Below are 57,671 nucleotides of genomic sequence, written 5' to 3'. Positions count from 1 at the left end.
AATAGATGTGTGACATGGCCTAACGTCGGCCCCATCAGCCGTCTTGCAACATAAGGTCAGTCAATGCCGACTAACGGACAAGTCACCCTCGAACGCAGCATTCCTCCCCTCAAGGCGTTGCCGCGTCCGCTGTATGCGCGGGTGGAGAGCCTCAATGCCGGTTCATGGACGCCGTCCCATCGCCACGACTGGGTGCAGTTTTCCTACGCGATCAGTGGCGTACTCGGCGTACACACTGCTGAAGGCAGTTTTTTCGCGCCGCCCCAGTGGGGGATCTGGATTCCGGCGGATCTGGAGCATCAGGTGGTGACCTCGATGCGCGCCGAGATGCGCAGCCTCTACGTGCGTCGCGAGGATTGCCAGTGGGCGGACGGGCGTTGCCGGGTGCTGGAAGTGACGCCACTGGCCCGTGAACTGATCAAGAGTTTTTGCTTGCTGCCGGTGGAGTATCCGCAGGGCGATAGCCCGCAGGCACGGCTGGTGAGTGTGCTGCTGGATCAATTGGCAACGTTGCCGGAAGTCGGGTTTTCCCTGCCGTTGCCTCGGCACGAACGGCTGCTGGGGTTGTGCAACGAACTGATCGAAAATCCCGAGCTCAACGTGACCTTGCAGGCGTGGGCTGAGCGCTTGGGCATTTCGGAGAAAACCCTGATGCGTTTGTTTCAGCGCGAAACGGGGTTGAGTTTCCGTGGCTGGCGCCAGCGCATGCGGCTGTTGTCATCGCTGAGCTTGCTGGAGGAGGGCGAAAGCGTGACCAACGCTGCGCTGGCGTGCGGGTATGACTCGACGTCGGCGTTCATTGCGGCGTTCAAAGGTCTGTTCGGGTTTACGCCGGGAGAGTTGTTTCGGCAGTGATGAAGCCTTCGCTGGCAAGCCAGCTCCCACAGAGGTCGCGTCGTTCCCGATATTGGGTACGACACGAACCTGTGCGAGCTGGCTTGCCAGCGATCGACCGCGCAGCGGTCTTCGGTCAGGTACGGAAGCGGCGAACCAACCCGTCCAGCTCATTCGACAACCCGGCCAGGCTCTGGGAATCCAGGCGCGCCGAGTTCGCCAGCTCCGCCACCAACTGCGCATCGCCATGGATGTGGCTGATGTGGCGGTTGATGTCTTCGGCCACTTGATGCTGTTGCTCGGCCGCCGTGGCGATCTGGGTGTTCATGTCGCGGATCACGTCCACCGACTCGCGAATCTGCCCGAAGCTGCTGCGCGCTTCACCGATGCGTATGACCGATTGCTGCGACACTTCCAGGCTCGCATGCATCTGCTGGGTCACTTGGCTGGTGCGTTTGGCCAGGTTGCCCAGCAGCCCGTCGATTTCCGCCGTGGAGTCGGCCGTGCGTTTGGCCAGGGCTCGCACTTCGTCGGCGACCACCGCGAAACCACGGCCTTGTTCACCGGCACGTGCGGCCTCGATGGCGGCGTTCAGCGCCAACAGGTTGGTCTGCTCGGCAATCGAACGAATGGTCCCGAGAATCGACTGAATGTCGTTGCTGTCGCGCTCCAGCTGTTGCATCGACTGGGCCGACTGTTCGATTTCCTGGCTCAGGCGATCGACGCTGGTCACGGCGGCGTCAATCTGTTGCTGGCCTTCGCGGGCCTGGCGCTGGCCACTGTCGGCCGATTCGGCGGCCTGGCTGCAAGAGCGGGCCACTTCGTTGGCGGTGGCGACCATTTCGTGGAACGCGGTGGACACCATGTCCACGGCTTCACGTTGACGACCGGCCGCTTCGGCCATGTCGTGGGAAACCTGCGTCGAGCTCTTGGAGGTGTCGAGGATTTTGCTCGCGGCGCCGCCAATGCTCTGAATCAGGTTGCGGATCGCGGCCAGGAACTGGTTGAACCAGTTGGCCAGTTGCGCGGTTTCATCGCGACCACGGATTTGCAGGTTCTGGGTCAGGTCGCCCTCACCCTGGGCGATGCCTTCCAGTCCGCTGGCCACGCTGCGGATCGGGCGCACGATAAGGCTGGCGAAACTGGCGCCGACGACGGCGAAGAGTACCGCCAGCACAGCGGCGATGATGGCGATCAACCAGGTCAGTTGGGTTGCCGCACTCATGACTTCGCTTTGCTTGATCAGGCCGATGAAGGTCCAGCCCAATTGCTCCGACGGCCAGACGTTGGCCATGTAGCGCTCGCCGTTGAGCTCGACTTCGACCAGACCTTTACCGGCCTTGGCCAATTGCGCGTAACCGTCGCCGAGGCTGCTCAGGGCTTTGAAGTTATGTTCCGGTTGTTTCGGGTCCACCAGTACGGTGCCGTTGTTTTCCATCAGCATCAGGTAGCCGGACTCACCCAGTTTGATCTGTTTGACGATTTCGGTGAGCTGCTTGAGCGACACGTCGATGTTGACCACGCCACCCTGGGCACCCAGTTGGTTGGCCACGGCGCGCACGGTACTCACCAGCACGGCGTCATCGCCAGCCCAGTAATAGGCTTCGGTGCGCACAGTCTTGCCCGGGTTGGCCATCGCCGTTTTGTACCAGGGACGAACGCGTGGATCGTAGTTGGCCATTTTGGCGTCGCCAGGCCAGAACGCATAACCACCACTGGCCAGGCCGTAGGACACGTAGGAGTAAGCCGGATGGCTGGCGGCCAGGGCCGCAAACAAATCAAACAGCTTGGTGTCGATCTCGGTGTCTGGAATGTTCGCGGCGTCAGCGCTGACGCGGCTTTTCACGCTGGCGTCGGCTGTCTTGACCAAGGGCTGGTTGGCCAGGTACTCGACGTTCTGGCTGATGCCGTCGAAAAACAGCTGCATGGCGTTGCTGACCTGACGAATCTCGCGGCCGCTGCCGTCGATGAAATTGTCCTTGGCATCGGTGCGCAGGTTCAGCACCACAAGGGTGGCGACCAGGACCACGGGCAAGCAGGCGATGATTGCAAACGCCCACGTCAACTTCTGTTTGATATTCATCCGCGCTCCATATTTTGTTGTAACCCACGTAGTGCAGAGGACTCGCGGAATTATTGGCAGACATAAACTGAGTTGTTGATCCCGTTCCTGGGAGAGTCGTCGTCTTCTATTGAAACGAGCGTCGGACAATTCGCTTTGTTACTAATGACTTCGGCTGCTCTCGTGGGAAATTGAGGGCTGTTGGAAAAAAATCCTACGAAAAAGGTCGGTCGGTATGTCGGATTTTGTCGTCAATACCCTTGTATCCCTTCTCCAACAAGTGCTGCGGGCTCGGCTATGATTCTTGGCGGTCGATGAGCATCGGCGGAATTTGTCAGGTTTTTCGGCACATTGTGTGCAACGGCAGCGTTCATAGGTCGGCAACCCCTCCCGTCAAGGAGAGGATTGCCGTATAACGAATGACTTTCGCGTGTTTGGCAATAAAGGACCCACAATAAAAGCTGATGAAGACTCCAAAACGCATTGAACCCCTGATCGAAGACGGTCTGGTCGACGAAGTGCTGCGCCCACTCATGAGTGGTAAAGAAGCAGCTGTTTATGTGGTGCGCTGCGGTAACCAGTTACGTTGCGCGAAGGTCTACAAGGAGGCGAATAAACGTAGTTTTCGTCAGGCGGCCGAGTACCAGGAAGGCCGCAAGGTGCGCAATAGCCGTCAGGCCCGGGCCATGGCCAAGGGCTCCAAGTTCGGCCGCAAGGAAACCGAGGACGCCTGGCAGAACGCCGAAGTGGCGGCGCTGTTCCGTCTGGCCAACGCCGGTGTGCGAGTGCCCAAGCCGTACGACTTCCTCGAAGGCGTGCTGTTGATGGAGTTGGTGGCCGACGAGTACGGTGATGCCGCGCCGCGTCTGAACGATGTGGTGCTGGAACCGGACCAGGCACGCGAGTATCACGCGTTTCTGATTTCGCAGATCGTGCTGATGCTGTGTACCGGTCTGGTGCACGGTGACCTGTCGGAGTTCAACGTATTGCTGACCCCGACCGGTCCGGTGATCATCGACCTGCCCCAAGCGGTGGACGCAGCCGGCAACAACCACGCGTTCAGCATGCTGGAGCGGGACGTGGGCAACATGGCGTCCTACTTCGGGCGGTTCGCGCCGGAGTTGAAAAAGACCCGGTACGCCAAGGAAATGTGGGCCTTGTACGAGGCCGGCACCTTGCACCCGGCCAGCGTCTTGACCGGCGAGTTCGATGAACCGGAAGAGATAGCTGACGTGGGCGGCATCATGCGCGAGATCGAGGCCGCACGGCTCGATGAAGAGCGCAAGCAAGCGGCGCGTGCCGCTGATGACGCGCCACCGGGCAAGGCCGAAGAACCGCCTCCGCCGTGGATGCAGTAATCGGCTAAAGAAAAACCCGGCTTCGGCCGGGTTTTTTGTAGGGTTACAGATTCAACATGGATGTCGCCTGATCGTCCGCCTTCGCGGGCAAGCCCGCTCCCACAGATTTTTTGGGTGTACGGGAATGCGAGCACCCTTAATGACTAATGTGGGAGCGGGCTTGCCCGCGAAGGCGTCAGTACATTCAGCATCAAGGTGTCAGGCAGAAACAGGTTCAGCACAGCACCCCGATTCCAGGTTCTTGAGAATCGGACAGTCCGGCCGGTGATCCCCTTGGCAGTGCTCAACCAGGTCCTGGAGGGTATCGCGCAACTGGCCCAGTTCTCGGATCTTCTGATTCAGCTCCTCGATATGCTGACGGGCCAGGGCTTTGACATCGGCGCTGGCGCGCTGGCGGTCCTGCCAGAGGGCCAGCAATTTGCCGACTTCTTCCAGGGAAAAGCCCAAATCCCGGGAGCGCTTGATAAACGCCAGGGTATGCAAATCGTCGTCACTGTAGATCCGATAACCGCTGTCGGTGCGATGGGCGGCCTTGAGCAGGCCGATAGACTCGTAATACCGGATCATCTTGGCGCTCAGGCCACTGTGGCGCGCCGCTTGGCCGATGTTCATCGGTTGTCCTCCAGGTCCTTGGGTTTCCAGGTTTTCAACAGCAGCGCGTTACTCACGACGCTGACACTCGACAACGCCATGGCCGCGCCGGCCAGTACCGGGTTGAGGAAGCCGAAAGCCGCCAATGGAATGCCAATCAAGTTGTAGACGAACGCCCAGAACAGGTTTTGCCGGATCTTCGCGTAAGTCTTGCGGCTGATATCCAGCGCGGCGGGCACCAATCGTGGATCGCCGCGCATCAGGGTGATGCCGGCGGCGTGCATGGCTACGTCTGTGCCGCCACCCATGGCGATGCCGATGTCTGCCGCAGCGAGGGCCGGCGCATCATTGATGCCGTCACCGACCATCGCCACCACGCCGGTTTCCTTCAGCGCGGTGACCGTGGCGGCTTTGTCGGCAGGCAGCACCTCGGCATGCACGTCGCTGATGCCCAGCGCTTCAGCCACCACTTTGGCGCTGCCACGGTTGTCGCCGGTCAGCAAGTGACTGCTGATGTGCCGTGCGCTCAGTTGTTGCACCGCTTGCAGTGCGCCGGGCTTGAGTGTGTCACCAAAGGCGAACAGGCCCAGCACCCGTGGCTCCGGGGTTTGCTCGATGAGCCAGGACAAGGTCCGGCCTTCGGTTTCCCAGGCGCTTGCCGAATCGGCCAAGGGACCCGTGCTCAAGCCGCTCTCGTCCAGCAATCGCCGATTGCCCAGGGCCAGCCGCCGGCCTTCGAGGCTCCCGGCAATGCCGCGTCCGGTCAGGGACTGACTGTCGCTGACATCGGCCACGGTCAGGCCACGTTCGCTGCAGGCATCCAGCACCGCCTTGGCCAGTGGATGTTCGCTGCCCCGTTGCAGGGCGCCGGCCATTTGCAGCAGCGCGGCTTCGTCACCGTCGATGGCGCTCAAATGGGCGATACGCGGAGCGCCCGAGGTCAGGGTGCCGGTCTTGTCGAACACCACCGCGCTGACTTCATGGGCGCGTTCCAGCGCTTCAGCGTCCTTGATCAGAATCCCGTAGCGCGCCGCGACCCCGGTGCCGGCCATGATTGCCGTCGGTGTCGCCAGTCCGAGGGCGCATGGACAAGCGATCACCAACACCGCCACGGCGTTGATCAACGCGGTTTCCATCGGTGCGCCGTACAGCCACCAACCGATCAGCGTCGCCAGGGCCATTAGCAAGACCACCGGCACGAATACCTGGCTGACTTTATCCACCAGTTTCTGGATCGGTGCTTTCGCCGCTTGAGCGTCTTCCACCAGACGGATGATGCGCGCCAATACGGTTTCCGCACCGAGCGCCTGAGTGCGAACCAGCAACCGGCCTTCACCATTGATTGCGCCGCCGGTGACCTTGTCGCCAGGCTGTTTCGGCACCGGCAGGCTTTCGCCGCTGATCAGCGCTTCGTCGGCATGGCTCTGGCCTTCGACCACGGCACCGTCCACCGGGAAACGTTCGCCGGGTTTGACCAGCACCAGGTCATTGAGGCGCAAGGCGCTGATGGCGACTTCTTGCTCACGACCGTCGACGATTTGAATGGCTCGCTCGGGGCGCAGTGCTTCGAGGGCGCGAATGGCGCTGGCGGTCTGGCGTTTGGCACGACTTTCCAGGTATTTGCCCAAGAGCACCAAGGCGATCACCACCGCCGAGGCTTCGAAATACAGGTGTGGCATGCGTCCGGCGGCAGTGGCCCATTCATACAGACTCAAGCCATAACCGGCGCTGGTGCCCAGGGCGACCAGCAAATCCATGTTACCGGCCCCGGCACGTACGGCTTTCCAGGCCGCGACATAAAAGCGCGCGCCAAAGATGAACTGCACTGGCGTGGCCAACGCAAATTGCACCCAGGCCGGGAGCATCCAGTGCACGCCGAACGGTTGCAGCAGCATCGGCAGCACCAACGGCAAGGCGAGGGTGATGGCGGCGAGCAAGGCCCAGCGCTCGCGGTGCAGGCGAGTGTGCTGGCGGTCGGTTTGTGGCTGTTCGGCCTCCCAGACGCTGGCGCTGTATCCGGCCTTGGTCACGGCGGCGAGCAGGGTTTGCGGATCGATCTGGCCGAGCAATTCGAGGTGGGCGCGCTCGTTGGCCAGGTTGACGCTGACGCTCTTCACACCGGGTACTTTGTTCAACGCCCGTTCGACGCGACCGACGCAAGAGGCGCACGTCATGCCGTCAATGCTCAACTCCAGGCTGTGCTGCGGCACGCTGTAGCCGGCGTTTTGCACGGCTTCCATCAAGGCCGGCAGGCTGTCGGCGGGTGCTTGAACACGGGCCTGCTCAGTGGCCAGGTTGACGCTGACAGCCGTGGCGCCAACGACTTTGCTCAAGGCGCGTTCGACACGGCCGGCGCAACTGGCGCAGGTCATGCCGGCAATGGGCAGATCGTAGGTAATGGATTCGGACATGGGGCACGCTCCCTGTAGTGGATGGCCACAGGATCAACCTTGCCATGCGGGTAAGGTCAAGCGCCATTAAGAAATTCACTGCAATCCAACTGTAGGAGCGAGCCTGCTCGCTCCCCCAAGGGCGCTATGTCAGTACTCGAGCGCCGCTTGTTTGAGGTACATCCCTTCCTGCGTCATCGCAATCCGGAACTTCAGCACGTCCCCGGCCCGAAGCGTGATGTTTTGCGAGCCCGGCGCCAACATGCCCGGATTGCAGCCAGGTGCCTGGCCGGGCAGCAGTTTCAGGCGCAGCGAGACATTGCCCGGCGGCAGATTGAACGAAGTGCTTTGCTCCTGGAACAACCGCGCCGACAACTGATCCTGGATGTAAACGCCAATCTCGCAGTTGGTCGACACTTCCAGCCGTTCGCGGGAAATGATCAGCACACCATAATCCTCCCCGGCAGCATTGGCCGAGGGCATGGCGGCGAAAAGGCTGAGAAAGCCAAACAGGCTGAAAGCTGACCAGCGCATGGCTGAATCTCCTGAGATCGAGTCATAGATGGACGCAGCTTGGCCGAGCGCGACGCCGATTGCCAGCCCGGCAGATTATTTCAGAACTTGACCTTGCCATGATGGCAAGCTCGACACTGCGCGTCGCCTCTTTAAAGAACCTCATTCAAGGAGTTGTCCCATGCAAGTATTCAATGTTGAAGGCATGTCCTGCGGCCATTGCGTCAAAGCCATCACGGCTGCGGTACAGGCCAGGGATGCGGCCGCCAGTGTGCGGGTCGATCTGGCGGCGAAAGAAGTGGGCGTCGAAAGTTCGCTGAGCGCCGAGCAGGTGATCGCGGCGATCAGCGAAGAAGGTTATGACGTCAAGTTAGCCTGATTTTTTAATAGTTAGCGAGCTATCTGAATGTTCAAGGCATCCATGCACGGCTAGACTGTCGGGCTGCTGACTCTGCCCAACTGGATGCCTGATGAACCTGCGCACAATCCTCATTCTCGGCGCCTTGAGCGCGTTCGGTCCGCTGGCGATCGATTTTTACTTGCCGGCCTTTCCGGCCATGGCGCTTGCCTTTGCTACCGATGAGCAACATGTGCAGCTGACGCTGGCGGCATACTTCTTTGGCCTGTCCATCGGTCAATTGGCCTATGGCCCGGTGGCGGATCGCTTTGGGCGACGCATTCCCCTGTTGATCGGCGTCGGGCTGTTCACCGCTGCCTCGCTGGCCTGCGCCTATGCGCCGGACCTCGATTGGCTCATCGGCGCGCGTTTCGTCCAGGCGCTGGGCGGGTGTGCGGGGATGGTGATCTCACGGGCGGTGGTCAGCGACAAATGCGATGCGGTGGGGTCGGCGAAAGTTTTTTCGCAGTTGATGCTGGTCATGGGGCTGGCGCCGATTCTTGCGCCGATGCTCGGCGGCGTGCTGGTCAACACCGCGGGGTGGCAGTCGATCTTCCTGGTGTTGACCGGTTTCAGCGCGTTGGCCGGTCTGGCCGTGGCCCTTGGATTGCCGGAAAGCATGCCCGCCCATTTGCCGCGCCAACCCTTGTCGGGGGCGTTGCGCCAGTATGGACGGCTGTTGAAGGATCCGGTGTATCTCGGCCACGCGCTGACCGGTGGTATCGCCATCGCCGGGATGTTTTCCTACATCGCCGGTTCGCCATTCGTCTTCATCAAACTTTATGGTGTTCCGGCCGAACATTTTGGCTGGTTTTTCGGGGCCAATGCGGCGGGTTTCATTCTGGTGGCCCAGGTCAATGCACGGCTGTTGGCCCGGCGTGGCCCGGCGTTCCTGCTGGCGCGCACGGTGTGGATCTACCTTGGCGCCGGCCTGGCGTTGCTCGCCGTCAGTGCGCTGCATACCGCACAGCTTTGGCCGTTGTTGATTCCGCTGTTTGTCTGCATCGCCAGCCTGGGTTGCATCCTGCCCAACGCATCGGCCTGCGCGATGAACGGCCAGGGCGCCCGCGCCGGCAGCGCCTCGGCGATGCTCGGTTGCCTGCAATTCAGTGTGGCCGCCGGAGCTTCCGCGCTGGTGGGCGTTTTACACGACGGCAGCGCGATGCCGATGGCCTTGGTCATCAGCCTGTGCGGCATTCTGGTGGTGAGCGCGGCGATGCTTACCCGACGCTTGCAGAATGCCCGGGCGTTGGTGCAAGCCCAGGTCTGAGGGCGGACTCAGCCGGCAGCTCGCTGCTGACGGTCGGGAATTTGATGGGGGGCCTGCAAGCGCGCTTCAAGCGTGTTGGTGAAGGCGCGTGCTTCGGCTTCGCTGCGAAAAGTCACCGCATGTTGGTCCAGACGAACTTGCCACTGGGACTTTGCCAATTCTTTTATCAGGATCTTCATTACTGACCTCCTCAGATAAAAATGTGTCTCACAGAGGTGTCGATTGTAGTCCTGAATACGATCGCAATTGTGACAAGGATCAAGCTTCTGACTGACGGTGTCGCCCGTGCTCGGGGCGACACCGAAGCCATCGGCCTAGAAGCCTTCCAGCACAATCTTGCCCTTGGACTTTCCGCTCTCGAGCAGCGCATGGGCTCGGCGCAAATTCGTCGCGTTGATTGTGCCGAAGTGCTCGCCAACCGTGGTTTTCAGCGTCCCGGCATCAATCAACTGGGCCACGCGATTGAGCAGTTTGTGCTGCTCGATCATGTCGGCGGTTTCGAACAGTGAGCGGGTGTACATGAACTCCCAGTGCAGCGACAGGCTCTTGCGCTTGAGCTTGGTCACGTCGAGGGTTTTCGGGTCATCGATCAGTGCCAGCTTGCCTTGCGGTGCCAATGCCTCGACCAGTTGATCCAGGTGATGATCGGTCTGGGTCAGGCTGGCAACGTGGGTCACGTGTTCGATACCGGCGTGTTTGAGTGCTTCGCTCAGCGGTTGGCTGTGATCGACCACCAGGTCGGCGCCCAAGTCTTTCACCCAGCTTTGGGTTTGCGGACGCGAAGCGGTGCCGATGACGTTCAGGCCAGTGAGTTGTTTCGCCAGTTGCGTGAGGATCGAGCCGACACCGCCGGCTGCGCCGACGATCAGCAGGCTCTGGCCTTCATCGACTTTGCCTTCGCGTACTTGCAGGCGTTCGAAGAGCAGTTCCCACGCCGTGATGGCGGTCAGCGGCAGGGCGGCCGCTTCGGCGAATCCCAGGGTTTTGGGCATGTGGCCGACGATCCGTTCATCCACCACGTGCAGTTCGCTGTTACCACCGGCGCGGGCGATGGAGCCTGCGTAGAACACTTTGTCGCCGGTCTTGAACAGGGTCACTTCGCTGCCAACGGCTTTGACCACACCGGCCACGTCCCAGCCCAGCACCTTGGCCGCGCCGCCCTCAGGCTGGACGTTCTGGCGGACCTTGGTGTCCACCGGGTTGACCGATATGGCTTTGACTTCTACCAACAGGTCGCGGGGCCCGGCGACAGGCTCCGGCAGTTCGATGTCTTGCAGGGATTTTTCGTCGCTGATTGGCAGGGAGGCGTAATAGGCGATGGCTTTCATGGAGGGCTCCGTTAACTAATAGAAGAAAGATTCAGGCGAGGGCTTGCAGGCGCTTGAGTTCGAAGTGTTCGAGAAAATCCCCGGCCCTGGCGCGGAAGTGCTGGATATGAGCACTGGCGTCATGGGCTTGCAGGGCTTCATCGCTGCTCCAGCGCTCAATCATGTAGAAGGCCAGTGGATTGGCCAGGTCCTGATGCAGATCGTATTGCCCGCAACCCGCCTCGGCACGGGTCGGCTCCACCAGCGCCCGCAAGTGCTGTTCGAGGGCGTCCTGCTGGCCGGGTTTGGCGATGAGGGTGGCGATAGCGGTAAAAGGCTGGGACATCTTCGACTCCGGGAGCGGGGTGATTTCGATGGAGAGATGATTGGCTATTTCTACTGAAGATAAAACCCGCTAAAAGAGCAGTCTCTTTCAATATTTTTTTGATAATCGAGGCTTCACATGCTGCGTTTCGATGACTTGCAGTTGTTTGTCCGGGCGGCGGACCTGGGCAGTCTGTCGGCGGCCGCGCGGGGTATGGACATGTCGGCGGCGGTGGCCAGTGCCGCCTTGAAACGCATCGAACAGCAGCTCGGCGCCCGCCTGTTGGCGCGCTCCACGCGCAGCCTGCGCCTGACCGCCGAGGGCGAAGGTTTTCTCGAATACGCCCGGGCGGCCCTGAGCAATCTCGACGAGGGTCGGCGTTTGTTGGCCAGCGGACAGGACCAGGTCAGCGGCGTGTTGCAGTTGTCGGCACCGTCGGACTTCGGGCGCAACCTGTTGTTGCCCTGGCTCGACGAGTTTCAGCGCGAGCACCCGAAACTCACGGTGCGCCTGTTGCTGGGCGACCGTATCGCCGATCTGTTTCGGCAGCCGGTGGACATTGCCCTGCGTTATGGCGAGCCGGAAGACTCCAGCCTGGTGGCGTTGCCCATCGCCCCGCAGAACCGGCGAGTCCTCTGCGCTTCACCGGATTATCTGGCCCGGCATGGTGAGCCGCGGCAACTGGAGCAACTGGCCCAACACAATTGCCTGCTGTTCATGCTCGGCAGTCGCGTCCACGACCACTGGAGTTTCCACGATGGCAAGCGCGAGATCAGCCTGACGGTCAGTGGCGATCGTTTCAGTGACGATGCCGATGTGGTGCGTTTGTGGGCGGTGGCGGGGGCAGGCATCGCCTACAAGTCCTGGCTTGACGTGGCGGCCGATGTAATCGCCGGCCGTTTGAAGGTGCTGATGCCCGAGCTGCTCTGCGAGCGCGCACCGCTGAATCTGCTGTGCGCCCATCGCGCCCAACTGAGTAAGCCAGTGAACCTTTTGCGAGAAATGTTGGCCAGCCGATGTGCGCGGTTGAGCAGTCATTTTCCGGGGTTGGCGGGCATTGATCATTAATCGCAGGAAAAAAGCGAAATTTCCCTCAGGAACTATCACCACCAACGCTTCGCGGAGGGCAGGAACCAGGCGCTAACCCGCCTATACTAGCGCTCGCCTCATGTCCGCACCGTCGATCCGAATGGCGAGGCCTCGCTGGAGCCGACCTTGCCCCATATCCCGTCGTTTGCCCTCTGCAACCCTTGTCCGGTGAGGGCTTGAGTGAGCGATGGTTTTGTCCGGTGAATGGCGGTTATCGCGTCTTGGCCGACGACACATTACTGCTCAAGATGTCCCGTGAGCAGTAGACGAAACGATTCAACAGGGAGTGAATACATGGAACATGCACCTTGCATCAGCCAGATAGCCACCTTGCTGGCTGACCCAAAGCGCAGCGCAATGATGTGGGCCTTGATGGACGGCTCGGCACGACAGACTGAAGAGTTGGCGTTGTTGGCGGGTCTGTCACCGTCTTCGGCCAGTGCGCATCTGGGGCGTTTGTCCGCCGGAGGTCTGTTGAAGGTCGAGCCCCGCGGGCGCAAGCGTTTCTTCCGCCTGGCCGCCCCTGAAGTCGGCGCGGCGATCGAAGCCCTGGCCAGTGCGACGATTGCCAGCACCCCACAGAATATCCCTGACATTTTCAAACGCACCGCGCCCCTGGCCAAATCGCTGCCGACCCGTTCGCCATTGTTGCGTGCCCGGCTTTGCGATGATCATTTGGGCGGCACACTGGCCGCTGACCTGTATCAGCGGTTACTGGATTCAGGCTGGATCGAACAGTTTGATCAGCGTGTCACGATCACGTTCAAGGGTTCCACGGAGCTGGCGGCTCGTGGTGTCTACATCCAGGCACTGGCCCATCGCAACGGCCGGGTCGCGTGCGCATGCCCGGACTGGAGCGAAAGACGCGCGCACCTGGGCGGTTCATTGGGGGCTGCGTTGTTGCAGCTGTTCATGCAATCAGGTTGGTTGAGCCTGGCCAACGATTCGCGGGCCTTGCAGATTACCGTCGCCGGGCAGCGTGAAATTCACCGTTTTGCCAAGGAAACCGAGCTGGAACTGGCGCTCTAGGGCTTTTTCAGGCTGACGTCTGGGGTTGGGGCGCCAGACGTCGTTCAGAAGCCCGGACAGGTCGCATCCAGCAATAACCCTCCATGGCTATCACGCACACTCGAACCGGGGACTTCCTGGATTGGGGGATGCGGTATGGACACACGAAGCTATAGCGCGGCAGAACGTCTGGAACGACTGCCCATCAGCGGTTATCACCGCGTCATTTTCATCATTATCGCCCTGGCGTTTTTCTTCGACTCCATGGACCTGGCGATGATGACGTTCCTGCTCGGTTCCATCAAAGCCGAGTTCGGCCTGAGCACCGCGCAGGCCGGGCTGCTGGCCAGTTCGAGCTTTTTCGGAATGGTGGTGGGCGCGTCTCTGTCCGGAATGCTGGCCGACCGCTTCGGGCGTAAGCCGGTGTTCCAGTGGAGCATCGTGTTGTGGGGGCTCGCCAGCTACCTGTGTTCCACGGCGCAAACGATAGAGACGCTAACGTTGTTCCGAGTCCTCTTGGGGATCGGCATGGGCATGGAGTTTCCCATTGCTCAGTCGATGCTGTCCGAACTGATTCCGGCCAAACGGCGCGGACGCTACATCGCCTTGATGGACGGTTTTTGGCCGCTTGGCTTCGTCGCGGCCGGGGTGCTTTCCTACTTCCTGCTGCCGGTGATTGGTTGGCGGGATATTTTTCTGGTGTTGGCGGTGCCGGCGGTGTTCGTCCTGGCGATCCGCTTTTTCATTCCCGAGTCACCGCGCTGGCTGGAACAGGCCGGCCACCATGAGGCGGCGGATACGGTATTGCGGCGCATCGAGGAGCGGGTCAGGACGTCATTGGGCCATTCACACTTGCCCGAGCCGATTCGCCTGCCGCAGGTGGCCAGTCAACCGGGCAACTTTTTTTCGGCACTGAGGCAGATCTGGTCGCCGCTGTATCGCCAGCGCACGATGATGATCTGGAGCGTCTGGTTCTTCGCCTTGCTCGGCTTCTATGGCCTGACCTCCTGGCTCAGTGCCTTGCTGCAACAATCGGGTTTTGCCGTGACTCAGTCGGTGTACTACACGGTGTTGATTTCCCTCGGCGGGATTCCCGGTTTCCTGATGGCGGCCTGGCTGGTGGAGCGCTGGGGACGTAAGCCGGTGTGCGTCGTGACGCTGCTCGGCGGCGGAGTGATGGCGTTTCTTTATGGGCAGAGTGCGGTGTTTGGCGGCAACGTCAGCCTGCTGATCGCCTCGGGGTTGTTGATGCAGTTTTTCCTGTTCGGCATGTGGGCGGTGCTCTATACCTACACGCCGGAGCTGTACCCGACATCGGCGCGGGCCACCGGCTCGGGTTTTGCCTCGGCGATTGGTCGCGTGGGTTCGCTGCTTGGGCCTCTGGTGACCGGGCTGGTGTTCCCGATAACGGGGCAGGGCGGGGTGTTTGCCCTGGGGGCGTTGTGTTTTGCGTTGGCGGCACTGGTGGTCTGGGTCTTCGGGATGGAGACGCGGGGCAAGACCCTGGAGGAATTGGCCGAGCCGGTGTCCATCGGCTAAATGCTGACCCTGTGGGAGCGAACAAGCGCGCTCCCACATTGGTTTGCGGAGCGCTTACGGTTTTACCAGGCGTGCATCCAGGCTGTTCTGCGCCAACCGTTTGGCCTGGTCCTGGGTCATGCCCAGATCGGTGTACAACGCATGGAAGTTTTCGGTGACGTAACCGCCGAAGTACGCCGGGTCATCCGAATTCACGGTCACTTTCACGCCACGCTCGAGCATGTCGAGAATGTTGTGCTGCGACATGTGATCGAACACGCGGAGCTTGGTGTTCGACAACGGGCACACGGTCAGCGGGATTTGCTCATCGATGATGCGTTGCATCAGGCGTTCGTCTTCGATGGCGCGCACGCCATGGTCGATGCGCTGGATTTTCAGCAGGTCGAGGGCTTCCCAGATGTACTCGGGTGGGCCTTCTTCACCCGCGTGGGCGACGGTGAGGAAGCCTTCGCCGCGGGCACGATCGAACACGCGCTGGAACTTGCTCGGCGGGTGGCCCATCTCGGAACTGTCCAGGCCGACGGCGACGAATGCGTCACGGAATGGCAGTGCCTGGTCGAGGGTCTTCTGTGCTTGTTCTTCGCTCAGGTGACGCAGGAAACTCAGGATCAAACCGCTGCTGATCCCCAGTTGCTGTTCACCGTCCTTCAACGCGGCGGCGATGCCGTTGAGCACCACTTCGAATGGAATGCCACGGTCGGTGTGGGTCTGCGGATCGAAGAACGGTTCGGTGTGAATCACGTTCTGCGCCTTGCAACGCAACAGGTAGGCCCAGGTCAGGTCGTAGAAATCCTGGGAGGTGCGCAACACGTCGGCGCCCTGGTAATACAGGTCGAGGAACTCTTGCAGGTTGTTGAAGGCGTAGGCCTTGCGCAAGGTATCGACGTCGCTCCACGGCAGGGCGATCTTGTTGCGTTCAGCCAGGGCGAACAGCAGCTCGGGTTCCAGCGAACCCTCAAGGTGCAGGTGCAGTTCTGCCTTGGGCAGGGCGTTCAGCCAGTCGTACATAGTCTGTTCTCATCAGGTGCAATGGTCGCCATTCTACAGGTGCTCGCTGCAATAATTGGTAAAACCTGACCGAGGGGTTCATCACACCGTTTGCTGTTCCCGTCGATAGGCGTAGGTATCGGCGAAGCGCGAGAGCAGGAATTCAGCACAGGTCGTGGTCGGGTATTTAGCCGGGCGCAGCTCATCCTGACAGCCGGGCAGGCATTCGATGCGCGTGTCGGGGTGTGGCTCGGCGAAGAACGGCATCGAATAGCGATCCACGCCCAGCGGGCTGATCACCCGGTGTGGCGTCGACAGGTAACGGTCATTGCTCCAGCGCGCCATCATGTCGCCCAGATTGACCACGAACGTGCCTTCGATGGGGGGCGCCTCAATCCATTCGCCTTTTACGTTTCTGACTTGCAGGCCGCCGGCGGCATCTTGATAGAGCAGGGTGATGCACCCGTAATCGGTGTGGGCACCGGCACCTTGTTGTTCGGCGGAACTGGCCGTGTGGCGCGGCGGGTAATGGATCATCCGCAAAACACTGACGGGTTCGTTGAAGCGCGTATCGAAAAAGTCGCGTTCGATCCCCAGCGCCAGGGTCATCGCCCGCAACAGCGTTTGCGCGAGGGCCTGCATGTCGAGGTAGTGCTGCTCCATCAGTGCTTCCCAGCCCGGCACTGAAGGATGACGATTCGGGCCACGCAGGGGTTTTTCCGCCAGCACCTCGGGATGGTCGGCGGGCAGGTGCAAACCCATGTCGAAGGTCTCTTTGAGGTCGCTGGGTTTGCCCGGGTCAAGCTGCTCGGTGGCGATGGCGCCATATCCGCGATGGTGGCGGGTCTGGGTGATGTCGATCTTGAGCTTTTCGGTGGCAGGTTGAGCGAAGAAATGCCTGGCGCTGTCGAGTACGGCGTCGATCCGTGCGGCGCTGATCGGATGGCCCTTGATATAGAAAAAGCCCCATTCGCGGCAGGCGTGGTCGATTTGTGCTGCCACCTCAGACCAGGCGTTCTGGTTGTCGCTGTAGAGCGGGGCGATGTCGATGATGGGAAGGCTGGTCATGCGATTGTCCTGAGAAGTACGCAAACGGGAAAACGCTGGGGAGCCTGTGGGAGCGGGCTTGCCCGCGATGACGTCAGCACATCCTGCATCTCTGTTGACTGAATGTCCGCTATCGCGGGCAAGCCCGCTCCCACAGGGTTTGTGTTGATCGTTGGATTACTTCGGCATCTCGGCCTTCATGCCTTCCACGTAGTAATTCATCGACGCCAGCTCCGCATTGGTCGCGCTCAAGCCCGCCGGAATTTTCTCGGCCCCGGCCTGATCCTTGATCGGCCCGGTGAACGGCTGCAATGCACCGCTCTTGATGTCGGCAATGATCTGCTCGGCCTCGGCTTTCACCGGCGCCGGCACCAGGTCGCTGATCGGCAGTTCAACCGTGCCTTCTTTCAATCCGCCCCAGTAATCCTGGGATTTCCAGGCATGGTCGATCACGCTCTGGGTGGCCTGAATGTAGTGCGGGGCCCAGTCATTGACGATGGACGTCAGCACCGCTTTGGGCCCGAAGTGCGCCATGTCCGAAGCGTAGCCGACGGCATACACGCCACGCCGCTCGGCGGCCTGGATCGGTGCCGGGCTGTCGGTGTGCTGGAACACCACGTCCACGCCCTGGTCGATCAGTGCGTTGGCGGCATCGGCTTCCTTGCCCGGATCGAACCAGGAATTGACCCACACCACCTTGATTTCGGTACCGGGGTTGTACTTGTTCAGGGCCAGTTGAATGGCGTTGATGTCGCGAATCACTTCCGGGATCGGGAACGATGCGACGTAGCCGATCTTCTTGGTCTTGGTCATCTTCGCCGCGAGGAAGCCGCCGACGTAGCGACCCTCGTAGGTGCGCGCCAGGTAGGTGCCGAGGTTCTTGTCCTGCTTGTAGCCGGTGGCGTGTTCGAAGGTCACTTTGGGAAATTGTCTGGCGACTTTCAGCGTCGGGTTCATGTAGCCGAAGGAGGTGGTGAAGATCAGGTCGTACTTGTCCTTGGCCATGTTGCGGATCACCCGTTCGGCGTCGGCCCCTTCGGCGACGTTCTCCACGTAGTTGGTGGTGATCTGCGGACCGAATTTTTCCGCGAGTGCCTTGCGTCCCTGTTCATGCTGATACGTCCAGCCGTGGTCACCGATCGGACCGATATAGACGAAGCCGACTTTCAGCGGGTCGGTGGCACTGGCGGACAGGCTGGCGCTCAGACCGATGGCCGCCGTAATGGCGCAAAGCAGCTTCTTCAACGGACGCTTGTGCATGAATTGGAACTCCATGTTGTTGTGTGGTTGGCAGGGGCAATGCAAATTGCTGACCAACAAGACAACAAATGGCGCTGAATCGCATAACGGCCTTCGCGAGCAAGCACGCTTCCACCAAAGCACCGTCAACCCCGTGGGAGCGGGCTTGCCCGCGAAGAGGTCGGCAGGGCCAAAAAAAGTGCATGGGCTTGTACGGCTGCAATGCACTGGTGCGTTAAGGTGTCGCGAACCATTAGCGCTGCTCCACAGTCAGTAGCTCATCGGCTCCTCACGGCAAAAGGCTCGACATGCTCTCCGTCCTCAAGCAAGAAACCTTTCTGCTGCTGGCCCTGATTGCCGCAGTCATTGCCTTCGCGCTGGAGCACTGGTTGCTGCACAGCGGCCAGGCCGTTGCACTGACCGGCGGACTGCTGCTGATCGCGTTCATCGTCGCTGCCTCCATGCGCGTCGCTCATCAGGCCGAATTGTTGGCGGAGAAAGTCGGCGACCCCTACGGCACGATGATCCTGACCCTGGCTGCGGTGTTGGTGGAAGTGGTGATCCTGGCGATCATGATGAGCAACGAAGCCTCGAAGACCCTGGTGCGTGACACGATTTATTCGGCGGTGATTTTCTAGACAGACACCTCTTTGGTGTCAAAGCCCTTAGGCTTTGACCTGCTCCTGCTCCTGCTCCTGCTCCTGCTCCTGCTCCTGCTCCTGCTCCTGCTACTGATATGGAAGCTTAAGGATGTGTATTTGATTGGGATTGCTCTTGCCTAGTCCTTCCTGACACACCTCGATCTATTGCATACCCCGGAAGCCCGGAGATTTTCCTCAGCCCGTGTTTGTGACTCTGCTTGAGGTCTAAGGATAACCTGCTGTGCGGGGAGCATTCATGCCGCGAGTTCATACAAGATCTGCGACACGCGGCTACCTGTCAGGCATTTGGCTGTGCGGAAAGAAATGGCGTTACGTATGTGACGAACTCAGCATGAGGAGTGCGATGCTCATTCCACCTTGGAGGGTTTGAGGCCGGTCGATGGCGTAAGTCACATGTCGTAATCATCAATCGTTCCTTGGCGCGTGAAACACCTACAAAGAAGCCGCAACGCTCCTCTTGTACTTTGCCCCAAAATGTCTGGGTTTCTACACCGATCATAATTACAGAGTGGAATTCCAATCCCTTACTTTTATGAATCGTCAGAAATCGGACTGCTTGATCGTTGGAGAACAGATCAAGTGCTTTGAGCAAATCCGGTTCTTGCTCGAGTAGTTTCTCAATTTGCTGTCTCGTGTTCTTGATAACCTCGTTCAATCTGGCTTTTGCTTCGTAGTCAGAAGAAAGGGTCGTCAGCACGGGTAGGCCGATGTTCTTCAGGAACTTCATAGTTAGCTCCCACCATCCTGAATAAGGCGCGTCAGATCGGGCCAATTTTTTCACTTCCTTGCGCTGGGCAAGATAGAGGCGCTCGAAGTTTCTCTGAAGCTCAGATTCACCGTCCTCGTCATTAAATGAAACCAGTTGCTCCATCAAATTGATCCACGCCTTCGGTTCTCTCTCCCGATACAGGCATGATAGGTAGTCAATGATTAGGCGAGCAGCGGGCTCATTAACCAGATCTTGAGACTCATGCTCGTTGCGATAGGGAATTCCTCTAGCTGCCAGTTGCTCCATGAGGGGGGTGCCATACAGGTCTATCTGCCTGGGGAAAAGAATCGCTATTTCTGGTAGGGGTATTTCCTCTACATCTATCCACCTCTGGATGATGTCGGCCAACGCGGCTGCTTCGCTGTGACTGTTATCGTAGTTTCGAGCGAGGAGTTCGCCTTCGTTTCCAATGATCAGGTCATCTGCCATCACCGCAGCAGGATCAAGGGTTCGAATGATCTCGTTCTGCATCCGCAAAAGCCGAGGCTTAGATCGGAAGTTTCGATATAGATTGAGTGGTCGGGCGTCGAAGTCCTTTGCGTAGTCTATAAATATGCCATCCAGTGCTCCGGCCCAGCCCATAATTTTCTGTTTGGTGTCACCGACGGCGGTCAATCGAATTGGCTTATTCATGAAGATAAGCTTCAGCAGTGCGTACTGCTCAGTAGTGCAGTCTTGGAACTCATCAAGGAACACATCGGCGTAGGTCTGACAAATTGCATTTCTTGCAACTACTGAATTGGTCAAGATCTTCGTTGCGAGAGGTATGAGCTGCGCGAACTTAATTTGTTTGCCTTGGATTGATTCGTCGCCTATGGAGTAGTTTGGCTCAAGAGAGTCCCCGCCCGTGAGCACGGGTCTAAACCTATCAATGATGCGCTTGGCGAAGCCGTGAAAGGTGTAGCTGTCGAAGCGTGCAGCCAGATCAAGTCCGCATCTGCGACGAATCCGTTCCTTGAGGTTTATGCTCGCATCGACCTTGAAGGAGATCGCCAGTATTCGCTTGGGGTAGCGACAGTTTCCGGTGCGTAGCAAAAAGTCTGCACGCTGCGCCAGAACCTCCGTTTTGCCTGCGCCTGGGCCTGCGGTAAGCGCGAGCGACTTTCCAAGCTCCCTCACTGCAAGAAGGGCGTTTGTTTCCAAGGTCAAGCCATCGGCGACTTTCCATGCATCCGCGCTGATCATTCTGGGATGTCCTCCAGCGCCGCGATGATTGCGTCTGCTAAACGATCTAGCGATGGAGGAAGGCTTTTTAGCAGATCTTCGTCAGTCAGCTTCGCAAGGGCGGAGATGTGTGCTGCCGGTTTGCTACCTAGTTTGAACTTGGAGTGGTAGGTGCCAAAAAGTTGCTGTTCCGCTGCATTGTATTGGTCAGACTTATGATGACTCTTGCCTAGGACGGCCTTAACAGTTGATTCGTCCGGATCGCTTAGCGATACATCATATGCATCTGGGTAGGCCAGCAACATTGAGAAGTCCAAATCCATAGGCTCTGAGAAGAAAACTCCGCGCTTCTCTAGCTCGACAAATACGCTCACTTTTCCTTCTTCAAACCAATGGTGGGTTCGAACCGGAAGATCATCATTCCACTTGGCTATATTCCAAGCGGGAAGCTTTTTCTCTGGAGCAAATTTTGCAAGTTGATTATTGACGTTGGTTACACGTCCCCACCCACCTTGATGTCGTGCAACGTCGAGATCAAGTAGGGTTACATAGGGCGTCTCCAGCGCGGAGAGCAATCTCCAAAAATGGTTGACGTGACGACCGCCCAGTGGCGCGATGGTCACCGCCGACTCATCAACAGGCGCACCTTTCGCCTGAAGAATTCTCGGAAGAACAATTTCTTCGCTGTCTCCCTCACCCAGTACCACTAGCCGGGAGAAATAGACTTCCGGAAAGGCCTGTACAGCCTCTCGAACAAACTTATGAGCTTCATCTTCCTTGTCGGGTAGGGCTATACAGGTAACCTTGGTGGAGCGGTTCGCAGCGAGGCGTAGATAGCGAATGTTCTCAGGATCCACGCGGCGGAGCATGGATGGAGCATGCGTGGCGATGATTGCCTGGGAGTCTGCCCCTCCAATTGAGCTATTGAGAGCATTAACGATGCGCCCTAGGTAATGAGGTGAGAGGCTGTTTTCAGGTTCCTCCACTGCGATCAGCGTAAATGACGGTGGCTTCAGTTTGTCAGCATCGAAAGAAACATCCTTACCAGTAAGGACTGCGCGCCCGATGGCGTGAGAGGACAAAACAAGTGACAGGTATAGCATCGACTTCTGACCATCGCTGAGGCGAGAGAAGTCGACTAGATTTTCGTCATGCCCTGGTGAAAACGACACTGACATGTGTCTGAGAAGAGACTCAATCTCGGAAGTAACGAACGTGAGCTTTGGGTCGGTGAAGAAGGTGCCCTTGTGAAGCCGTTTCCACATGGCGTTCAGGCTTTCACTGAATGCACTTACCGATTGATTTCCGGACAAGCATTCGCTGATTTCGTCAGTGAGTCCTTTGATCCGCTCGCGGTCATCCTCCCAATTGACGGCTCGTAACAAGCGTCCGAGCAGGGCATTAGCGCCGTAGGTTATGTGGTCGGCAGGGTCTCGTCTGGCGGGAAGGTAATGCATTTGAATGGTATTACGATGCGCCCGAGTGACTACTGCGGTGGACAGTGGGTTGGCGTCTTTATCAACATCGAGGACATACACTAGGTTCTCTTCAATGTCGCCATCGATCCCCATGGTTGCGCTCAATCGATATCTAACGCGCGGGATGCCTTCGGGTGTGTCCAATCGCATATGAGCGAAGTGCGGGGCGACGGTAGTGTTGTCCTCATCCTCCAGAAGCTCTGGAAATTCGAAATCCGCTTCCAGCCACAGACTGCGTTCCTCAGGCACCAAATCCTCATCAGCAGGTACATGGAAGTCAGATCGTTTGATCCGACGGAGGCTTGGATCAAAGGCAAACAACCTGCAAAGCGCTTGCAGGACTGCGGTCTTTCCAGAGCCATTGGGGCCGATAAGGTAGGTGACATCCTCAAATGTGATTACCGTAGGCCCATTGGCGAAGGACTGAAAATTACATAGCCGAATACTCTGCAGCTTCATTGCTCACCGCCCATCGTCCAGGATTTTGTTTGCCCCGTGTCTGCTGACCCGGTTCACGTCGCCGACCGCCGAACCGCTCGGATATAGGTGATTTAGAATAGGCGGTTTGATCCAGAAGATGGTAGTTGGCCAGCATTCAGTAACGATTATTTGGTTCGTTCTTGAATGTTCAGGTGCGGCTCGCTAGGTATTGATGAACGGCATGGTGCGTCAATTGTCTAGAAAGGTGCTTTCCGTAATCCCATGACGACAGGGCAATTCTGAGCCCATGCAGTGAAGGTATGCGGGGCATCAGCCTCGTTGTGCCTAAGGTGGTAGGGAAAAAAATTAACATCCCGGAAGGAGCCTTAGATGGCTGGCAGTAGCTTGTTCGCACTATTGGATGACATCGCCACACTGCTAGACGACATCTCGCTTATGAGCAAAGTCGCTGCAAAGAAATCGGCTAGTGTCCTAAGCGACGACCTTGCTGTGAATGCTGAGCAGGTTACCGGCATGAAAGCAGACCGAGAGCTACCGGTGGTATGGGCTGTATTTAAGGGGTCGCTGAGAAACAAAGCAATCCTGGTGCCTTGTGCGTTGGCGTTGAACGCACTGCTGCCTGCCGGGGTTCACTGGCTGCTCATGATTGGGGGAGCATATCTTTGTTATGAGGGCTTTGAGGCCATCAAGGACAAGCTCACGGCTAGTCGAGACGATGGCACAGGGCAACCAAAGAAAACGAAGCCTAAGACACCTGAAGAGCTGGCCTCCTATGAAAAGCGGAAGATTGCAGGGGCTGTACGAACGGACTTCATTCTGAGCGCCGAGATCATCGTAATCACCCTAAATATCGTTACTGATGCCCCGATGCTCCAACAGGTTTTGACGTTAGCGCTGATCGCGGTGGTCATGACAGTGGGCGTTTACGGATTGGTTGCGGGGATCGTCCGCTTGGATGATGCCGGCCTTATTCTCCAGAAGTCTAAAGCTACTGGTACGTGGGGCTCGGTGGTGAGGATTGTCGGGGGATGGCTGCTGTCCGCTGCACCAAAGCTTATGAAAGCATTGTCATGGATTGGCACTGTTGCGATGTTCTTGGTCGGCGGGGCGTTTATCACAGAAGGCATTGAGCCTGTACAGCACTTTGCTGAAACGCTCTTTGCTGGGGCTGGGGCGTGGGAAACAGTCGCAACGCTAGGCATTCACTGCCTGGTAGGTGCACTTGTCGGCTTAGTTGCGGCGTTGGTCGTTAAAGGCTTTACGACTCTCTTTAGCAAAGGATCAACGTAGGCCACGCGAGTTGGCTTGGCGTACTCTCTCCCGCGTCTTTTCAGCGGGCATTCGAAGGGCTTTGTGCACCGCAGAAGCGAAGGCAACCCTTGACAGAAAAATCCTCTGGCCTTCATGAGATAGTCCGCGAAACGAACAATCCTGGCTGCTCGCAAGACGGTACACTCTAGGCATTCTGCCAGTATGACTACCAGCTTTTCGTTACGGACAAACCATGGATTACAGACGCATTAGGGGCAAGGATTCAGGGCAACGCCTCGCTTTCGAAGAACTCGTTTGCCAGCTCGCACGGCGCGAACCACCAGCCGCTGATGCGGAATTTAGGCGAATAGAAGGGGCTGGGGGGGACGGGGGTATCGAGGCCTACTGGTTGCGTAGTGACGGAAGCAAGATTGGATACCAAGCCAAATACTATTTAAAAACAGGTGAAATTGATTGGGCCAATATTGACGACTCCGTTCAACGGGCCCTGCAGTCACATCCGTCATTGACCAAATATGTTGTGGCCTTAGCTTGCGATCTGACTGATAAGACCGGGAAAAAAAATAGCGGGAAAAGAGGCTGGGAGCATTGGGAAACTCATAAAGAAACATGGGCATCATATGTACCATTGGGGCATACGGTAGAATTCATTCCCTGGACAGCCTCAGACCTTACTAATCGACTGACACTTCCGAGTGCCGAAGGACTAAAAAGGTACTGGTTTGGTGATGTTGAGTTCTCAACAAATTGGTTTTCAGAAAAAGTTGAATGGGCCGTTAAGTCTCTCGACGAGAGATATCATCCAGACGATCATGTGGAGGTCGGGATTGAAAGGTTATTCAAAATAATCCTTCATGACCAAGGGATCCTTTCCGAGCTTCAGGCCAAGATCGATAAAATTTCTGCTTTGGTCAAAATAACCAATGTGGTGAAGTTATTGGGGAAGGCTAGTATCCCCTTAATAGAAAACATCACCTCCAATGTGGATAGGCTTAGAGAGCTGAGGCAAAGATTCACCTCTGACGCCTGGCTTGCTTGGCCGCTTGAGGAGTGTCTTGGGCATGTTGAAAGTATCTCGGACGACGTCCATTCCCTGCAAAGAGTCGCTTGGGACACAAAGGAGGAAATGCGAAAGAAAAAAACGTCCAGCGACCATTCTTTAGACTATCTACAGCATCAGATAAGCGAGCTGAGTGATGCATGTTACGTGTTCAGATCATCACTTCAGGACAGGTATCTCTCTGCAGAACCTAGCCGCCGTTTTTTTCTCTTCGGGGAAGCAGGAATAGGAAAGTCTCACTTACTCGGCAACATTGCTCAGCAAGCTATATCAGACGGAAGAGTAGCGATTCTGATACTGGGGCAGCACCTAAATAATGACACTGTCTGGGGGCAAGTTACTAACAGGTTGGGGCTCGGTGATACCGATTCCGACGTCTTACTTCAGGCACTGAGTGCTGCAGCAGAAGCTACGCGTAAGCGTGGCTTGATTTTGATTGATGCTTTAAATGAGGGGGCGGGCATAACTCTTTGGCGTAAGGAGCTTGCAGAGTTTATCGGCAGGATCGAAAAGTATAAAAACTTGGTTGTCGTGTTTAGCTGTCGGACGGAGTATACGCAATACGTTATACCCGCTACTCTCAAGGAGGCTGTGCCTTCATTTTACGTTCGCGGCTTTACCACTCCTGAAGAGCGAGCTCACGCAGCACGCATGTATCTTAAAAAACGAGGAATTTCACAGCCAAACACTCCTTGGTTAGCTGCCGAGTTTATCAATCCGTTATTTTTAAGAAGTGCCTGCATTGCTCTCGAGAGAGAGAATCAAAAGTGGTTCCCCAGAGGGCTAACAGGTACGAAACAGGTATTCTCCTTTTACCTGAAAAGTATTGCTCGAAACCTAGGTGCAGGAAGGGACGGCAGTGACGATCTTGTCAAACCAACCAACCACGCACTTTCTGCAATTGCCACACAAATGGCGATGAAACGTAGCGACTATGTTCAGCACTCTGATGCGATAAAAATTGTTGCTGAAAAATTTCACGCCTTTCCAGCTCCACTAGGAACAACATGGTTTGAGGTGCTTCAGCGAAACGGGTTGTTCCGGATGGATCCAAACCCAAACAGCAAAGATGCTGATCCGTTCGATACAACTGAGGACGTTGTTCGATTTAGCTTTCAGAGGTTACAAGACTACTTGATGGCTTCGGGGCTCTTGGACGAAGTTAAAGACCCTGCTCAAGCGCTGAAAAGCGGTTCGCTTCAATTCATTCACAATGGTAAACGGCTTCATTACGAGTGGGCCGGGTTGACGGAGGCTCTCTCCGTACAGCTACCTGAACGTTTCCAAAAGGAGCTTCTAGACGTGATGCCTGGTGGCGTAGATCACTGGGCAAATGAACACTCTGTTGGCAGTGCATTCGTTGAAAGCCTGCGGTGGCGAGCCAACGAATCCTTCAGCAACCGTACACTTGAGCTTTTCAATTATTTCCTCTCAAAAAACGAAGAGCACTTCGATATCATCCTTCAAGTGAGTGCAAGCGCCGGCCACCCATGGAATGCGAAATCCTTACACAACCGGCTAGCTGCTCAGAGCATGGCCAAACGGGATGCGTCGTGGACTATTCAGCTAAACAGCATGCCCATGGACGAGGAAAACACTGCCCAGCGATTGATTGAGTGGAGTGCCTTTGAGCAGAGCGAGCAAACTGATTCAGATATTCAGTATCTCTGCGCAATTACCCTGACCTGGTTTTTCGCAAGCTCCAATCGAGAGCTTCGAGACAAAGCCACCAAGGCGCTCACGTCTCTCATGATTTGGAACCCCAGCTTGTATGGGATGCTTTGCATGGACTTTGCCCATGTCGACGATCTCTACGTCCTTGAGCGCCTGCACACTGCAGCCTATGGAGCGTGCTGCATCGATCCAGAGCCGCATCGACTACACAACTATTCTGAGATCGCGAATAGAGAGGTTTTTGACAGAGAGGATGTACCGCTGGCCATGATTCTCAGGGACAGTGCATTAGGTATTATTGAGCTCGCGTTGCTAAATGGTCACTTGCCCGAGCAAGTTGATATCGTGAAAGCAATGCCGCCTTATCACTCCAAAACCATCAGGCTTTCCGTGTCCGAAGAGGCCCTCGAGAAGGTTGCAAAGCGGGCTGGGGACTCCCAAATCTTGGATTCTTGCACTGGTTGGGGCGGCGATTTTGCAAGCTATGAAATCCAACCCAGGGTCAGTTCATTCTTGAACGTACCGCTGGTTTCGCCTGAGCCTCTGAGCGCTACCGAGATATATGAGCGGTTCGAGGCTGAGGTGATCAACCACTGCGACTTAAGGACTGACGTCCTGAAGTTGATGCGTGATTTTAGTCCTAATCACTTCAGAGATCTCAGGCTCAATCTTTCTGAGCAAGACTTAGAGGAACGCTCAAGAAACTTCACGAGAGCAGAAAACCTATTACTTGAGATTTTGAGCCCTGATGAGCAGGTTAGATACAAGAAAGAGTATAAAAAACGCTTCAAGTCCTCGAGAAATGACCGCGAGCAGCTACCTCATATCGACATAAATGCGGCAAAGCGCTGGGTTGCCAAGCGGGCCTATGGGTTGGGCTGGACGAAAAAGCTGTTTCCACATGATCGGAGCCTTCGCCATGACTACAGTCGTGATCGGCCGTTAGTTGAGCGCATAGGGAAAAAATACCAACGGCTTGCTCTTGATGAGCTTCTCTGCAGCCTGGCCGACAACAGATGGTTGTCGGAAAGGACTGAGCAGGGATCGCGTCGGTATGCCTACCCATTGGACATCGGTACTCATCGAGAAATCGATCCAACCATTTTGCTTGCTGACGAGCGCAGTCGCTCCCAAAGACAATACCCTTCGGTTGAGAAATTTGAGATATCAATTCAAGAGACTCTCGAAGCGGATGTGGGGAAATGGCCTTTTGAAGAGGAACCTTCAACCGGCATCATGAACCTAGTTAGCCGTGACGATTTAACCGGAGGAACGTGGGTAGTCTTGCACGAACATCGTTCAGTAACCGAGCGATACAAAGAGAGGCAAGGTCGGGAGCATGGCTCCAGGCAGGCACAGTGGCGCTTCCTATTGCCAGTAGTCGTTAAACAAAAAGACGAACAGCAGCTTCTCGATTACATCCGGACGAAGCAAAGGTTGGACGTGGACTCATGGACTGCACGCGATTTCACCAACGATGGTTATCTCAGAGAGGCGCCATGGCGCTCCACATGGGCTCAAGAGCAGTGGTCAATATACTACTTTCACGACTTGGGTGAGGTAGAGGTCGCTTACCCATGCTTTCGTCACTACTGGGAACCACATCTGGATGTCTCAATGCCCGAAGGCGCTCAAGCTTTGATACCAGCGCCTTGGCTCGCCCAGCGGCTCAACCTAAAGCCTGATCCTGAAAATGCAAATATTTATGTGGATCATGCTGGGGAAACTCGCTTCGTTTGCGGCAGAAGCCTAGGTGATGGCTCCCACGCGTTCATAGACCAACAGCTTTTCCAGACATTCCTGAAGGAAGATGGGCTCGCTTGCGTATGGATCTTTGTCACGGAACGTAGCGCTTGGCCTGGCGGTGAAAACACAAATGCATCTCGGCGACGCTCAGAAGGCGTGGTGTGGCACGAGCGTGGCAAGCCACAAATGCTTCAATGGAGCGATGACTGGGCTAGGGGGGAATCAAAACGGTATGTTTCAGTAAAGTTGTAGCTGAAATGCCCGCAGAAGCATGGCGCAGTCGCTGGTGAGTGAATTTCGGATCCCCCTTGACGACGTCAGAGCTTCTGGCAGACGCGGAAGTAACAGCGAAGACCTCGGATTACAGGATTATCTCTAGCTATTAGGGGGAAGTTGAGTCGTATGCCAAGGTAAATCTGCGAGCAGATCCGTTAGCCCGGTTTGGCACCTAGGGCATCGAAGTGAAGGGAGCTTTTTAGACGAAATCCATCCTGACATGTAAAGAACTGGCTTGCTGACTGCTGAGCCTGGACATCTCCCAACACCCGCTTTGCAGTGATGAGCGTCCTGACCGGTCTCACTTCCCCGTCGGGCAACCTAGAAGATGCGACTTATCCACAGAGGCCCGAATAGCGCTTGAATAACGACCCACTGGCGGCGCGGTAGGCAAGCTGGCATATTGCCTCTTTCTGAAACTCCCCGTTGCTTGATGACGACACGATTGAGGCCCCCTTAGGGGCTGGCTCCATAGTTGGTTTCAAGCACCGCTCGACTGTAGATAAGGATCATCTTTAATGCGGTTTCAAATAGAGTCCGTCTTGGCTGATGGAAAAAGAGTGTCTTTGAGCGATAGCCCAACAAGTGAATGGACGGACAACACATTTACGATGGTCGTAGGCCAAAACGCTGCTGGGAAAAGTCGGCTATTAAGAAAAATCGTTAGTACCTATGTGTTCGCAAGGCAAGATAGGCCTTATTCAGAAGCTTTGACGTCTCACTTCATCAGCGCACCTGAAGACCCGTCGAGGTATACAGGTACATTCACTGAGCACTTTAATGCACCCGTTCAAGTCCGAGACTATCCGAAAACTCCGGAATCTTCAGGATTGTATAATTGGCCTCGCCAGATACCATTAAGTGAAGTCAAAGAGGTTTCAAGTCTCTATTTCGTTCCACAAAAATTTGCCCAATCAATAAATACTCAACACGACGAAGATGTACGGCTTTCTATAGGGTCTGCTGTTTGTCCTACACATGTTATCGCAGTATCAACAGGGCGGCATGACCGATTTCCGAGTTTGGGCCAATCCAAGAAAAAGCCTAGTGGCATTAAGTATAGCTATATCGGATCAGATCGACCGAATGGGAGCGGCGTACCCAGTAGTCTTTCTTCATTAATAGACGGTGTTATGAAGGGGCAGCAAAACGCATACAGGCTTTCTAATATATTCGAATATCTTGGATTCGCACCCTATCTAGATGTAAAGCTAGCTTTTGATATTAAGCAATTTAATAAGTTGCTGGATGAAGAGAAGGAAGAAATATATTTCACCTGTACCCCGGAGATTATTGATTTTCTATCGGATGAATTCAGTTATCTTCCTTATGAAGACGACCACAAATATAAATTCTTTGACACATTAAAGCGCCAAAAAAAATCCCACCTAGAAATTTATCTCTGGGATTTAGAGGTTGGAACTGGTCACGATCTGCTCAGTGATCTGTCAGTACTTTTAAGATTTGGGATTATAAAGATATACGATATAACGCTACTGAAAAGAATCAACAAGTCCCGACTGCGGCTAAGCCAAGCAAGCTCGGGCCAGCAATGTATGCTTACGATGATGCTGGGCATCGCTGGCTCTATTCAAAACGGCTCATTAATCTGTATTGACGAACCGGAAATAAGCCTTCATCCGCAATGGCAGAGCAGTTTAGTAAAGCAGCTTCAAGAAGTTTTTGCTGATTATCATGGTTGCCACTTCATCATTGCAACGCACTCACCTCAATTAGTTTCAGGTCTCGTGACTGATAATGGATATGTGTTAAGTCTCGAAGAGGGAAGGCTTTATAAGCCCTATGAGTATGCAAAGAGATCTGCAGACTTCCAGCTCGCAGAGATATTCCAGTCGCCAGGGCAGAACAATGAATACTTATTGCGAACTGTTCTCATACTTCTCACAAAAATCGCTAAGCGAGAGGATTTTAATGAGGATGATAGGGAAACGGCAGTGAGATTGTTTAAGCTCCAGAGCAAAATGAGTGATGTAGATCCGGTTTATCATCTGATCAGCCAGCTTGGGACACTATACTGATGAAGCCGATAGTCTTTAGCGTGGACGATTCCGACTACATTAACAAGTACGATGGGACAAGCCATAAGATATGGAACGAGACCACTGGGCCCATGCTTCCGCTCAGAGCATCAATTCGGAAACACTATCTGCAACAACAAGGCTATAAATGCGCCTATTGTCGAATGCTGAAGAGAGAAAACCACGGGTTGAGCTGGGATGTGGAGCACATTATTGCAAAATCAGCACATCCTAGATTTTTGTTTGAGCCAGAAAACCTTGCTCTTGCATGTAAGGAATGCAATCTAAGTAAGCTCGACCAAGATGTGCTGACTGGTGCGCTTAGACCACAAGCGTTTTACCCTAGAGATAAAGAGTCCTACAAAATCATACACCCTCACTACGATAAGTATGAGGATCACATGGAGATCGCACACTTCTCGGGCAAAGTTATATACATGCCAAAGGACAAGCACAAGGGCAGAGAGACGTTTATTATGTGTAACCTGCTGAGGTTTTCGTATGAGTATGGTGAATGGAAAGATTTTAGTTATGCTATAACCAAGAAGGTTAGTGATTTTCTGAATAGTTGTGCGCCCGATGCAACCCCCCAAGAAATATCAAAATTTCTTGGCACAATAAATTTCACCATTAATCCAGATTTTGCTGAAAATTTTGCACCCTGAACATTTCAATTTTTCTAGGCAGCATGAGGGCGTTTCCGGAAAAAAATGATCGCCCCTATGGGCGATCTGAGCACTCTACCAGGAAGATCAGAAAAAATTACTTTCGGCCCATCGTGGGCAGGCGCTCCTGTTGCGATCATTGCCTACATCCGAACAACTCCTCTAGCTGCATCCAGCGAAAGCGGGTTGGTGATCGCCGTTCCGAAGGCTATTGCGAAGCAGATTTTCCTAACCTATGATTCCAGCCAGGCGGTGATGGTCGCCTGGCGCCTGTTTCGCGAAGCAATAGCCCATCGTAGATACACCCTCTCGTTTTACATCGGCATGTCCCTAACTAGACGCTGCCCGGTGAACCGGCAATCGGTACCCAAAGCGTCGATGGTTTTGGTGACACTGCTATGTCTGATTTTTCCCCTATAAGCATTTTCAAATCGCAAGCCAAGCAGCATGCTCGCCAACACGACATGAAGCTTTCGGCTGCCCAAGAAGCACTCGCGCGTCATGCAGGGTTCGAGGATTACCACGAGCTCAAAGTCGTCGCCCAGCGAAGCCCCACGGATCCGCGTTTGATGCTCGCCGTCTTTGGCGTGCGTGACTTCAAGGACGCGATCCACGAGGACGATGTGTTCTCCGAGCTGGATCAGGAGCTGGAGCACATGCTGTCCGGCGCGATGGCCGAGACCAACGCCAGTGAGTTTTCTATCGGTGAATACGAGGTGGAGTCTGCCACGTATGAGGATGCGACAGGCGTGCTCAAGCTCCTTCAGACCGAGGTTGAGCTGATTCGCCGCGACTGCAAGTGGTCGCTCGGTGAAGACGGTGTTTCCATCACCAGTAGCGAAACGGATGCAGATCGTGATCGCAGGGATGAATGGAAGTACATGGCGCAGCAGCAGGCCGCTGAAAGCGAGGAGCACCGTCCGAGCATGAGCATGAGCATGAGCATGAGCATGGCGCAAGCGCTGGCCAATGAGCTGAAGATATCGCTGGAGGATGCGGAGCTTCTGGCAGACGCGGAAGTGACCGCGAACACCTCGGATGACGGGATGATCTACAGCTAATGGGTGGACGTTGAGCCGTATGCCGAGGGAGCCCTGCGGGCTGACCTGCTGGCCCGGTTCGGCAACTTGGAGTTCGAGCTGGACTTCAATTTCTTCGACGACGTGCATCCCGACATGTAAGTGAACGGGGGGGGGGCGGCTGAAGAGCTGGCCACCTTAACCCCATTTGCGGTAGTGAGGGCTTCAGCATGCAGGTGATCAGTGCGACCCAGGCGAGGCGGCGTTTCCGGAGGATCATGAAGCTCCTGCAGCAGGGGCACTCGTTCGTGATCACCAGGAATGGAAAGCCGGTGTCTGCAGGCTTGTGCCGCCTGAAGCCCCGTGACGCTTGCGCGGTTGGTGGCCTGAATGAAATCCGCAAAGAAATCCGAAGAAACTGGGAGGGTTCCGCGCTGTAAGTCAGTCGTGGCGAGGGCTCCAAGGATTCCTTGATTCCGCAAGCTTGGTGGCTCGCCCCTAAGGGGACGGCTGTCGTGAACCGCACCTTGGATTCGCAAGGTTACGGCCCTATCGGGCTTCCATCCTCTCGCCTTTGGCCCATTATGGGCCGGCGCGCTCCGCTTGCGCTTCTGACCCATAAAGGATGGTGACCTTTGTTCAGGCGGTTCCGTTCTGAATATGGCGGTTCTGCCTGTTGGATGAGGCCAAGCCATCTAGGCGTTTTACTCGGGTTGTGCGATAAACCGGCCTGGCGCCTGGGTACTCCTGTTCGCTCTGTTCACATTGATCAGAGAAAGCCTCACAGGTTCAGTCCATCATCTCTGCAAGCTGAGTAAACCGGTTTACATGACAACAACAATGGATGACCAAATCACACCGTTGCAAGAGCTCAGAATTCTGCTCTGCCTTATCCGCCATGCGGACGAAAAAGGGGGCGTAGACTTCGACAATCCCGACGTCACGGCTGATCTGGGTAGCCTTGTAGGTAACTGGAATGCACTGGAGTACCTGCTTTACAAGCTCGATCAGGCTGGAGTGGTCGACTACTCGGAAATTGGTGAGGATGGCTTCAAGCCAATCATCATCTGCGTCGTCGACGACGACACTCATCGCTACGTCGCAGCATTGGCTGAGAAGATTGAAACGGAATACGTCGCCCTGGATCAGCGCATAACCAACATCCTGACTTTCAATCCCAGCGCCCTGACCAATCGAATCAGCGACACGAAGCGTCAGATAGATGAGGTCAACAAACACGTAGCATCAAACGAACTCCTCAAGCCGTTGTCCGGCCCACTGCGCGAGATTCAGAGCCATTTCGATAGCATCCGCGTGGTGTCAGAAGGTTATGAGCACATCTATAAAAATATCATTCGACCTGTCCAAGAGGAGGGTAAGTCAGGGGTTAAGGCTACGGTGAAGTGGGCCATCCTCAGCATTCTGATTTCCACAGCTATCTCGCTGGTGATCAGCAACTGGTCATTCTTGAAGGATGGAGTTAAGGCTTTGTTTGCTACCTGACCCGCCCTCATCCGGGCAGTCAGGACTTGGTGGCAATACGGCCTCATAGCTCGGCAAGGCCCAACCACTCAGCCGGACTATCAGTGCTGGGTTTGAACCAGCCTACCCAGTGCGTGCAACTGGTAGTCGATGACGGTTTGACACAGGTGATCAGCCTCAAGACGGAGCCTTCCCGATCTCCTCGGCTGGTCGCCCTTAATCCACAGCCTTCTGATGGGCCCGGACGGCTTAGAGAGCCTGCTGCAAGATCGGCTCACCGGCCTCTGCCATACACAGGATCATTCTCTTCATCGCGACCTTTCACTAGAACTGTGAGCCCGATGGGCGTTCAGGTGCTCAAGCTCCTGGTGCCACAAGGCCACGAACTTCTCGAAGTCGCGCAGATAGGGCCCCTCTGCCAGGCGGGTAAAGCCAACACTTGCCGCTTGGAAGCGCTGCAGCCATGGCTCGGGGACGCTGTCCTCCGCGACCAGCTGAACGCCGTTGTGGAGCTTCGTGGTGACGACATCGACGAGCTCCTGGGCGGAGAGCTGATCACCACGTACGATATCCTGCAGGCCCTGGTCAACCTCGTCGAGTTCAGCCAGCGCCTTTTCAGCGCGAGCGTCTCCAGGCTGTAGATCGGCAAGTGCCCACAGCGCTCTGCGCCTCGCGATCTCCATGTTCCGCAGTCGATGATCAATCGTCACATCACTTCTCCCTGCCGCAGGTGGACGTCACAGGCCAAGTTCGACTTCTAACTGCGATCCTCGCAAGGTACGGGTGAGCTCACCTCTCGGCAGTCTTGCCAGAATCCCATCGGCGAGGTCACTGGCGTGCCGGGCGTATAACGTGACAACACCCGGTACAGGCACGCGATCAGGAAGGAGGGCCCCGAAGAGAATGAACCGACCAGGCTCTCGGCTGACGAGGTCGATAACCTCTGGCAAATCGCCGATGTTTTCCTTGTCGATCTCGATGAGCTTGAGGCCTTGAGTGGTACTCGCTCAAGCACGCTTCACGAGAGATGACTTGTCTGTTCCCTCAGAGCCGGTCAGCAACACATTGTTGGCAGGTTTTCCATCCATGAACTGCTGAGTGTTCTGCCTGATCAACTGCTTCTGCCGCTCGATGCTTTTCAGTTGATTGAACGAAATCAGGCCTGGATTGTGAACCGGTAGCAGAAGCGACTGGTGTACCCCTTCCCCCCCTTGCTGTGACTATCACCTTAATCATCTTTAAGGCGCTGAGATAGATGGACATCCACCATCATAAATAAGGAGTGCACTAGCCCTAGTATGAAATATATTGATAGCCAAAAAGTAAACCAAGAACCGGCAAGAAGCCAAATTCCACTTGGGAATACCTTCTGCATAACGCCTACTACAATTGCGGCAATCAGCATAATCAGTGGCAACGCCATTTCGGCATTTAGCAGCAATACCGACCCTGGAATACTGGGCTTCCCAGACCCTTGAAATGTTGCTTGAAGATCCTTAACCAACGACCTATCCAGTGCAAAAACCAATGCATACACACCGATACCAAAACCCAGAAGATTCGGCAGGATACCTGTCGCAAGATCACCTGGCATCACAGTAATGGTATAGTCGAGGTGTATACAGTACGGCAGGAACATGTTAGGAATACTCGGCGTTAGGAACACTGCTAACACCACCGAGACGAGTACACCCGCAAAATACGCCTTAATCCAAGCCCAGAGACTTGCGAACCGGCTATCTGCATTAAAATCGCCATGGTAGGCGTAGGCATTCATGATCTTAATGACCACGCCGATCACAGGTATCTTGACTAAGAATCTATATATCATCCCCTTCTCCCTCAGCCGCCCCGCCTAGCTGACGCAAAGCCTGCAATATCCGCAATCTAATTTGGGCAGGCTGCTCATTCTTCTGGGCCCGAACCTGGATCTTTAAAGGATACTTGGAAGTTGTATATCGATGCAACCGCCCTCCCGCCTCTAAAATATAAGACAACGATGTTTTACCGTAATGTACCGAAGCCTCTACCATTTCCTTCAAGAAGTCTGGCAGCGAGGGCATCGCAGAGTCTTTAGACTCGGTTGTCGCTTCGACTTTTAAATGATGTACATTTTTATCTTTCAGTTCTTGAAGTTGCCTGCCTAGACGGTGACCATTAGGGAAAGTTAAGGTCGTATTCACAGCCTTGAAACCCTCAGCGTTTCTTAACACGCTCTCAAGCTCTGTCGGGTCGGAAACCAAGTTTATTTTCAGGACGTGCTTCGGGAAAATTTCAAGAGCAAATTTTGAAAATATTTCCTCTAACGCTTCGTTGCAGACTGAAGGCCTAGGAAGGCGTCCACCTGACTCTGAAATTGCCATCCTATGACTTTCGTAGTCAAATACGTAGTCAAATGAAACCCGATTAGCTACAGGAAAAGTTCCTTTGGCTGCTTGAAACAGAGTCGTATTGGAATATAAATCTTCTACCGAATCGCTTTTGTGATACTTGATCCACTCACCATATGCAATCACATCATCACATATGGTACTTCGCGGCGCAAAATATGTATCCGACGCCAAGATATAGGAAATATCTGTAAGTTTTTTATTTTTAAAGGCTTGTATGGTTTTATCATGCAGCCCCTCGAAGAGTTTCTTGTACCCTTCAACACCAACTTCTTTCGTGTTTTTGGTGTTAGCGGGCAGCAACTGAATGTTATAAACAATGAAAGAAGCCATACTCTCGTCCCTGACAATGATCTCATTTTGCCATCCTAGCAGAGCGCCTTAGCCTGGCCAAGGCCGCCTTAAATCAGAGCATGACATTGTAGCCGCCCTCTACGAACGAATGATCGGACGACATCCTCAGAGCACTGCGGGCACCGGGCGGCTCTCTCTCATCACTGCGCTTCAACTCGAGTTCCGCCCCTTCCGGCTTGCTCTAAGCCGACCATCAGGCATACAGAGCCTTTCGCCATGAAGTCCGCCTCAGTCAAAGTGCTCATTGCGCCCACCAGGCCGGGCAGTCGGAGGGCAGCACAAACACTGAAAGTACGGCATTATGCCATCCTACCTATCTGTCGATCTGTAAATGGAGTGAGATGTGGATAAGGAGCTTTTCCGTGAAATGTTTGAAGATGAAGTTAAAGCTAAATTCGGTGATGACGCCTCAATTGCTTCGTATGACTACGTGCACCACCGAGATTATCGAAATCTTCGGGTGGGCGGTAGGATGCTGGGCGGCCAACCTGAGAGCGTAAGCCAACTATACGTTATTGTTAACAACCTAGTAACGGAAGAAGAAAGAGCCAATATGTTCCCAGGAGATTTTGACCTGGGAAATCTCAAGCAGCTTCCAGAGAACCTCCAAACTTACAAAGCACTTGAAGATGAAATCCGAAAGGAATGCAAGGTCGAGGCCTTCGAAAGGCTAAAAAACATAAAGAAAAAGGCCTTGCCACTACTCGGCAGAAGTTTTTCTGAGTTCTTCTCGGAGGACAAGACCAAAACCCTTAAAGTGCTTAAGACACTCTACCGCTTCCAGACTGAGCAGAGCAAGCTCTTCACTTTTCTGGCGTCTCCACGGATCAGTAATAACCCATCCTATGAGGTGCGCGACTGCCATGGATTCAAAGGTGCTTCGGAAGAGGTTCTATTAGTCTCCGATATAAAAAGCCATGCCAGTTTTGAGATGCCGCTTGAGAGACTCGCATCCATAAACAACGTGTATGGGGGCATGCGGGCCATACTGGACAACGCAGACCAGAAGCTCGCTCAGGAAGCCGGTGTGGAGTGCGGAGGAAACCTGCAACGGTTCACGCAGCTCATCAATCACTTGGCAACCCGTATCCAAGGTGTACTGTGCGTCGAAGATCTAGAGACCGTTCGGCTGCCAATAGATGAACAGTTATATACCTATTTAACTAGACTGGAGCACGATCATCACACAGAGGGGAATATAAAACTCCTCGAAAACGTTATAGAGCACGAGCCTCCGTTTGGCGAAGCACGGTATCTGATTGCCGAACTGGCGCATTATATAAAGCTGCCACTCGCTACACCGCAGCACCTGCTGATCGATGCGGAAACCTGTGAGTCTCAGTTTAGAGATAATGCAGGTGAGTTTAAGTGGTTCTATTCCAATCTTCTAGCTCGGAAAATAGATGACAGCACATTTGAAAAAGCCCTACCTCTATTTGGTAAGCTTTGCAAAGTTCTGAGCTTCGCCGAATTCAAGAAAGATATCAGTATGTCATTGGCTCTCGGAGCTATGGCACTGGTGTTGTCCGAACTTCATAAGAGCAACCCTTATAAACCGTACTGGTACGGGCAAGGCAACATTTCTGGGGGACTGCAAGAATACCTGAAAGCCGTTCGGTTTGAGCACTGGAACCTTGATGTTCCCGAGGGTTCAAATCGGTACTGGGCAGGACGAGCTGAATATTTCTCTTACACCATGCTTGGCCAAGGAGATGTGTTCAAGGGCCGCGCACTTTTGAGCAACACCATCAACCAGTCGCTCATGAAGATTCTCGATACCCAGGATCTGGATCTCCTCAAGGAGAAGCTTGCGCTTTTCGAGGCAACCTTCGGCACTCCCGAGCAGTAAAACGCTGGAAAAGAACCCGCCTGAGTTGCCTCAGGCGGGTGGCTGGTTAAGGATTGTGACGGTCGTAGTAGTCTAGAAGCGCGAGGCCCGCACGGAGCACTCGAGATACATCGACCACCAGACGCCAAACAGATTGAATGAAGTTTTTCATTCTGCTCACCGTTTACTCGGCGTTCACCCTGCACAACCGTCGTTGCCATGTACAAGGTCGCAGTCATCCTGGGACGACGCGCTGAACGCTTTGGCCATTGCCATCCTGATCAACCTTGCATCATCAACCTACTGCGAGCTTAGCAAAGTCGCTGTCTTGCACTTTCATCGAGCGATTAGGGAAAGGGATCATTAACTCCTTTCAGGAGTTAAGAGCGGCTTGTCTCGACAAGGAAACTCTCAATTTGTAGTGGTCAACTAATCCCGGACACGACGTTAAGTTTTTCCTCGGCCCGCGCTGGCGCCAACCCATTGTTGAATTGATGAGGCCGAATCCAGTTGTAGCGATGCATCAAAAAATGGCTGATATCGCGCTGTGCTTCCTGCGAAGTTCGATAGCCCACGGTCGGTATCCATTCTGTTTTCAAGCTGCGAAATACGCGCTCCATCGGTGCGTTATCCCAGCAGTTTCCTCGTCGACTCATGCTCTGGCGCATGCGGTATCGCCACAACCGCTGGCGAAAGATTCGGCTTGAGGCAGCTCTCGCTCCGTGACTGACTGCGGGCGCTATATATATGCGCGGGTGGCTCGTGTGAGATTTGATAGGTGAGCTAGCCCGACGTTTACTGAAAATCAACACCCTGGGGTGCCGCCCCAGACCCCGCTCTACACCGCCCGAGGGGTCTGGAAGCGTTCACCCAGAGCCTACGGACTCAGAGCCCAGAGCTCCCCACCTTCGAGATTTTCTCCATCAGCGAACGGTGTCATATGTGCTTCCATGACCCTGAGGACGCGCTACACTCATGCCCTGAAACTGTGAGGACGCTTTTCTTATGTCGATGCTAAGGAATGCAGTGGAATCCATCCAGGTTGGGATGGAGGATTTCCACGAAGATGATGATCGCAGAGTGCTTTCCGCAATTCGAAATCTGTACGCGGGAATACTTCTGCTATTCAAATACAAGCTACAGCAGCTAAGCCCTATAAATTCAGATGAAGCACTTCTTAAGACTAGGGTTATCCCAGTGACTGACCCTGCAACCGGAGAGGTTATTTGGATCGGAAAGGGTAAAAAAACTGTTGAAGTTCAGGACATCATTGAGCGACTGAATGCCTTGGGCATTACTGGCGTGGACTGGAAGCTCCTCAAAGCGCTGCAAGATATTCGCAACGATATTGAGCACTACTATAGCCAGTTACCTGTCGAGCGCATGAAGGAAGCGGTTGCGAACGCGTTGCACCTTATAACACAGTTTTGTGAGCCTCACTTAGATGAGCGACCTGTGGACATTCTAGGACAGGAATGTTGGGATCTCATGCTTAGTGTCACGGCGGTTTTTGAAGCAGAGCTGAGAGCTTGCCAGGAAAACCTCAACTCGGTAAGTTGGCCTTTTGATGCTGTAACGGAATCTATTGATTCCATGGTTTGCCCTGAATGTGAATCTCGGCTGGTGAAGGTAACTGATCCAACAGCAACGCGTGACGCTATCACGTTCATCTGTAGCAGTTGTCAGGAGGAAGCTTTATACGCAGCCGTCGTTGGGCCGGCTGTTTCTGCTCGTATGGCGGGTCGAAATCACTGGCGCGTTAAGGATGGCGATGAACCGGTCACCTGCGCATGCCCCGAATGTGGAGAAGATGCGTTGTTGGTTGACGAGGGTGAATGCGCGGCATGCTTCAGTGAGCTGGAGTACTCCAGTTGCGAAGACTGCGAAGAGCCACTATCCCTGGAAGAACGGTTGTACTCCGAAGGTAAATGTAGTTACTGCCAGCATCGATGGGACAAAATTATGGCTGAGTAACCGTTTTCTATAGGCGGATATAAATTGTTACGAGAAATCGTTAAGGAATATAGAGCGTACAGTTAATGCATTTGCACTACGCGTCACTGTACGCCTACCATCTTTGCGCTTGAGCCTTGCTCACTCAAATCCGAACAGCTTTGAATGCATTTCATTTATACGAGTTCTTATCAACTGGAGTTCTGACGTCAAATCGATTTTTCGCAGCCGCGATTGGTGCTCCAGATTGACTAAGTCCTCTTTAGCCGATTCGAGTTCATCACGAATCCTCAATTTTTCACTATAGCTAGAGATCGAAGTGATGGCCTTATATTCTGCGTAAAAATAACTGTACAGTGAGTCGGGATCGGCGTGCCCTGTAAGTTCGGCCACCTCTAGGCATACGCTATCCCTAAGTTCAGGCGTGCATCCATTTTTTAGGTGCGGATTTTTAGCGAACCGTGCTTCAAGCCTAATGTTGATTTCGCGAGTAACAAAGCGATGCCTAAACATTGAGAGGCATACGCGTGAACTCGTTAGGCCTGCACCTTCGCACAATCGATCAAACTCCTTGGTAATTGACGATTTCTTTAGTGCCTTGCCGTTTTCACCTATAAAAAAATTATTTGGTTGTAAGCAATAAATGCCTTTTGATCGTAAAAAATCTATGTACTCTTGACGAGCCTCTAGATATTGATTGAAACGTCGGGCGGACGGAAAGTCGATTTTAAATCTGCGAACAAGGCTTGGATCGCCTCGTTTCCTTGTTGGGGCTGTAATTTGCTTTGTCCTCGTGATGTTGTTATTTAGCTCCAAAGGGAGTTCATGCAGCTCTTCTGGGCGAAGCCCCATAAGTTTCATCGTCCTAATAAGACACATACGTCGCTCATATAAATATATGTTGGTAGCTGTGAACAGGTCGATATCTTTTATCGATTTGAGTTTTGAGCGAGCTGGCAAATGTTCCACGTCGTGCTTTCGGATGATCTCCTTTTGGAGTTTTTGGATGGTTTCTTCGTCGATTGGAACTTTGTCATCGTTGTAAGGGACTGGCGAAACTATTTCTGGGTGATATAGATAGCTTCTTCCACTCCGCTTGCTAAATTTTACCTCTACTGTGATGTTCGCACCAGTATCCTTGACCCCGACGAGTTTAAACATTGATACTTCTGGGTGATTGTCGGTTATCCAGTGCAGGAAATCTAATGTGCGTTTTTGAATCTGTATTGTTTGGTTGTTGTTACGAGCCAGTCGTACACCGGATGGCGTCACAATCGTTTCTTGAACTAAAAATTCCTTCATGGCTACGAAATTGTGTTCGGTGAACTCTGTAATTGAAACTTGGTTCCTGTAGCAGTATCGAACGAATGATGAAATTTGAGCGGCATATGTTTTGGAGGTTTCTGTTGCATTGGTAATAGCACATATATGAGTAAGCCACATGTTTATCAAATGGCACGGGCGTCCATTAGGCCATCGAACCAGCACCAAATTATTAATTACTTTGGTTTTTCCTACGAAATTATCTTTGTTTTTTTTGTATATGGGTATTGCCTTTCCAGGCAGCCTAGCTTTCTCATAAATGGTATATAATTGCTTACCCACCGTCTTTTCCTCCTTTGATCACAGTAAGGCTGGATGCGGTAAAGTTGTTGTGGTGTATCAGAAAAGAATAATGTTTTGCTTTTGAGGTCTGAAGTTTTATATCAATACTTGCCAATATTTCACTTGCATTATTTGAGTTTTGCTGGACGAGAAGTGACATAAATTTGTAAAGTTCAAAATAAGCCATAGAGCTTATGTGCGCATCTAGTAAGGCGCTTTTTGCCTGGTCTTCAGCGGAAGGCATAGGGGCGGTTGGCGGAGTAGCGGCGTTGGGAACATGCAAAGCGAAAGCTGCAGCCCTCATGGACTTGAGATCAATCCAGAGATCCAGTCCACGTTGCTGCTCGCTAAGTTCTAATGCAGCGCTCTTTAATGAGTTTAACGAAATTTTATCGAACCATTTTGCTACCCTCAGTCCACAAAAAAGACGCATTGTGCTTAGCGCATTTATTTCCAGTTTAGATGGATTGATTTTTCTCTCGGTGATCTCTGCTAACCACTTTAGACGAAGTCTAAAATTATCACTTGTCGTATTTCTCATCTTTTCTTTCGCCTAGTTTAATAGCAAAATCGATGGTATAGACATCAGCGTCGTAATTTTCCAGCCTGATTGAATAAGTTTTCATGTCAAAGTCGGAGCGATATCCCACTTTGTCTAAATATTTCATGAATTCGCTTTTGCTTATGGTTGAAATGCTCGTTGCATCGAAGTGCTTAAGTGACTCGGCGTAGAGAGCGACTAACCCATCATTTCCTTCTTTTGTTAATATTCCCAACTCTAAAGCAATAAGCTTGTCGTCGATACACTCGGATTCGTACCGTATCGCTTCGGCATCGGATATGTCATAAGCAGTATAGTCATCAATGTTCCTCCGGTCGGCGTGCCCTGCTAAATATCTAAGCAACTCTTTAGACCCGTCCCCGTAGTGGCGGTGAGTTATCAGGAGAAAGAACTTTCGCATTTCGTGCACGCGGATATACCAACGGCGACCTTTTTTGTCTATTGGCGTGTTAATAATCTCGCAAAAGCTATTCAAACATAAGTTTACTTTCCACATATTGCATTTCGGTGGCGGGAGCTTGAAACCCCTGCCGGGTATATAAAACAGTTTATCGGCGTGAGGCCGTTCATCATTATAAATTTTAGAGAGTCCAACGCCAAGAACTTGTAGGAGTTGAATGGCTCGGGCAGTCAGTGATGGTATCGGGCGTATGATATCTGGGTTAATTCCGATCTGGCCCGCTTTCCCGGCTTCATGTTCCAAGAATGCTCCGCCGCCAGGATTATCAAGCCATAGGCACGCCCGATCGAGATGGCTTATTTCCTTGTTGCGAATTGGCTTGAGCATACCGATGACTAGTGCGCAGGCGCCAAAAAAACTTTCCATAACAGCTTTATAGTGCGTTTCGCCAGTTGGGAAGTTTTTTTTCTTTTTGGTTTGCAGTTTGGTAATGTTCAACGCTTCATCTAAGCGCTGGGCAGGCAATCCCTCTATATCCTTAGTCATCCATAGATGTTTAGTTTCTTCAAAAAGCTCTTGCTTCTTCACGGATTGTTTAGAAAGTGAATAATTTTCGTCGATTTCTCTGAATTTCTCGATGTAAAAAATCAAGGAGTTTACAACTGCCTCGCCATATACCGTTACCCACTTCGCTGCTTCATTTAGCGCGTCCAGACCAATGGTGAGCGGGATTAAATTAGTGTGTCCCGGACTTTTGAGGTTGGTCGCATATTCTTTGACCAAAGATTCAATATCGATATCTATTTTTGGGATGTCATCAGGCAATTTGCTATGCCCGTTAAAAAACAACTTCATAAAGTAAAGCTGATCTTTGAAGTGTTTAACGCTCAAACTGGTATCGGCTGCTTCCTCTATCGATTTTGTATTTTGGGTGTAATGAAGATTTTTGCGCGTACCGACCTGCAAAACATCTGCGTTGGTAAGTTTTGGCTCGAATTGCCTAATAAATAATCTGAAGCTCGGCGCGTGAAGTGCTGTAGGTGCTTTTCCCAAGACCTCTGCAATATATTCTCGAGAAAGCATTCCTTTCGTGTAATTACTGTCTTGTGCGATACCTGCGTACAAATTATTATCCTGAAAGTAGCGAATGGCTGATGACTTGAATTGCTCATCAAGTTCGTCTAAATTGTCTAGGATTGCTTCAAGGGTACACTGCGTCTCAATCACTTGAAAAAGATGTGTGATGAATCTTTCTTTGAGTAGCAGTGCCGAATTCCAGCCCCCTGTACTCAGTTCATCAGCTATCGCTTCACAAGCATCAGTATCAAGCAGCATAAATCCATTTGCTTCAGGCTTATAAATGAATCGGTGTAGCTTTATCCAAGATGCTAGGTTGAACGAAAATTGGAGGTAATTCATCCAGCGACTTGGAGCGACGAGTTTGCCGGTAAGAGTTCCCATTCGACAGTGGTAGAGCCACTTTTGTAGCGTCGTCAAAAGCCGTTGATTACTTTCGTCGGTTAAGCTGCTCCCGTCCGGCATTAGACGATTAAAGTAAATAAAGGTAGGTTCATTAATATTTGGAAAGCTGACTGCCCATTTATCACTGCCTATTTCACCCGACACCAACCAGTCAGCCTTATACGTAAAATCACGTTTGTTTAATCTACTTTTCGATTCGGCCTGATTGATCATGGCTCGGATGCGTGCTTCGTTTAAATTTGTTTGGAGATCATTCATGCAGAAGTTACCATCAGTGGGTTCATTATAAAGCCTCGACTAATGGCTGGAATTTCTTGGCTAGGTTTTGTGCTTCAGCATGTGCTTTCTTTAATAAACTCAATGAATCGCCTCCAATCCTGTCCGCGATTGCGATTTCTGCGTTCGAGGCGGTATTAAAGTCCAGATTAGCGGTTTGGGTAAAAAGTTTTTTTAGGATTACATAGACCCAGAGTGGGAGATCTGTTCCGGGATCAATTTTCATTGTTTCCTCGCGTGGCATTTTTTCAATAACGTCTGCATACGAATAAATCGCTGCCAGGCTTTTTGGACATAACTGAAACAATATCTCACTTTCTACGAACATCTGAATAAGCGAGCTTGGATCAGCAGCGTAATGCCCCAGTCGAGAGCGGATGGCTTCGCTCAAAGCGTCACCCCTATTTAAGCCCAGAAGTACTTTTCGTATAAAGTTCTGAAGATCTTCTCTTGTTTCAAAATCAGAAGCCTCCTGTTGCCATGGGCTGCCCTCGGTGGAAACAAGGATTAATTTTTGATGTAGGACTCTTAACAGTCTAGTGTTCCAGCGGTGAACCATCCATTTAGGAATGTATTTGGCCTCAACAACTTGAACGGAATTTCCTAGTAGATCTGAAACTGCCTGAAGACTTCCTGTTCGCAGAAATTCTAGAATTCCTTGGGTACATCTAAGTCGATACAGGTTAACCATGGATGGAGTTATGCCGACATTTTTTAGCTGCGATGTGTAAATGTCGTACAGAGAAAGCCCTGGATTGGTAGAAAGCGATTTGGTAAAGTCGGGGTTAGACCCCATCTGATAGCGTGTCGAAATTAGAAAAAGTTTTCTCCAGCCGCTTTTCTTTTTATCAAGAAGTCGTTTTCTGACAGATCTTGTATAGAGAATCACATATTCGACAATTCGTGTGCTGAGAGGTGGAAGAACGGAAACTTTCCGATCCCTAGCGCGCGGCTTACTCACACTTAGAGTAATGCGTTTTGTATCCGAGTTTCCTCGGAGGTAGAATTTTCCATCTTGGGTATAGAGCTTAACGTTACCGAGTGCTGATGGGTTGAAAGTTGGATTTTCAGTGATCAGAATCGCGCAAGCAACCGCGCAGTCTCTAGGTGAGAGATTTCCTAGTAGGCGATTAAATGTTTCGATCACCTGATTGTTTTCAATGCCATCATCTCCAGCAATTTTCCATATACCGGAAGTGAGTTTCGGTCTGGTGTGCGAGTTTTGTATGACACCGTGGAAAAATGGTATTCTTTTAAGCCCTTTATAAGTTAAAGTTGGAAGCTCATCGGTGAAATTTAAGTAATAGTACGCTGTAGCGAGAAACCAGCGCATTCCATTTTCTGTAGAAGGATCTGCAAGATGTTTACCGTTTTTGTGGAAGCAGCCTGAAGACAACACATCTTCTATTTCTTGAGTTGGAATGCTTTCAATAATAATTCTACCTTTCTCATGGCACCGAAGCATTTTTTTCCAGTAGTCGACGCAGCAATTAACAACTGTGTCTGTCCGAAGGTCTAGGGTCTTTTTGAGATTCAGAAGATATGCGTCATCATTTAGGCTTAAGCCATCCTCGATTAGATATTTTTTTGGTAACAAGCATTCGATGTCCTTTGGTATGGGGGCCCTTTCACGTTCATGGCCAAGTGGGTTGCCATTGTTACCATCGGATGTCGCATTAGAGGAAAGCGTTTCATTAGGAATATAAACATCTGAGGGAATAAATCCGCTGCGTTGGAGCTTCTTGTAGAGAAAAGCAATTCCTGACCAATGGTCAATTCTTGTTTTGTATTTCCGCCGAGAATCTGTAAGGAAATTACCGTAATGCGATAAGACAAAGCTGTCCCAGTTTTCTGGTTCAGGCGGAAACGGTCGGGAATCGCTTTTAACCTGGCTGAAAATGTTTCTTGCAGACCTGAAGTGGCCCCTATAGCTGGTCACAGCATTACTCAGGCACAAGCTTTTGATTCCTTCAGCCATTTGAACGAGCGCAACTCTGTCAAAACAAGGGGGAACGGCCAGGGTTGATGAGCGAAACCCAAGTATTGTTTCGTCGTCTGGCCAACTGAAATACAGGGAGTCGTCGGTGATTTCGTAACTGAGCATGGGATTTGGCCATTGGCGAAGGTCTCCCTGAAAAGTAGCTGCTCGATTGACGGTGTCAAATTTTCAGTGTCAAAAAAGGCTCGTAACTCGTTGATATTTAATGAGTATAGGTTTGGTATACCCATTAATATGTCTAGAAAACACTTATGCTCGATATCAACGGCATCCTCGGTCTGGCGGCGTTGATGGGCGGGCTCAAACATGGCGAACAGTCCTACAACGATGATTCGGCGCGCAGCTACAGCGTGATGATTCTTACCGCCATGGGGGTGTCGATGGTGGTGCCGGAGTTCATTCCCGAGGCCAACTGGAAGCTCTATTCGGCCTTCACCATCGGTGCGATGGTGGTGCTGTATACCTTGTTCCTGCGCATGCAGGTTGGTCCGCACAGTTACTTTTTCAGTTACAGCTATCCGGACAAGCGACGCAAGAAGGAGCCTCAGGAAAGCGAACCGGCACCGATCAACCTGAAGTTGTCCATCGGCATCCTGGTGTTCGGTGTGGTGGTGATTGGCGCACTGGCCGAGGTGATGTCCAAGACCCTCGATCTGGGCCTGGAAGGGACAGGCGCGCCGCCGGTGATAACGGCAATCCTGGTGGCGGCGATTTCCGCGGCCCCAGAGATTTTGACGGCATTGCGTGCGGCGCTGGCCAATCGCATGCAGTCGGTCGTCAACATCGCATTGGGCGCGTCGCTGTCGACGGTGATCCTGACGGTGCCGGTGATGGAAGCGATGGCGCTTTACACCGGCCAGCCGTTCCAGATGGCCATGACGCCGGTGCAGACCGTGATGATCTTCATCACCCTGATCGTCAGCGCAATCAACCTTAACGATGGCGAGACCAACGCCATCGAAGGCATGACCCACTTTGTGCTGTTTGCGACGTTTATCATGTTGTCGCTGCTGGGCCTTTGAACACCATAAATTCCTTGTAGGAGCGAGCCTGCTCGCGATGGTGTGTCAGTCAACATCCATGTAACTGATCCTCCATCGCGAGCAGGCTCGCTCCTACAGTTGATTGGTGTTGTGTCAGGTCCCGGCGATCAACTGCCGCGCAGCCTGGCTGTGATCGGCGATCAAGCCTTTGAGGTCGAGCCCTTCAACCTGACCGTCAATCACTCGCCATTTGCTGCCGACCATCACCCGGTCCGCGCGATCCGCGCCGCACAGCAGTAGCGCCGATACCGGATCGTGGCTGCCGGAGAAACGCAGTTCGTCGAGCTTGAACAGCGCCAGGTCGGCTTGCTTGCCCACGGCAATCTCACCGATATCGGTACGGCCCAACAGGCTCGCCGAACCTTTGGTCGCCCAACCCAGTACGCGTTCCGGCGTGATCTTCTCGGCACCGTAGCGCAGACGCTGGATGTACAGCGCCTGCCGGGTTTCAAGCATCATGTTCGACGCATCGTTGGAGGCCGAGCCATCCACGCCAAGGCCGAGCAGCGCGCCGGCATCGGTCAATTCGATGGTCGGGCAGATGCCGGAGGCCAGGCGCATGTTCGAGCTCGGGCAATGGCAAATGCCGGTGCCGGCCGCGCCGAGGCGGGCGATTTCATCCGGGTTGAAGTGGATGCCGTGGGCCAGCCAGGTACGCGGGCCGAGCCAGCCAACGCTGTCCAGGTAATCCACAGTGCGCAGGCCAAAGCGTTGCAGGCAGAAGTCTTCTTCGTCGAGGGTTTCGGCCAAGTGAGTGTGCAGGCGCACGTCAAGTTTGTTGGCCAGATCGGCACTGGCAGACATGATTTCCGGGGTCACGGAGAACGGCGAGCAGGGCGCCAGGGCAATCTGGATTTGTGCGCCTTCGCCGCGTTCGTGGTACTCGGCGATCAAGCGCTGGCTGTCGTCGAGAATCACCTCGCCTTCCTGCACGGTTTGTTGCGGTGGCAGGCCGCCGTCCTTTTCACCGAGGCTCATGGAGCCACGCGTGAGCATGGCGCGCATGCCCAGTTCGCGCACGCTTTCAACCTGCACGTCGATCGCATTTTCCAGGCCTTCGGGGAACAGATAGTGGTGATCGGCGGCGGTGGTGCAACCGGACAGCAGCAACTCGGCCAACGCGACTTTGGTGGCGAGGGCCAGTTTTTCCGGCGTCAGTCGGGCCCAGACCGGGTACAGGGTTTTCAGCCACGGGAACAAAGGCTGGTTGACCACCGGCGCCCAGGCGCGGGTCAGGGTTTGATAGAAATGGTGATGGGTGTTGATCAGGCCAGGCAGGATCACGTGCTCGCGGGCGTCGAACACTTCATTGCACGGTGCCGAAGGTTGTTGACCGAGGCTGAGCACTTCGACGATCACACCGTCTTGCAGCACCAGGCCGCCACGGGCATCGAGACCGTTGGCCGTGAAAATGGCGAGGGGATTTTTTAACCAGGTACGGGTCGCAGGCATGTTGGCCGGCTCCTCTGAAAGTGGGGTTCAGGGTTGCCAGCTCAGTGTTGCCCTGTCTGCTGATCCAGGGTCGCCGGGGAGGCGAGGTGCGGAGTTTCGATCAAAACGGCTTTCCCGGCAAGCCTCGTCCGACAGAGCAACCGGAGCCCCTGTGGGAGCGGGCTTGCCCGCGATAGCGGTGTATCAGGTGCCAACGATATCGACTGACACTCCGTCATCGCGGGCAAGCCCGCTCCCACAGGGGGTTGTGTGTTACCAGGGAATGGTTTCGCCCCGGTAATTCACAAAATGATGCCCGCCCTTGCCGACATACGCATTCACCTGATCCACCAGGCCGCGGGTGCTGGTTTCAACGTCGATGTCGGCACCTTCACCGCCCATGTCGGTCTTCACCCAGCCCGGATGCAGCGACAACACAGTCAGCTTCTGCTCGCCCAACTGGGTGACGAAGCTGTTGGTCATGGAGTTCAGCGCCGCTTTGCTGGCCTTGTACAGCGCCAGTTCCGGCGCATCCGGCATGGTCACGCTGCCGAGCACCGAACTCATGAACGCCAGCACGCCGGTATCCGGCCGGATCTGCCCGATGAAACGCTGAGCCAGGTTGATCGGCGCGACGGCGTTGGTGAAAAACAGCTGACCGACGTCGGCCAGCGTCGCACCGCCGTTCGGCGTCTGCACGTCAGGGCCCTTGACCCCGGCATTGACGAACAGCAGGTCGAACACTTCGCCTTTGAGCTGTTGGCTCAATGCGATCACCGCTTGCTGGTCGTCCATGTCGAGCTTCTCGATCCGCACCTTGCCCAAGGCCTGCAAGGCATTGGCGTTCTGCGGGTTACGCACGGTGGCGGTGACTTGCCAGCCGTCGGCCAGCAGGGTTTTCACCAGCCCGAGGCCCAAGCCCCGGGAGGCGCCGATGATGAGTGCGGTTTTTGCCGTGGACATGATGGGCTTCCTTGAAAGTTGAGCGTCGCGGACTCGATGGGCACGCGGGTTGAGCCTATGCTGCATCGCTGGATGCCAGGCGTCGAGTCCGTTGTTGTCTGTTGTTCAGACTAACGCCCAGCCTGCCACGGCTGCCCCAACGACACCGGCGCATACAACCGGGTGCGCACCACATCCCGGGACAACAGCACCAGCACCACAATGGTCGCCACGTACGGCAGCATCGCCAGCAGGCTCGATGGAATCGCCAGCCCCAATCCCTGCGCCACCAGATGCAGAATGCTGGCGAGCCCGAACAGGTAGGCGCCGAGCAGCAGTCGCCACACCCGCCAACTGGCAAACACCACCAGTGCCAGGGCAATCCAGCCGCGTCCGGCGCTCATGTTTTCCGCCCACATGGGCGTGTACGCCAGGGACAGATACGCCCCGGCCAACCCCGCCATCGCACCGCCAAACAACACCGCCAATGCGCGCACGCCCAGCACTGGCAAGCCCATGGCACTGGCCGCATCCGGGTTTTCCCCGACTGCCTGGATAATCAGCCCGACGCGGCTTTTCAGAATCACCCAGGCCACCAGCGCAAACAGGGCGAACGACAGATACACCAGCAGATCCTGGGCAAACAGCATGCGTCCGATCAGCGGAATTTCACTCAAGTAAGGGATCGCCAAGGGTTCGAAACCCGCCAGTGGTTTACCGACCCATGCCGCGCCGACGAAGGTCGACAGGCCCACGCCAAAAATCGTCAGCGCCAGGCCGGTGGCCACCTGATTGGCATTGAACACCAGCGCCACCAGTGCAAACAGCGAGGACAACAGCATCCCGGCCAGCATCGCCAGCAACACCCCCAGCCACAAGTGGCCGGTACTGAATGCGACGATGAAACCGATCACCGCGCCAAACAGCATCATGCCTTCCTGGCCCAGATTGAGTACGCCGCTTTTCTCGCAGATCAGTTCACCCAGCGCCACCAGCAGCAAGGGTGTGCCGCAGCGCACCATGGCGTAGAAAATATTGCTCAGCAGATCGATATCCATCACAGCGCTCCTGCGTGTACGGCGGTGGTGGGGGCGCGGCGGGTCCAGCGCAGGTTCAAACGCGGGCGATAGAGAATCAGCACATCACTGGCCAGCAGGAAAAACAGCATCATCCCCTGGAACAATTGCGTGATCGCCTGGGGCAGGTTCAGGCTCATTTGCGCGCTCTCGCCACCGATGTACAGCAGCGCCATCAACAGGCTGGAAAACAGAATACCGACAGGATTCAAACGACCGAGAAAGGCCACGGTGATCGCCGCGTAGCCGTAGCCGGGCGACACTTGTGGCACCAATTGACCGATCGGGCCGGTGACTTCGCAGACGCCGGCCAGCCCCGCCAGCCCCCCGCTGATCAACAGCGCGAGCCAGATCAGGCGCTTTTCGCGAAAGCCGACGAAACCGGCCGCGCGCTTGTCCAGCCCAAGTACTTTGATCTGGAAACCGACAAAGCTTTTCTGCAACAACACCCACACCGCCACCAGCGCGAGCAGGGCGAAATACACCCCGGCATGCACTCGACCATCCTCTGTCAGCAACGGCAAGCGACTGGCATCGCCGAACATCGCCGACTGCGGAAAGTTGAAGCCTTCCGGGTCTTTCAGCGGGCCATGAACGCAATACAGCAAGAGGTTCAGGGCGATGTAATTGAGCATGATGCTGGTGAGGATTTCATTGGCATTGAAGCGCGTGCGCAACCATGCGGTCAGACCGGCCCATGCCGCGCCAGCGAAGGTGCCGGTGAGCAGGATCAGTACCAGCGCCCAACGGCTTTGCATATCGATGATGTTTACCGCCAGCGCACTGCCGGCCAGTGCACCGAGCAACAGTTGACCTTCGGCGCCGATGTTCCAGATCCGCGCCTGATAGGCCACCGCCAGGCCCAGTGCGCAGAGCAGAATGGGCAAGGCCTTGACCAGCAATTCGGATACGCCATACCAGTCGCTGACCGGTGCGATCAGCAAGGTGTGCAGCGTCAGCAGCGGGTCATGCCCCAGTGCGATGAACAGCAGCGAGCCACAGCTCAGCGTCAGGACCGCCGCGAGCATCGGCGAACACCACAACATCAGGCGCGATTGCTGGCCACGGGGTTCAAGAGAAAGCAGCATGTGACACTCCGTTAAAGCGTTGCGGATACAGGTGATTGAGGGGCGTCGAAGCGGCCGGCCATCCAGCCGCCGACATCGATCAGGCGGGTGTCGACCGTGGCGCGCAGTGGCGACAATCGTCCGCCGCACAAGGCGGCGAGGCGGTCGCTGATCTGGAACAACTCGTCGAGGTCTTCGGAGATCACCAGGATCGCCGCGCCGGCATCGCGCAAGGCAATCAGCGCCCGGTGAATGGTGGCGGCGGCGCCGACATCCACGCCCCAGGTCGGGTGGGCGGCCACCAGCAGCTTCGGTTGCTGGAGGATCTCCCGGCCGAGGATGAACTTCTGCAGGTTACCGCCCGACAGGCTGCGGGCCGGGGTTTGGCTGTCCGGTGTCTTGACCCCGAAGCGACGGATGATCTCTTCGGCCAGCGCTTCGACTTTGCCGCGCTGCACCAGGCCGTGACTGACCAGCCCTTGTTGAAATGCCGTGAGCAGGGCGTTATCCGCCAGGCTCAGTTCCGGCACGGCGCCGTGGCCCAGGCGTTCGGCGGGGACGAACGCCTGGCCGCGCAGGCGACGCGCGTCGGGGCGCAAATGGGCCACCGCTTCGCTGCCAAAGCAGATCGTTGTGCCCTCGTCGCGGGTCAGCCGTTCTTCACCGCTGAGCAAGGCCAGCAATTCGTCCTGGCCATTGCCGGCCACCCCGGCGATGCCGAAGATTTCGCCGCTGCGCACCTCAAGGTTGATGTTTTTCAGTGAACAGCCAAACGGGTCGGGGTTATGCCAGGACAAGTCTTTGACCTTCAAGAAGGCCTGAGCGCCGCGCACCTTTGGATAATCGGTGATCAGTTCTGCGGCCTCGCCCACCATCAGTCGCGCCAATTGCGAGTCTGAACATTCGGCAGGCACGCATTGCCCAGCCACCCGGCCGCCTCGCAGTACTGTTGCGCTGTGGCACAGGGCGCGGACTTCGCCGAGCTTGTGGCTGATAAACAGAATGCTGCAGCCCTCGGCGGCGAGCCTGCGCAGGGTGATGAACAAATCGTCGGCCTCCTGCGGGGTCAGCACCGAAGTCGGTTCGTCGAGGATCAGCAGGCGGATGTCCTGCATCAGGCAGCGAATGATTTCCACCCGTTGCCGTTCGCCGATGGAGAGGCTGTGGACAAGTCGTTCCGGTTCCAGCGCCATGCCATAACGCTGTGAGACTTCACGGATCTTCGGTTCAAGTTGTTTCGGCGTGCCCGCCGCTGCGCCCATGGCCAACGCGATGTTCTGCGCCACGCTCAGGGTTTCGAACAACGAGAAATGCTGGAACACCATGCCGATTCCGAGGTTGCGCGCCTGAGCCGGGTTGCGCATGGTCACGCGTTGTCCCTGCCAGATCAGCTCCCCCGCGTCAGCGTGGACGACGCCGTAGATGATCTTCATGAGCGTACTTTTGCCCGCACCGTTTTCACCGAGCAGGGCATGGATTTCGCCCGGGGCGATGCTCAGGTCGATGTCATCGTTGGCCAGGCAGCCTGGGTAGCGCTTGCTGATGCTGCGCAGTTGCAAGCGTGGCGCTTGAAGGGGGAGTGGCACGGGATTGGGCATGACAGGCTCAGTGCTATGGACGTGTGCCTGTGGATAAAGCAATTTTCTGGCCATTGGGTCAGGAAATTGTCAAACCGCCATGCGTCAAGGCGTTGCGCAGGCGGCTCCGCTGGGAGTCCTCCCGAATTCGGCACCACTTGAGGGCAAAGCCTTTGATCGGGCTCCGCTTTCGCTCGGCAGCCTTTGATCAAAAAATGAGCAGTTGAGCGTAAGCCATGTCCGGCATGGTGCGGCAGCGGCCATGAACGGGTTATCCACAGATTGCTCCACAGTATTTGTGCGCAAGCTCAAAGGGAGGGCATAAGCGCGCGACGGCTATCTTCTAAAGGTGATAAACCGCTCTAACTAATTGTTTTTACGTGGATTTGGCGTTTTCAATGTCGAATTGGACGAAAAGTGAGCAAAGCCCTGAAAGCCGCATGACAGAAGGGTTACAGCAGTATGTGCTCAGGTTATCCACAGTCGGGTGCACAGCTGATGTGGGCAAGTATGGAATAAGTGAAAAATCGGCGCGCCCCAAAAAAATGCAGGCCTCAACGCTCCAACAAAATGCGTCCCCGACTCAAGTCGGCGAGCTGGGATTGCAGGGTATCAATCTGACTTGCACCGACCGCCAACTGCAGTTCCACACCATTGGCCGTGAAGTTTTCGTCCACCACCAGACCACCGAGTTCGGCCACCCGCAGCTTCACCAGGGCCAACTCACTAAACCCACAGGCACAGCTCAATGGCACCCGAGTGATCAATTCGATCTTCGGTGCTGGCTGCAGGCATTTGTTCGCACCGCCGCCGTACGCCCGGGCGAGTCCGCCGGTACCGAGTTGAATGCCGCCATACCAACGAATCACCAGTACCACGACCTGGTCGCAATCCTGAGCATCGATCGCGGCCAGAATCGGTCGGCCAGCCGTGCCGCCCGGTTCGCCGTCGTCGGTGCTGCGGTATTGATCGCCGATTTTCCATGCCCAACAGTTGTGCGTGGCATTCAAGTCGCTGTGTTGTGCGATGAATGCCTGGGCTTCAGCGGGGCTGGTGATCGGCGCGGCGAAGGTAATGAAGCGGCTTTTGCGAATTTCTTCGCGGTATTCGCAAAAACCACTGAGGGTAAAAGGCATAGGTGTCTTAAATAGTCGGAGTCAGGCCACAGCCCTTGAGGATGATACGGATCAGGTTGTTGCCGGCGTCTTCCATGTCCTGCCTGGTCAACTTGCTGCGCCCGCTGACACGGCAAATCTGGGTGGCGAAGTCGGCGTAATGCTGGGTGCTGCCCCACAGCAGGAAGATCAGGTGCACCGGATCGACCGGGTCCATTTTGCCAGCATCGATCCACGCTTGAAACACGGCGGCCCGACCCTGGAACCAGCTGCGATAGTCCTGGTTGAAATACTCGGTCAGGCATTCGCCACCGCTGATGACTTCCATGGCGAAGATGCGTGACGCCTGCGGTTGACGCCGGGAGAATTCCATTTTGGCGCGGATGTAGCGGGTCAGGGCTTCAGCCGGATCGTCCTCGGCGGTCAAGGTGTTGAAGGTGCTGTCCCACAATTGCAGGATGTTACTCAGCACCGCCACGTACAAACCGAGTTTGTTGGTGAAGTAATAATGCAGGTTCGCCTTTGGCAACCCGGCATTCAGGGCGATGGTGTTCATGCTGGTGCCTTTGAACCCGTGACGGGCGAACTCGTCTTCGGCGGCTTTGATGATGGTCTCTTCGTTCTTCTGACGAATGCGGCTGGCGGGTTTTCCACCGTGGGCTGGGACTTCAAAGGTCATAGGCACTTCCGGACAAGTGGGTGGGTGCATCCAGTGCGTTGATAGCGCACCCATGGGCTTCAGACAAGTCCCGTCGCAGGATTTGCGTTTGTTCAGCGCGTGGCGGCCAGGCTTTCGAGGAAGCTTTCCAGCACCAGATGAGGGCGACGGCCCTTGCGCGTGACCGAGGCGAGGCTCAGGTCATAAAAGCGCGCGTTGGGTTTCAGGGCGCGTAACCGGCCTTGTTGCACCCAAAGGCTGGCGTAGTGGTCCGGCAAGTAACCGATGTAGCGCCCGGTCAGGATCAGGAACGCCATGCCTTCGCGGTCGGAGGCACTGGCGGTGCAGTTGAGCGCCTGATAATGGGCCTGGATTTCCGCGGGCAAACGAAAGGTCGGCGCAATGGCGTCCTGACTGTTCAGGCGTTCATCATCCAATTGTTTGTCATCGACATAGAACAGCGGATGGCCAACCGCGCAGTACAGCAACGAACGTTCGCTGTAGAGCGGTTGATATTCCAGTCCCGACAGTGCGCTCGCCTGTGGCACCACGCCGACGTGCAGGCGACCGTCGAGTACACCTTGTTCCACCTCGTTGGGCGCGATCATGCGGATCTGGATTTGCACGTCCGGGCCGCGCTCTTTCAATTGCGCGAGCGCATGGGTGATACGCATGTGGGGCAGGGTGACCAGGTTGTCGGTCAACCCGATGGTCAATTCACCGCGCAAGTGCTGGTGCAGGCCGTTGACCTCGGTGCGGAAACTTTCCAGTGCACTCAATAGCTGCAATGCCGATTGGTAAACCTCGCGCCCTTCCTCCGTCAGGGAAAAGCCGGCGCGACCGCGTTGGCACAGGCGCAGGCCGAGGCGCTGTTCCAGGTCGCTCATCTGCTGGCTAATGGCCGAACGACCGATGCCGAGCACGCTTTCAGCCGCGGAAAAGCCGCCACATTCGACCACACTGCGAAAAATCCGCAACAGGCGGATATCGAAGTCGCTGACTTGAGCCAGTGGATCGGGACGGCGAATGCTCATGCGGGCTACTCGAATGTTTAGTGAATGGCAGACTGAAGGTTACAAAAGTTGCATTTCACCGACTTTATCGCCGTGGCAACTTAGCTGCAACAACGGTTTTCAATCCCTACGCCGCTTATTGCCTTGCGAGGTTTCGCTCATGAACTTGCCCGAAAACGCCCCGACTTCTCTGGCCAGCCAGCTCAAGCTCGATGCTCACTGGATGCCATACACCGCCAACCGTAGCTTCCAGCGCGATCCGCGTTTGATTGTCGGCGCGGAAGGCAGCTGGCTGATCGACGATAAGGGCCGCAAGGTTTATGACTCGCTGTCCGGTCTGTGGACCTGCGGCGCCGGGCACACCCGCAAGGAAATCCAGGAAGCAGTCGCCAAGCAACTGGGTACCCTCGATTACTCGCCGGGCTTCCAGTACGGCCATCCGCTGTCGTTCCAGCTGGCAGAAAAAATCACGGATCTGACGCCGGGTAACCTGAACCACGTGTTCTTCACCGACTCGGGTTCCGAGTGCGCCGATACCGCCGTGAAGATGGTCCGTGCCTACTGGCGCCTGAAGGGCCAGTCGACCAAGACCAAGATGATTGGCCGTGCCCGCGGCTATCACGGCGTGAACATCGCCGGCACCAGCCTCGGCGGTGTGAACGGCAACCGCAAAATGTTCGGCCAGGCGATGATGGACGTCGATCACTTGCCGCACACGTTGCTGGCGAGCAATGCGTTCTCCCGTGGCATGCCGGAGCAGGGTGGTATCGCCTTGGCAGACGAACTGCTGAAGCTGATCGAACTGCATGACGCGTCGAACATCGCAGCGGTATTCGTCGAGCCAATGGCCGGCTCCGCTGGCGTGCTGGTTCCGCCACAGGGTTACCTCAAGCGTCTGCGCGAGATCTGCGATCAGCACAGCATCCTGTTGGTGTTCGACGAAGTGATCACCGGTTTCGGCCGTACCGGCAACATGTTTGGTGCCGACACCTTTGGCGTGACCCCGGATCTGATGTGCATTGCCAAGCAAGTCACCAACGGTGCGATCCCGATGGGCGCGGTGATTGCCAGTTCCGAGATCTACCAGACGTTCATGAATCAGCCGACCCCTGAATACGCGGTGGAATTCCCGCACGGCTATACCTATTCCGCACACCCGGTGGCGTGCGCCGCGGGCCTCGCAGCACTGGACCTGTT

The 57,671-nt window shown here is 54.8% G+C and carries 45 protein-coding genes and 5 pseudogenes (1 of these 50 running past the window's edge); 20 read left to right on the top strand and 30 right to left on the bottom strand.

The window, feature by feature from the left end:
* Positions 1-63: 63 nt before the first annotated feature.
* The gene (locus tag BLV61_RS12060) at positions 64-855 is read left to right on the top strand and encodes an AraC family transcriptional regulator (RefSeq protein ID WP_090465215.1); all 792 of its coding nucleotides are present in this window, start codon (positions 64-66) and stop codon (positions 853-855) included.
* A gap of 115 nt (positions 856-970) precedes the next feature.
* Here BLV61_RS12060 and BLV61_RS32065 read toward each other — a convergent pair whose 3' ends face one another.
* Together BLV61_RS32065 and BLV61_RS32060 are read right to left on the bottom strand one after the other, a co-directional pair.
* Entirely contained in the window at positions 971-1,699 is a 729-nt protein-coding gene (locus BLV61_RS32065) for a methyl-accepting chemotaxis protein (protein WP_371919885.1), read from the bottom strand.
* A gap of 129 nt (positions 1,700-1,828) precedes the next feature.
* Positions 1,829-2,761, bottom strand: a pseudogene (locus tag BLV61_RS32060) (cache domain-containing protein); the annotation flags it as partial.
* A 599-nt stretch (positions 2,762-3,360) separates the two neighbouring features.
* Between BLV61_RS32060 and BLV61_RS12050 the strand changes: the two are divergent.
* Positions 3,361-4,254, top strand: a complete 894-nt coding sequence (locus BLV61_RS12050) for a PA4780 family RIO1-like protein kinase (protein ID WP_047537080.1) — start codon at positions 3,361-3,363, stop codon at positions 4,252-4,254.
* 198 nt (positions 4,255-4,452) lie between these two features.
* On the opposite strand, the gene cueR is transcribed toward BLV61_RS12050, so the two are convergent.
* The 3 genes from cueR to BLV61_RS12035 all read right to left on the bottom strand — a co-directional run bounded on the left by cueR (position 4,453) and on the right by BLV61_RS12035 (position 7,769).
* Positions 4,453-4,866: a Cu(I)-responsive transcriptional regulator gene (gene cueR, locus BLV61_RS12045; protein WP_090465209.1), complete on the bottom strand. Its 414-nt coding sequence runs from the start codon at positions 4,864-4,866 to the stop codon at positions 4,453-4,455.
* Positions 4,863-7,256, bottom strand: a complete 2,394-nt coding sequence (locus BLV61_RS12040; RefSeq protein WP_090465205.1) for a heavy metal translocating P-type ATPase — start codon at positions 7,254-7,256, stop codon at positions 4,863-4,865. The genes cueR and BLV61_RS12040 overlap by 4 nt, the downstream gene beginning before the upstream one ends.
* 129 nt (positions 7,257-7,385) lie before the next feature.
* Positions 7,386-7,769: a hypothetical protein gene (locus BLV61_RS12035; protein ID WP_047537087.1), complete on the bottom strand. Its 384-nt coding sequence runs from the start codon at positions 7,767-7,769 to the stop codon at positions 7,386-7,388.
* Positions 7,770-7,929: 160 nt separating this feature from the next.
* Between BLV61_RS12035 and BLV61_RS12030 the strand changes: the two genes are divergently transcribed.
* Positions 7,930-8,127, top strand: coding sequence for a cation transporter (locus tag BLV61_RS12030; RefSeq protein ID WP_047537090.1), 198 nt, complete (start codon positions 7,930-7,932; stop codon positions 8,125-8,127).
* Between the two features lie 91 nt (positions 8,128-8,218).
* On the top strand, positions 8,219-9,415 hold the full coding sequence (locus tag BLV61_RS12025) for a multidrug effflux MFS transporter (protein WP_047537092.1): 1,197 nt from the start codon (positions 8,219-8,221) through the stop codon (positions 9,413-9,415).
* 8 nt (positions 9,416-9,423) lie between these two features.
* Here the strand turns inward: BLV61_RS12025 and BLV61_RS31310 are convergent, their stop codons facing one another.
* The 3 genes from BLV61_RS31310 to BLV61_RS12015 form a co-directional block, all read right to left on the bottom strand.
* On the bottom strand, positions 9,424-9,594 hold the full coding sequence (locus BLV61_RS31310) for a hypothetical protein (RefSeq protein ID WP_167361795.1): 171 nt from the start codon (positions 9,592-9,594) through the stop codon (positions 9,424-9,426).
* 135 nt (positions 9,595-9,729) lie between these two features.
* On the bottom strand, positions 9,730-10,743 hold the full coding sequence (locus BLV61_RS12020; RefSeq protein ID WP_090465202.1) for a zinc-binding alcohol dehydrogenase family protein: 1,014 nt from the start codon (positions 10,741-10,743) through the stop codon (positions 9,730-9,732).
* Positions 10,744-10,774: 31 nt separating this feature from the next.
* A complete protein-coding gene (locus BLV61_RS12015; protein WP_047537098.1) occupies positions 10,775-11,068 on the bottom strand; it encodes a putative quinol monooxygenase in 294 nt (97 codons plus the stop codon).
* 117 nt (positions 11,069-11,185) lie between these two features.
* Here BLV61_RS12015 and BLV61_RS12010 point away from each other — a divergent pair, with 117 nt between their 5' ends.
* The 3 genes from BLV61_RS12010 to BLV61_RS12000 all read left to right on the top strand — a co-directional run bounded on the left by BLV61_RS12010 (position 11,186) and on the right by BLV61_RS12000 (position 14,683).
* Positions 11,186-12,115 (top strand): LysR family transcriptional regulator, encoded by a 930-nt coding sequence (locus BLV61_RS12010; RefSeq protein WP_090465199.1) that lies wholly within the window; start codon positions 11,186-11,188, stop codon positions 12,113-12,115.
* A gap of 315 nt (positions 12,116-12,430) precedes the next feature.
* Positions 12,431-13,165 (top strand): ArsR/SmtB family transcription factor, encoded by a 735-nt coding sequence (locus BLV61_RS12005; protein ID WP_047537101.1) that lies wholly within the window; start codon positions 12,431-12,433, stop codon positions 13,163-13,165.
* A 135-nt stretch (positions 13,166-13,300) separates the two neighbouring features.
* Positions 13,301-14,683 carry an MFS transporter gene (locus BLV61_RS12000; RefSeq protein WP_090465196.1) on the top strand — a complete coding sequence of 461 codons (1,383 nt, stop codon included), beginning with the start codon at positions 13,301-13,303 and terminating at the stop codon, positions 14,681-14,683.
* Positions 14,684-14,737: 54 nt separating this feature from the next.
* Here the strand turns inward: BLV61_RS12000 and BLV61_RS11995 are convergent, their stop codons facing one another.
* From BLV61_RS11995 to BLV61_RS11985, 3 genes are all read right to left on the bottom strand, one after another.
* On the bottom strand, positions 14,738-15,691 hold the full coding sequence (locus tag BLV61_RS11995) for an adenosine deaminase (protein WP_090465193.1): 954 nt from the start codon (positions 15,689-15,691) through the stop codon (positions 14,738-14,740).
* Between the two features lie 81 nt (positions 15,692-15,772).
* A complete protein-coding gene (locus BLV61_RS11990; RefSeq protein WP_090465186.1) occupies positions 15,773-16,738 on the bottom strand; it encodes a 2-oxoglutarate and iron-dependent oxygenase domain-containing protein in 966 nt (321 codons plus the stop codon).
* Between the two features lie 156 nt (positions 16,739-16,894).
* The gene (locus tag BLV61_RS11985) at positions 16,895-17,977 is read right to left on the bottom strand and encodes a BMP family ABC transporter substrate-binding protein (RefSeq protein WP_090465180.1); all 1,083 of its coding nucleotides are present in this window, start codon (positions 17,975-17,977) and stop codon (positions 16,895-16,897) included.
* A 287-nt stretch (positions 17,978-18,264) separates the two neighbouring features.
* Here BLV61_RS11985 and BLV61_RS11980 point away from each other — a divergent pair.
* Positions 18,265-18,588, top strand: a pseudogene (locus BLV61_RS11980) (calcium:proton antiporter); the annotation flags it as partial.
* 307 nt (positions 18,589-18,895) lie between these two features.
* Here the strand turns inward: BLV61_RS11980 and BLV61_RS11975 are convergent.
* The gene (locus tag BLV61_RS11975) at positions 18,896-20,572 is read right to left on the bottom strand and encodes a UvrD-helicase domain-containing protein (protein WP_090465175.1); all 1,677 of its coding nucleotides are present in this window, start codon (positions 20,570-20,572) and stop codon (positions 18,896-18,898) included.
* The gene (locus tag BLV61_RS11970) at positions 20,569-22,488 is read right to left on the bottom strand and encodes an ATP-dependent nuclease (protein WP_090465171.1); all 1,920 of its coding nucleotides are present in this window, start codon (positions 22,486-22,488) and stop codon (positions 20,569-20,571) included. Before BLV61_RS11970 ends, BLV61_RS11975 begins: the two co-directional genes overlap by 4 nt.
* 351 nt (positions 22,489-22,839) lie before the next feature.
* Here BLV61_RS11970 and BLV61_RS11965 point away from each other — a divergent pair, with 351 nt between their 5' ends.
* The 8 genes from BLV61_RS11965 (at position 22,840) to BLV61_RS11935 (ending at position 33,724) form a co-directional block, all read left to right on the top strand.
* The gene (locus BLV61_RS11965; protein ID WP_090465168.1) at positions 22,840-23,760 is read left to right on the top strand and encodes a DUF808 domain-containing protein; all 921 of its coding nucleotides are present in this window, start codon (positions 22,840-22,842) and stop codon (positions 23,758-23,760) included.
* Positions 23,761-23,974: 214 nt separating this feature from the next.
* Complete coding sequence (locus tag BLV61_RS31615) at positions 23,975-28,474, top strand: NACHT domain-containing protein (protein ID WP_244159858.1); 4,500 nt, start codon at positions 23,975-23,977, stop codon at positions 28,472-28,474.
* 542 nt (positions 28,475-29,016) lie between these two features.
* Positions 29,017-30,537 (top strand): AAA family ATPase, encoded by a 1,521-nt coding sequence (locus tag BLV61_RS11955; protein ID WP_090465166.1) that lies wholly within the window; start codon positions 29,017-29,019, stop codon positions 30,535-30,537.
* On the top strand, positions 30,537-31,202 hold the full coding sequence (locus BLV61_RS11950) for an HNH endonuclease (protein WP_090465163.1): 666 nt from the start codon (positions 30,537-30,539) through the stop codon (positions 31,200-31,202). The genes BLV61_RS11955 and BLV61_RS11950 overlap by 1 nt, the downstream gene beginning before the upstream one ends.
* A gap of 57 nt (positions 31,203-31,259) precedes the next feature.
* Positions 31,260-31,622, top strand: a complete 363-nt coding sequence (locus BLV61_RS30890; RefSeq protein ID WP_139213627.1) for a hypothetical protein — start codon at positions 31,260-31,262, stop codon at positions 31,620-31,622.
* Entirely contained in the window at positions 31,601-32,263 is a 663-nt protein-coding gene (locus BLV61_RS11945) for a hypothetical protein (protein WP_236191999.1), read from the top strand. Before BLV61_RS30890 ends, BLV61_RS11945 begins: the two co-directional genes overlap by 22 nt.
* A gap of 188 nt (positions 32,264-32,451) precedes the next feature.
* Entirely contained in the window at positions 32,452-32,661 is a 210-nt protein-coding gene (locus BLV61_RS11940) for a type II toxin-antitoxin system Phd/YefM family antitoxin (RefSeq protein WP_090465158.1), read from the top strand.
* 400 nt (positions 32,662-33,061) lie between these two features.
* On the top strand, positions 33,062-33,724 hold the full coding sequence (locus BLV61_RS11935) for a hypothetical protein (RefSeq protein WP_090465155.1): 663 nt from the start codon (positions 33,062-33,064) through the stop codon (positions 33,722-33,724).
* A gap of 287 nt (positions 33,725-34,011) precedes the next feature.
* Here BLV61_RS11935 and BLV61_RS11925 read toward each other — a convergent pair whose 3' ends face one another.
* The 4 genes and pseudogenes from BLV61_RS11925 to BLV61_RS11905 form a co-directional block, all read right to left on the bottom strand.
* The gene (locus BLV61_RS11925) at positions 34,012-34,413 is read right to left on the bottom strand and encodes a hypothetical protein (protein ID WP_090465152.1); all 402 of its coding nucleotides are present in this window, start codon (positions 34,411-34,413) and stop codon (positions 34,012-34,014) included.
* A gap of 27 nt (positions 34,414-34,440) precedes the next feature.
* Positions 34,441-34,887, bottom strand: a pseudogene (locus tag BLV61_RS31610) (DUF815 domain-containing protein).
* Between the two features lie 44 nt (positions 34,888-34,931).
* Complete coding sequence (locus tag BLV61_RS11910) at positions 34,932-35,480, bottom strand: hypothetical protein (protein WP_167361794.1); 549 nt, start codon at positions 35,478-35,480, stop codon at positions 34,932-34,934.
* Between the two features lie 43 nt (positions 35,481-35,523).
* Entirely contained in the window at positions 35,524-36,426 is a 903-nt protein-coding gene (locus tag BLV61_RS11905; protein WP_090465141.1) for a DUF4747 family protein, read from the bottom strand.
* Positions 36,427-36,790: 364 nt separating this feature from the next.
* On the opposite strand from BLV61_RS11905, the gene BLV61_RS11900 reads away from it, so the two are divergent.
* Complete coding sequence (locus BLV61_RS11900) at positions 36,791-38,296, top strand: hypothetical protein (protein WP_090465139.1); 1,506 nt, start codon at positions 36,791-36,793, stop codon at positions 38,294-38,296.
* A 404-nt stretch (positions 38,297-38,700) separates the two neighbouring features.
* Here BLV61_RS11900 and BLV61_RS11895 read toward each other — a convergent pair.
* Positions 38,701-38,979 (bottom strand): annotated as a pseudogene (locus tag BLV61_RS11895) (integrase core domain-containing protein); the annotation flags it as partial.
* A 322-nt stretch (positions 38,980-39,301) separates the two neighbouring features.
* Between BLV61_RS11895 and BLV61_RS31430 the strand changes: the two are divergent.
* Positions 39,302-40,249 carry a hypothetical protein gene (locus BLV61_RS31430; RefSeq protein ID WP_208604208.1) on the top strand — a complete coding sequence of 316 codons (948 nt, stop codon included), beginning with the start codon at positions 39,302-39,304 and terminating at the stop codon, positions 40,247-40,249.
* A gap of 120 nt (positions 40,250-40,369) precedes the next feature.
* Here BLV61_RS31430 and BLV61_RS11885 read toward each other — a convergent pair whose 3' ends face one another.
* Genes BLV61_RS11885 through BLV61_RS30885 form a run of 4 tightly spaced genes read right to left on the bottom strand, consistent with a single transcriptional unit; the run spans position 40,370 to position 46,657 of the window.
* Positions 40,370-41,833, bottom strand: coding sequence for a hypothetical protein (locus BLV61_RS11885; RefSeq protein WP_139213626.1), 1,464 nt, complete (start codon positions 41,831-41,833; stop codon positions 40,370-40,372).
* Entirely contained in the window at positions 41,826-42,374 is a 549-nt protein-coding gene (locus tag BLV61_RS11880; RefSeq protein ID WP_139213625.1) for a hypothetical protein, read from the bottom strand. Before BLV61_RS11880 ends, BLV61_RS11885 begins: the two co-directional genes overlap by 8 nt.
* Positions 42,355-44,535 (bottom strand): hypothetical protein, encoded by a 2,181-nt coding sequence (locus BLV61_RS11875; RefSeq protein ID WP_090465131.1) that lies wholly within the window; start codon positions 44,533-44,535, stop codon positions 42,355-42,357. Before BLV61_RS11875 ends, BLV61_RS11880 begins: the two co-directional genes overlap by 20 nt.
* 25 nt (positions 44,536-44,560) lie before the next feature.
* Positions 44,561-46,657, bottom strand: a complete 2,097-nt coding sequence (locus BLV61_RS30885) for a hypothetical protein (RefSeq protein ID WP_139213624.1) — start codon at positions 46,655-46,657, stop codon at positions 44,561-44,563.
* 143 nt (positions 46,658-46,800) lie between these two features.
* Between BLV61_RS30885 and BLV61_RS11865 the strand changes: the two are divergent.
* Positions 46,801-47,574: pseudogene (locus BLV61_RS11865) on the top strand (calcium:cation antiporter); the annotation flags it as partial.
* A 114-nt stretch (positions 47,575-47,688) separates the two neighbouring features.
* On the opposite strand, the gene BLV61_RS11860 reads toward BLV61_RS11865, so the two are convergent.
* The 8 genes from BLV61_RS11860 to BLV61_RS11825 all read right to left on the bottom strand — a co-directional run bounded on the left by BLV61_RS11860 (position 47,689) and on the right by BLV61_RS11825 (position 56,495).
* Positions 47,689-49,047, bottom strand: coding sequence for an 8-oxoguanine deaminase (locus BLV61_RS11860; protein WP_090465126.1), 1,359 nt, complete (start codon positions 49,045-49,047; stop codon positions 47,689-47,691).
* 252 nt (positions 49,048-49,299) lie between these two features.
* Positions 49,300-49,989 carry an SDR family oxidoreductase gene (locus tag BLV61_RS11855; protein ID WP_090465123.1) on the bottom strand — a complete coding sequence of 230 codons (690 nt, stop codon included), beginning with the start codon at positions 49,987-49,989 and terminating at the stop codon, positions 49,300-49,302.
* 110 nt (positions 49,990-50,099) lie between these two features.
* The gene (locus tag BLV61_RS11850) at positions 50,100-51,026 is read right to left on the bottom strand and encodes an ABC transporter permease (RefSeq protein ID WP_090465121.1); all 927 of its coding nucleotides are present in this window, start codon (positions 51,024-51,026) and stop codon (positions 50,100-50,102) included.
* Entirely contained in the window at positions 51,026-52,132 is a 1,107-nt protein-coding gene (locus tag BLV61_RS11845; protein ID WP_047537136.1) for an ABC transporter permease, read from the bottom strand. Before BLV61_RS11845 ends, BLV61_RS11850 begins: the two co-directional genes overlap by 1 nt.
* An 11-nt stretch (positions 52,133-52,143) precedes the next feature.
* Positions 52,144-53,709 carry an ABC transporter ATP-binding protein gene (locus BLV61_RS11840; RefSeq protein WP_090465118.1) on the bottom strand — a complete coding sequence of 522 codons (1,566 nt, stop codon included), beginning with the start codon at positions 53,707-53,709 and terminating at the stop codon, positions 52,144-52,146.
* A 533-nt stretch (positions 53,710-54,242) separates the two neighbouring features.
* Positions 54,243-54,824 (bottom strand): IMPACT family protein, encoded by a 582-nt coding sequence (locus BLV61_RS11835; RefSeq protein ID WP_090465115.1) that lies wholly within the window; start codon positions 54,822-54,824, stop codon positions 54,243-54,245.
* 7 nt (positions 54,825-54,831) lie between these two features.
* Positions 54,832-55,482: a TetR/AcrR family transcriptional regulator gene (locus BLV61_RS11830; protein WP_047537145.1), complete on the bottom strand. Its 651-nt coding sequence runs from the start codon at positions 55,480-55,482 to the stop codon at positions 54,832-54,834.
* Between the two features lie 92 nt (positions 55,483-55,574).
* Positions 55,575-56,495: a LysR family transcriptional regulator gene (locus BLV61_RS11825; protein WP_047537148.1), complete on the bottom strand. Its 921-nt coding sequence runs from the start codon at positions 56,493-56,495 to the stop codon at positions 55,575-55,577.
* A 139-nt stretch (positions 56,496-56,634) separates the two neighbouring features.
* Between BLV61_RS11825 and aptA the strand changes: the two genes are divergently transcribed.
* Positions 56,635-57,671 carry the 5' portion of an omega-aminotransferase AptA gene (aptA, locus tag BLV61_RS11820; protein ID WP_047537151.1) on the top strand. Its footprint extends 313 nt past the window's final position, so the window shows 1,037 of its 1,350 coding nt (coding positions 1-1,037); the start codon lies at positions 56,635-56,637; the stop codon falls past the right edge of the window.

This window comes from Pseudomonas mohnii, assembly GCF_900105115.1.
GTDB classification, from domain to species: domain Bacteria; phylum Pseudomonadota; class Gammaproteobacteria; order Pseudomonadales; family Pseudomonadaceae; genus Aquipseudomonas; species Aquipseudomonas mohnii.
The sequence above is the reverse complement of the archived record's forward strand: the minus strand, read 5'-3'. Positions and strand labels throughout refer to the sequence as shown.

Coding starts and splice junctions, on each gene's coding strand:
- BLV61_RS12060 (WP_090465215.1), top strand. CDS start 64: ATGCCGACTAACGGACAAGTCACCCTCGAACGCAGCATTCCTCCCCTC.
- BLV61_RS32065 (WP_371919885.1), bottom strand. CDS start 1,699: ATGGTGTCCACCGCGTTCCACGAAATGGTCGCCACCGCCAACGAAGTG.
- BLV61_RS12050 (WP_047537080.1), top strand. CDS start 3,361: ATGAAGACTCCAAAACGCATTGAACCCCTGATCGAAGACGGTCTGGTC.
- cueR (WP_090465209.1), bottom strand. CDS start 4,866: ATGAACATCGGCCAAGCGGCGCGCCACAGTGGCCTGAGCGCCAAGATG.
- BLV61_RS12040 (WP_090465205.1), bottom strand. CDS start 7,256: ATGTCCGAATCCATTACCTACGATCTGCCCATTGCCGGCATGACCTGC.
- BLV61_RS12035 (WP_047537087.1), bottom strand. CDS start 7,769: ATGCGCTGGTCAGCTTTCAGCCTGTTTGGCTTTCTCAGCCTTTTCGCC.
- BLV61_RS12030 (WP_047537090.1), top strand. CDS start 7,930: ATGCAAGTATTCAATGTTGAAGGCATGTCCTGCGGCCATTGCGTCAAA.
- BLV61_RS12025 (WP_047537092.1), top strand. CDS start 8,219: ATGAACCTGCGCACAATCCTCATTCTCGGCGCCTTGAGCGCGTTCGGT.
- BLV61_RS31310 (WP_167361795.1), bottom strand. CDS start 9,594: ATGAAGATCCTGATAAAAGAATTGGCAAAGTCCCAGTGGCAAGTTCGT.
- BLV61_RS12020 (WP_090465202.1), bottom strand. CDS start 10,743: ATGAAAGCCATCGCCTATTACGCCTCCCTGCCAATCAGCGACGAAAAA.
- BLV61_RS12015 (WP_047537098.1), bottom strand. CDS start 11,068: ATGTCCCAGCCTTTTACCGCTATCGCCACCCTCATCGCCAAACCCGGC.
- BLV61_RS12010 (WP_090465199.1), top strand. CDS start 11,186: ATGCTGCGTTTCGATGACTTGCAGTTGTTTGTCCGGGCGGCGGACCTG.
- BLV61_RS12005 (WP_047537101.1), top strand. CDS start 12,431: ATGGAACATGCACCTTGCATCAGCCAGATAGCCACCTTGCTGGCTGAC.
- BLV61_RS12000 (WP_090465196.1), top strand. CDS start 13,301: ATGGACACACGAAGCTATAGCGCGGCAGAACGTCTGGAACGACTGCCC.
- BLV61_RS11995 (WP_090465193.1), bottom strand. CDS start 15,691: ATGTACGACTGGCTGAACGCCCTGCCCAAGGCAGAACTGCACCTGCAC.
- BLV61_RS11990 (WP_090465186.1), bottom strand. CDS start 16,738: ATGACCAGCCTTCCCATCATCGACATCGCCCCGCTCTACAGCGACAAC.
- BLV61_RS11985 (WP_090465180.1), bottom strand. CDS start 17,977: ATGCACAAGCGTCCGTTGAAGAAGCTGCTTTGCGCCATTACGGCGGCC.
- BLV61_RS11975 (WP_090465175.1), bottom strand. CDS start 20,572: ATGATCAGCGCGGATGCATGGAAAGTCGCCGATGGCTTGACCTTGGAA.
- BLV61_RS11970 (WP_090465171.1), bottom strand. CDS start 22,488: ATGAAGCTGCAGAGTATTCGGCTATGTAATTTTCAGTCCTTCGCCAAT.
- BLV61_RS11965 (WP_090465168.1), top strand. CDS start 22,840: ATGGCTGGCAGTAGCTTGTTCGCACTATTGGATGACATCGCCACACTG.
- BLV61_RS31615 (WP_244159858.1), top strand. CDS start 23,975: ATGGATTACAGACGCATTAGGGGCAAGGATTCAGGGCAACGCCTCGCT.
- BLV61_RS11955 (WP_090465166.1), top strand. CDS start 29,017: ATGCGGTTTCAAATAGAGTCCGTCTTGGCTGATGGAAAAAGAGTGTCT.
- BLV61_RS11950 (WP_090465163.1), top strand. CDS start 30,537: ATGAAGCCGATAGTCTTTAGCGTGGACGATTCCGACTACATTAACAAG.
- BLV61_RS30890 (WP_139213627.1), top strand. CDS start 31,260: ATGGGCGATCTGAGCACTCTACCAGGAAGATCAGAAAAAATTACTTTC.
- BLV61_RS11945 (WP_236191999.1), top strand. CDS start 31,601: ATGTCTGATTTTTCCCCTATAAGCATTTTCAAATCGCAAGCCAAGCAG.
- BLV61_RS11940 (WP_090465158.1), top strand. CDS start 32,452: ATGCAGGTGATCAGTGCGACCCAGGCGAGGCGGCGTTTCCGGAGGATC.
- BLV61_RS11935 (WP_090465155.1), top strand. CDS start 33,062: ATGGATGACCAAATCACACCGTTGCAAGAGCTCAGAATTCTGCTCTGC.
- BLV61_RS11910 (WP_167361794.1), bottom strand. CDS start 35,480: ATGAATGCCTACGCCTACCATGGCGATTTTAATGCAGATAGCCGGTTC.
- BLV61_RS11905 (WP_090465141.1), bottom strand. CDS start 36,426: ATGGCTTCTTTCATTGTTTATAACATTCAGTTGCTGCCCGCTAACACC.
- BLV61_RS11880 (WP_139213625.1), bottom strand. CDS start 42,374: ATGAGAAATACGACAAGTGATAATTTTAGACTTCGTCTAAAGTGGTTA.
- BLV61_RS11875 (WP_090465131.1), bottom strand. CDS start 44,535: ATGAATGATCTCCAAACAAATTTAAACGAAGCACGCATCCGAGCCATG.
- BLV61_RS30885 (WP_139213624.1), bottom strand. CDS start 46,657: ATGCTCAGTTACGAAATCACCGACGACTCCCTGTATTTCAGTTGGCCA.
- BLV61_RS11860 (WP_090465126.1), bottom strand. CDS start 49,047: ATGCCTGCGACCCGTACCTGGTTAAAAAATCCCCTCGCCATTTTCACG.
- BLV61_RS11855 (WP_090465123.1), bottom strand. CDS start 49,989: ATGTCCACGGCAAAAACCGCACTCATCATCGGCGCCTCCCGGGGCTTG.
- BLV61_RS11850 (WP_090465121.1), bottom strand. CDS start 51,026: ATGGATATCGATCTGCTGAGCAATATTTTCTACGCCATGGTGCGCTGC.
- BLV61_RS11845 (WP_047537136.1), bottom strand. CDS start 52,132: ATGCTGCTTTCTCTTGAACCCCGTGGCCAGCAATCGCGCCTGATGTTG.
- BLV61_RS11840 (WP_090465118.1), bottom strand. CDS start 53,709: ATGCCCAATCCCGTGCCACTCCCCCTTCAAGCGCCACGCTTGCAACTG.
- BLV61_RS11835 (WP_090465115.1), bottom strand. CDS start 54,824: ATGCCTTTTACCCTCAGTGGTTTTTGCGAATACCGCGAAGAAATTCGC.
- BLV61_RS11830 (WP_047537145.1), bottom strand. CDS start 55,482: ATGACCTTTGAAGTCCCAGCCCACGGTGGAAAACCCGCCAGCCGCATT.
- BLV61_RS11825 (WP_047537148.1), bottom strand. CDS start 56,495: ATGAGCATTCGCCGTCCCGATCCACTGGCTCAAGTCAGCGACTTCGAT.